This is a genomic window from Youxingia wuxianensis (assembly GCF_014385085.1).
GTDB classification, from domain to species: domain Bacteria; phylum Bacillota; class Clostridia; order Oscillospirales; family Ruminococcaceae; genus Youxingia; species Youxingia wuxianensis.
This window is the reverse complement of record NZ_JACRTD010000011.1, coordinates 1-56,487: the sequence shown is the minus strand read 5'-3', so window position 1 is coordinate 56,487 and position 56,487 is coordinate 1. Positions and strand designations below refer to the sequence as shown.

General features: G+C 48.0%; 57 protein-coding genes, 2 pseudogenes and 2 riboswitches (1 of these 61 only partly in view). Of the genes and pseudogenes, 22 read left to right on the top strand and 37 right to left on the bottom strand.

What is annotated here, in order from left to right:
• Positions 1-392, bottom strand: the beginning of a protein-coding gene (locus H8705_RS12720; protein WP_262396174.1) for a fructose-1,6-bisphosphatase. 1,558 nt of this gene lie to the left of the window's left edge; 392 of the gene's 1,950 nt are visible here — the first part of the coding sequence; it begins with the start codon at positions 390-392; its stop codon lies beyond the left edge, outside the window.
• 391 nt (positions 393-783) lie between these two features.
• Between H8705_RS12720 and mscL the strand changes: the two genes are divergently transcribed.
• Both mscL and H8705_RS12710 read left to right on the top strand, forming a co-directional pair.
• A complete protein-coding gene (mscL, locus tag H8705_RS12715) occupies positions 784-1,203 on the top strand; it encodes a large-conductance mechanosensitive channel protein MscL (protein ID WP_262396167.1) in 420 nt (139 codons plus the stop codon).
• Between the two features lie 225 nt (positions 1,204-1,428).
• A complete protein-coding gene (locus H8705_RS12710) occupies positions 1,429-2,214 on the top strand; it encodes an SDR family oxidoreductase (RefSeq protein WP_262396166.1) in 786 nt (261 codons plus the stop codon).
• A gap of 53 nt (positions 2,215-2,267) precedes the next feature.
• On the opposite strand, the gene H8705_RS12705 is transcribed toward H8705_RS12710, so the two are convergent.
• The 9 genes from H8705_RS12705 to H8705_RS12665 all read right to left on the bottom strand — a co-directional run bounded on the left by H8705_RS12705 (position 2,268) and on the right by H8705_RS12665 (position 10,189).
• Complete coding sequence (locus H8705_RS12705; protein ID WP_262396165.1) at positions 2,268-2,651, bottom strand: VOC family protein; 384 nt, start codon at positions 2,649-2,651, stop codon at positions 2,268-2,270.
• Between the two features lie 59 nt (positions 2,652-2,710).
• Positions 2,711-4,330, bottom strand: coding sequence for a WG repeat-containing protein (locus tag H8705_RS12700; protein WP_262396164.1), 1,620 nt, complete (start codon positions 4,328-4,330; stop codon positions 2,711-2,713).
• A 31-nt stretch (positions 4,331-4,361) separates the two neighbouring features.
• Positions 4,362-5,084, bottom strand: a complete 723-nt coding sequence (locus H8705_RS12695) for a hypothetical protein (protein WP_262396163.1) — start codon at positions 5,082-5,084, stop codon at positions 4,362-4,364.
• A 15-nt stretch (positions 5,085-5,099) separates the two neighbouring features.
• Complete coding sequence (locus H8705_RS12690) at positions 5,100-5,837, bottom strand: NAD-dependent protein deacylase (protein WP_262396162.1); 738 nt, start codon at positions 5,835-5,837, stop codon at positions 5,100-5,102.
• Positions 5,838-5,850: 13 nt separating this feature from the next.
• Positions 5,851-6,312: a hypothetical protein gene (locus H8705_RS12685; protein WP_262396161.1), complete on the bottom strand. Its 462-nt coding sequence runs from the start codon at positions 6,310-6,312 to the stop codon at positions 5,851-5,853.
• 22 nt (positions 6,313-6,334) lie between these two features.
• Positions 6,335-6,538 (bottom strand): DUF896 domain-containing protein, encoded by a 204-nt coding sequence (locus H8705_RS12680; RefSeq protein ID WP_262396160.1) that lies wholly within the window; start codon positions 6,536-6,538, stop codon positions 6,335-6,337.
• Positions 6,539-6,549: 11 nt separating this feature from the next.
• Positions 6,550-8,337, bottom strand: a complete 1,788-nt coding sequence (locus H8705_RS12675) for a hypothetical protein (RefSeq protein ID WP_262396159.1) — start codon at positions 8,335-8,337, stop codon at positions 6,550-6,552.
• 124 nt (positions 8,338-8,461) lie between these two features.
• Positions 8,462-9,085 (bottom strand): DUF47 domain-containing protein, encoded by a 624-nt coding sequence (locus H8705_RS12670; RefSeq protein WP_262396158.1) that lies wholly within the window; start codon positions 9,083-9,085, stop codon positions 8,462-8,464.
• Between the two features lie 51 nt (positions 9,086-9,136).
• Positions 9,137-10,189, bottom strand: coding sequence for an inorganic phosphate transporter (locus H8705_RS12665; protein WP_262396157.1), 1,053 nt, complete (start codon positions 10,187-10,189; stop codon positions 9,137-9,139).
• A gap of 503 nt (positions 10,190-10,692) precedes the next feature.
• Between H8705_RS12665 and H8705_RS12660 the strand changes: the two genes are divergently transcribed.
• Positions 10,693-11,904, top strand: coding sequence for an MFS transporter (locus H8705_RS12660; protein WP_262396156.1), 1,212 nt, complete (start codon positions 10,693-10,695; stop codon positions 11,902-11,904).
• 136 nt (positions 11,905-12,040) lie between these two features.
• The gene (locus tag H8705_RS12655; protein ID WP_262396155.1) at positions 12,041-13,435 is read left to right on the top strand and encodes an MATE family efflux transporter; all 1,395 of its coding nucleotides are present in this window, start codon (positions 12,041-12,043) and stop codon (positions 13,433-13,435) included.
• A gap of 19 nt (positions 13,436-13,454) precedes the next feature.
• Here the strand turns inward: H8705_RS12655 and H8705_RS12650 are convergent, their stop codons facing one another.
• From H8705_RS12650 to H8705_RS12640, 3 genes are read right to left on the bottom strand one after another with little or no spacing between them, the layout of a single operon-like run.
• On the bottom strand, positions 13,455-14,183 hold the full coding sequence (locus H8705_RS12650) for a DNA alkylation repair protein (protein ID WP_262396154.1): 729 nt from the start codon (positions 14,181-14,183) through the stop codon (positions 13,455-13,457).
• Positions 14,173-14,523, bottom strand: a complete 351-nt coding sequence (locus H8705_RS12645) for an MmcQ/YjbR family DNA-binding protein (protein ID WP_392392103.1) — start codon at positions 14,521-14,523, stop codon at positions 14,173-14,175. The genes H8705_RS12650 and H8705_RS12645 overlap by 11 nt, the downstream gene beginning before the upstream one ends.
• Positions 14,524-14,554: 31 nt before the next feature.
• A complete protein-coding gene (locus H8705_RS12640) occupies positions 14,555-15,331 on the bottom strand; it encodes an IclR family transcriptional regulator (protein WP_262396153.1) in 777 nt (258 codons plus the stop codon).
• Between the two features lie 292 nt (positions 15,332-15,623).
• On the opposite strand from H8705_RS12640, the gene H8705_RS12635 reads away from it, so the two are divergent.
• Together H8705_RS12635 and H8705_RS12630 are read left to right on the top strand one after the other, a co-directional pair.
• The gene (locus H8705_RS12635) at positions 15,624-16,589 is read left to right on the top strand and encodes a bifunctional 4-hydroxy-2-oxoglutarate aldolase/2-dehydro-3-deoxy-phosphogluconate aldolase (RefSeq protein WP_262396152.1); all 966 of its coding nucleotides are present in this window, start codon (positions 15,624-15,626) and stop codon (positions 16,587-16,589) included.
• Positions 16,590-16,625: 36 nt separating this feature from the next.
• Complete coding sequence (locus H8705_RS12630; RefSeq protein ID WP_262396151.1) at positions 16,626-17,648, top strand: sugar kinase; 1,023 nt, start codon at positions 16,626-16,628, stop codon at positions 17,646-17,648.
• Positions 17,649-17,763: 115 nt separating this feature from the next.
• Here H8705_RS12630 and lpdA read toward each other — a convergent pair whose 3' ends face one another.
• From lpdA to gcvT, 6 genes are all read right to left on the bottom strand, one after another.
• Positions 17,764-19,164, bottom strand: a complete 1,401-nt coding sequence (gene lpdA / locus H8705_RS12625) for a dihydrolipoyl dehydrogenase (protein WP_262396150.1) — start codon at positions 19,162-19,164, stop codon at positions 17,764-17,766.
• Positions 19,165-19,181: 17 nt separating this feature from the next.
• A complete protein-coding gene (locus H8705_RS12620) occupies positions 19,182-20,180 on the bottom strand; it encodes a lipoate--protein ligase (RefSeq protein ID WP_262396149.1) in 999 nt (332 codons plus the stop codon).
• Between the two features lie 9 nt (positions 20,181-20,189).
• Positions 20,190-21,623: an aminomethyl-transferring glycine dehydrogenase subunit GcvPB gene (gene gcvPB, locus H8705_RS12615; RefSeq protein WP_262396148.1), complete on the bottom strand. Its 1,434-nt coding sequence runs from the start codon at positions 21,621-21,623 to the stop codon at positions 20,190-20,192.
• Complete coding sequence (gene gcvPA / locus H8705_RS12610; RefSeq protein ID WP_262396147.1) at positions 21,620-22,933, bottom strand: aminomethyl-transferring glycine dehydrogenase subunit GcvPA; 1,314 nt, start codon at positions 22,931-22,933, stop codon at positions 21,620-21,622. The genes gcvPB and gcvPA overlap by 4 nt, the downstream gene beginning before the upstream one ends.
• Positions 22,933-23,316 carry a glycine cleavage system protein GcvH gene (gcvH, locus tag H8705_RS12605; RefSeq protein ID WP_262396146.1) on the bottom strand — a complete coding sequence of 128 codons (384 nt, stop codon included), beginning with the start codon at positions 23,314-23,316 and terminating at the stop codon, positions 22,933-22,935. Before gcvH ends, gcvPA begins: the two co-directional genes overlap by 1 nt.
• A 91-nt stretch (positions 23,317-23,407) precedes the next feature.
• Positions 23,408-24,496, bottom strand: a complete 1,089-nt coding sequence (gene gcvT / locus H8705_RS12600; protein WP_262396145.1) for a glycine cleavage system aminomethyltransferase GcvT — start codon at positions 24,494-24,496, stop codon at positions 23,408-23,410.
• A 69-nt stretch (positions 24,497-24,565) separates the two neighbouring features.
• Positions 24,566-24,645, bottom strand: a riboswitch (glycine riboswitch).
• A 3-nt stretch (positions 24,646-24,648) separates the two neighbouring features.
• Positions 24,649-24,739: riboswitch (glycine riboswitch) on the bottom strand.
• 258 nt (positions 24,740-24,997) lie between these two features.
• On the opposite strand from gcvT, the gene H8705_RS12595 reads away from it, so the two are divergent.
• From H8705_RS12595 to H8705_RS12585, 3 genes are read left to right on the top strand one after another with little or no spacing between them, the layout of a single operon-like run.
• Positions 24,998-25,981: a methionine ABC transporter ATP-binding protein gene (locus tag H8705_RS12595; protein ID WP_262396172.1), complete on the top strand. Its 984-nt coding sequence runs from the start codon at positions 24,998-25,000 to the stop codon at positions 25,979-25,981.
• Complete coding sequence (locus H8705_RS12590; RefSeq protein WP_262396144.1) at positions 25,971-26,630, top strand: methionine ABC transporter permease; 660 nt, start codon at positions 25,971-25,973, stop codon at positions 26,628-26,630. The genes H8705_RS12595 and H8705_RS12590 overlap by 11 nt, the downstream gene beginning before the upstream one ends.
• A gap of 26 nt (positions 26,631-26,656) precedes the next feature.
• Positions 26,657-27,574: a MetQ/NlpA family ABC transporter substrate-binding protein gene (locus H8705_RS12585; protein WP_262396143.1), complete on the top strand. Its 918-nt coding sequence runs from the start codon at positions 26,657-26,659 to the stop codon at positions 27,572-27,574.
• 67 nt (positions 27,575-27,641) lie between these two features.
• Here the strand turns inward: H8705_RS12585 and sfsA are convergent, their stop codons facing one another.
• Positions 27,642-28,319, bottom strand: coding sequence for a DNA/RNA nuclease SfsA (gene sfsA, locus H8705_RS12580; RefSeq protein WP_262396142.1), 678 nt, complete (start codon positions 28,317-28,319; stop codon positions 27,642-27,644).
• A 93-nt stretch (positions 28,320-28,412) separates the two neighbouring features.
• On the opposite strand from sfsA, the gene H8705_RS12575 reads away from it, so the two are divergent.
• Together H8705_RS12575 and H8705_RS12570 are read left to right on the top strand one after the other, a co-directional pair.
• Positions 28,413-29,138: a lysophospholipid acyltransferase family protein gene (locus H8705_RS12575; protein WP_262396141.1), complete on the top strand. Its 726-nt coding sequence runs from the start codon at positions 28,413-28,415 to the stop codon at positions 29,136-29,138.
• A complete protein-coding gene (locus tag H8705_RS12570) occupies positions 29,135-30,130 on the top strand; it encodes an asparaginase (protein ID WP_262396140.1) in 996 nt (331 codons plus the stop codon). Before H8705_RS12575 ends, H8705_RS12570 begins: the two co-directional genes overlap by 4 nt.
• Before the next feature lie 37 nt (positions 30,131-30,167).
• On the opposite strand, the gene H8705_RS12565 is transcribed toward H8705_RS12570, so the two are convergent.
• The 7 genes from H8705_RS12565 to H8705_RS12535 all read right to left on the bottom strand — a co-directional run bounded on the left by H8705_RS12565 (position 30,168) and on the right by H8705_RS12535 (position 37,507).
• Positions 30,168-31,061 carry a radical SAM protein gene (locus H8705_RS12565; RefSeq protein ID WP_262396139.1) on the bottom strand — a complete coding sequence of 298 codons (894 nt, stop codon included), beginning with the start codon at positions 31,059-31,061 and terminating at the stop codon, positions 30,168-30,170.
• Positions 31,062-31,144: 83 nt separating this feature from the next.
• A complete protein-coding gene (locus H8705_RS12560; protein WP_262396138.1) occupies positions 31,145-32,092 on the bottom strand; it encodes an L-lactate dehydrogenase in 948 nt (315 codons plus the stop codon).
• A gap of 120 nt (positions 32,093-32,212) precedes the next feature.
• Positions 32,213-33,472, bottom strand: a complete 1,260-nt coding sequence (locus tag H8705_RS12555) for a competence/damage-inducible protein A (RefSeq protein ID WP_262396137.1) — start codon at positions 33,470-33,472, stop codon at positions 32,213-32,215.
• A 20-nt stretch (positions 33,473-33,492) separates the two neighbouring features.
• The gene (locus tag H8705_RS12550; protein WP_262396136.1) at positions 33,493-35,124 is read right to left on the bottom strand and encodes an amidohydrolase; all 1,632 of its coding nucleotides are present in this window, start codon (positions 35,122-35,124) and stop codon (positions 33,493-33,495) included.
• A 13-nt stretch (positions 35,125-35,137) separates the two neighbouring features.
• Positions 35,138-35,836, bottom strand: coding sequence for a M48 family metallopeptidase (locus H8705_RS12545; protein WP_262396135.1), 699 nt, complete (start codon positions 35,834-35,836; stop codon positions 35,138-35,140).
• Positions 35,837-35,897: 61 nt separating this feature from the next.
• Positions 35,898-36,821: a DUF4097 domain-containing protein gene (locus tag H8705_RS12540; protein WP_262396134.1), complete on the bottom strand. Its 924-nt coding sequence runs from the start codon at positions 36,819-36,821 to the stop codon at positions 35,898-35,900.
• Positions 36,818-37,507, bottom strand: a complete 690-nt coding sequence (locus H8705_RS12535) for a cell wall-active antibiotics response protein (RefSeq protein WP_262396133.1) — start codon at positions 37,505-37,507, stop codon at positions 36,818-36,820. Before H8705_RS12535 ends, H8705_RS12540 begins: the two co-directional genes overlap by 4 nt.
• 192 nt (positions 37,508-37,699) lie before the next feature.
• Here H8705_RS12535 and H8705_RS12530 point away from each other — a divergent pair, with 192 nt between their 5' ends.
• Entirely contained in the window at positions 37,700-38,842 is a 1,143-nt protein-coding gene (locus H8705_RS12530; protein ID WP_262396132.1) for a glycerate kinase family protein, read from the top strand.
• Between the two features lie 18 nt (positions 38,843-38,860).
• Positions 38,861-39,757 (top strand): diacylglycerol/lipid kinase family protein, encoded by an 897-nt coding sequence (locus H8705_RS12525; RefSeq protein ID WP_262396131.1) that lies wholly within the window; start codon positions 38,861-38,863, stop codon positions 39,755-39,757.
• A gap of 53 nt (positions 39,758-39,810) precedes the next feature.
• On the opposite strand, the gene H8705_RS12520 is transcribed toward H8705_RS12525, so the two are convergent.
• Complete coding sequence (locus H8705_RS12520; protein WP_262396130.1) at positions 39,811-40,437, bottom strand: GDSL-type esterase/lipase family protein; 627 nt, start codon at positions 40,435-40,437, stop codon at positions 39,811-39,813.
• Positions 40,438-41,063: 626 nt separating this feature from the next.
• On the opposite strand from H8705_RS12520, the gene H8705_RS12515 reads away from it, so the two are divergent.
• On the top strand, positions 41,064-41,477 hold the full coding sequence (locus H8705_RS12515) for a hypothetical protein (protein ID WP_262396129.1): 414 nt from the start codon (positions 41,064-41,066) through the stop codon (positions 41,475-41,477).
• 42 nt (positions 41,478-41,519) lie between these two features.
• On the opposite strand, the gene H8705_RS12510 is transcribed toward H8705_RS12515, so the two are convergent.
• A complete protein-coding gene (locus H8705_RS12510) occupies positions 41,520-42,314 on the bottom strand; it encodes a ZIP family metal transporter (protein ID WP_262396128.1) in 795 nt (264 codons plus the stop codon).
• Positions 42,315-42,514: 200 nt separating this feature from the next.
• On the opposite strand from H8705_RS12510, the gene H8705_RS12505 reads away from it, so the two are divergent.
• On the top strand, positions 42,515-43,156 hold the full coding sequence (locus H8705_RS12505; protein ID WP_262396127.1) for an orotate phosphoribosyltransferase: 642 nt from the start codon (positions 42,515-42,517) through the stop codon (positions 43,154-43,156).
• A 67-nt stretch (positions 43,157-43,223) separates the two neighbouring features.
• Here the strand turns inward: H8705_RS12505 and H8705_RS12500 are convergent, their stop codons facing one another.
• Positions 43,224-43,670: a GNAT family N-acetyltransferase gene (locus tag H8705_RS12500; protein ID WP_262396126.1), complete on the bottom strand. Its 447-nt coding sequence runs from the start codon at positions 43,668-43,670 to the stop codon at positions 43,224-43,226.
• 170 nt (positions 43,671-43,840) lie between these two features.
• Between H8705_RS12500 and H8705_RS12495 the strand changes: the two genes are divergently transcribed.
• The 5 genes and pseudogenes from H8705_RS12495 (at position 43,841) to H8705_RS12475 (ending at position 47,737) form a co-directional block, all read left to right on the top strand.
• Positions 43,841-44,074 carry a FeoA family protein gene (locus tag H8705_RS12495; RefSeq protein ID WP_262396125.1) on the top strand — a complete coding sequence of 78 codons (234 nt, stop codon included), beginning with the start codon at positions 43,841-43,843 and terminating at the stop codon, positions 44,072-44,074.
• 82 nt (positions 44,075-44,156) lie between these two features.
• Positions 44,157-45,578 (top strand): annotated as a pseudogene (feoB, locus tag H8705_RS12490) (ferrous iron transporter B); the annotation flags it as partial.
• A gap of 215 nt (positions 45,579-45,793) precedes the next feature.
• Entirely contained in the window at positions 45,794-46,360 is a 567-nt protein-coding gene (locus H8705_RS12485; RefSeq protein WP_262396124.1) for an ECF transporter S component, read from the top strand.
• A gap of 274 nt (positions 46,361-46,634) precedes the next feature.
• Positions 46,635-47,201, top strand: a complete 567-nt coding sequence (locus H8705_RS12480; protein ID WP_262396123.1) for a hypothetical protein — start codon at positions 46,635-46,637, stop codon at positions 47,199-47,201.
• A gap of 83 nt (positions 47,202-47,284) precedes the next feature.
• Positions 47,285-47,737, top strand: coding sequence for a hypothetical protein (locus tag H8705_RS12475; protein ID WP_262396122.1), 453 nt, complete (start codon positions 47,285-47,287; stop codon positions 47,735-47,737).
• A 36-nt stretch (positions 47,738-47,773) separates the two neighbouring features.
• Here the strand turns inward: H8705_RS12475 and H8705_RS12470 are convergent, their stop codons facing one another.
• Positions 47,774-47,965, bottom strand: coding sequence for a hypothetical protein (locus tag H8705_RS12470; protein ID WP_262396121.1), 192 nt, complete (start codon positions 47,963-47,965; stop codon positions 47,774-47,776).
• Positions 47,966-48,327: 362 nt separating this feature from the next.
• On the opposite strand from H8705_RS12470, the gene H8705_RS12465 reads away from it, so the two are divergent.
• Complete coding sequence (locus tag H8705_RS12465) at positions 48,328-49,932, top strand: recombinase family protein (protein ID WP_262396120.1); 1,605 nt, start codon at positions 48,328-48,330, stop codon at positions 49,930-49,932.
• Positions 49,933-49,983: 51 nt separating this feature from the next.
• A pseudogene (locus tag H8705_RS12460) lies at positions 49,984-50,718 on the top strand (nucleoside recognition domain-containing protein); the annotation flags it as partial.
• Positions 50,719-50,778: 60 nt separating this feature from the next.
• On the opposite strand, the gene H8705_RS12455 reads toward H8705_RS12460, so the two are convergent.
• From H8705_RS12455 to H8705_RS12430, 6 genes are all read right to left on the bottom strand, one after another.
• A complete protein-coding gene (locus tag H8705_RS12455; protein WP_262396118.1) occupies positions 50,779-51,210 on the bottom strand; it encodes a secondary thiamine-phosphate synthase enzyme YjbQ in 432 nt (143 codons plus the stop codon).
• 4 nt (positions 51,211-51,214) lie between these two features.
• The gene (locus H8705_RS12450) at positions 51,215-52,075 is read right to left on the bottom strand and encodes an amidohydrolase family protein (protein ID WP_262396117.1); all 861 of its coding nucleotides are present in this window, start codon (positions 52,073-52,075) and stop codon (positions 51,215-51,217) included.
• A gap of 19 nt (positions 52,076-52,094) precedes the next feature.
• Positions 52,095-52,883, bottom strand: a complete 789-nt coding sequence (gene frlD / locus H8705_RS12445) for a fructoselysine 6-kinase (protein WP_262396116.1) — start codon at positions 52,881-52,883, stop codon at positions 52,095-52,097.
• Positions 52,884-52,953: 70 nt separating this feature from the next.
• The gene (locus tag H8705_RS12440; RefSeq protein WP_262396115.1) at positions 52,954-53,805 is read right to left on the bottom strand and encodes a sugar phosphate isomerase/epimerase family protein; all 852 of its coding nucleotides are present in this window, start codon (positions 53,803-53,805) and stop codon (positions 52,954-52,956) included.
• A 33-nt stretch (positions 53,806-53,838) separates the two neighbouring features.
• Positions 53,839-54,684 (bottom strand): sugar phosphate isomerase/epimerase family protein, encoded by an 846-nt coding sequence (locus H8705_RS12435; protein ID WP_262396114.1) that lies wholly within the window; start codon positions 54,682-54,684, stop codon positions 53,839-53,841.
• Between the two features lie 52 nt (positions 54,685-54,736).
• Positions 54,737-56,305 carry an amidohydrolase gene (locus tag H8705_RS12430; protein WP_262396113.1) on the bottom strand — a complete coding sequence of 523 codons (1,569 nt, stop codon included), beginning with the start codon at positions 56,303-56,305 and terminating at the stop codon, positions 54,737-54,739.
• Positions 56,306-56,487 lie beyond the last annotated feature (182 nt).

Sequence of the window (56,487 nt, the reverse complement as noted above, 5' to 3'; positions counted from 1 at the left end):
TGCGGCAGCGCTTTCCTTACCTTGGAACGGGTATATTTGGAGGCTACCAGGCGGCAGATATCCACCAGACGGTTCAAAGTGACTTTATACCAATTTCCTAGTTCCTCTGCGCTTACCGCCGCTTCTTCCGCCTCTTCCAATTTTTCATGGGGATAATATATCAGGGTCGCAAGATCGGCCCGTTCCCCTTTTGTCATGCTGTCTGAATAAAGCAAATCTACTTTTTCCTTAATGGCGCCGGACGCGTTATTCAAGATATGTAAAAACGCTTCATGCTCCCCATGAATATCAGACATAAAATGTTCTGTTCCCTTGGGAAGGTTTAAAATCGCCTGCAGATTGATAATTTCACTGGACGCCGATTGTACGGTAGGATACTGCTTCGCCAGCATCTGTAAATAGCGCAGGCCATTTCCTTTTTCGTTGGCATAGGTTTCCAAATAAACAATCCTCCTTCTGCTTATAAATTTACTGCCTCCAGATTTCCCATGCTCCCAGAGGACTTTTTCTCCCATAAAACTTCCTTCTAAGGCGGCCTTCCGGCTTATTTCATCACCGGTCAACAGCTCTGGGCACATTATCCCATGGTTAAGCTTCGGTTGCAATAATTTTTTCCGCTTTCTTTTTTGGTTTTTCCTTTTTTATTAATTTAATACAACTTTTACCGTTTTTTCTTCCCCCTCTCAGTCACTTTTCCCCTTTTTGAGTTGACAAGCCCTTATATTTTTTCTATACTTTTGTTGCAGCAGCCGATTGCTGTTTTATGTAAGGAGGAAGTTTATAATGAAAGATAAAACCAAGAGTTTTTGGGGAGAATTTAAAACTTTTATTTCCCGCGGCAACGTAATGGATATGGCTGTGGGCGTGATTATCGGTACCGCCTTCACCGCTATTGTCAGTTCCTTGGTGAAAGATGTAATTATGCCTTTTATCGGCTGGCTGATCGGGGGACTGAATTTCGAGGCCTTCAAAGTGGTGCTGGAGCCTGCCCAGGGAGAAATCCCGGAAGTTTCCATTCTTTACGGAAGCTTTATTCAGCAGATTGTCAATTTCCTAATCATTGCCTTTGTTGTATTTATGATGGTCAGACTGATAAATTCTTTTCATCGTAAAAAGAAGGAAGACGCGCCGTCCGAGCCGGCCGCTCCTCCGGCGGACATTCAGCTCCTAACAGAAATTCGGGACTTGCTCAAAGAAAAATAATCCTCCCTGTGGAAATACTGCCCGGCGGTCCATGTGAAAAGCTGGCCAAAGCTTGTCTTTGGCTGGCTTTTTTGGGAATATGAGAGCTTCTTTCGTTGACAAATATTGCCGTAAGTGGTATATTATCAACTGTAAGATGTATAGTTTTTGCTGTGTGAAAATCACCGGCAAGCTTCTTGTCCGGAGGGTTTACATAAATTATTCTATTATCGAGGTGACTGTAGCATGGGATTTGAAAACAAAGTAGCAATCGTAACCGGCGGCGCTATGGGAAACGGCTTGGGCATTGTTAAGGTATTAGCCGAAAAAGGCGCAAAAATTTCTATCCTCGACTATTCGGACACGGTAGAAACTACCGTCAGTGATCTGAAAAAGCAGGGGTACGATGTGATTGGCTTTAAGGTGGATATCCGCAACAAGCCGGAGGTAAAAAAATGCGTAGACGCCACCTTTGAAAAGTTTGGCAGACTGGACATTCTGGTCAACAATGCCGGTGTGTTAAAATGCGAGCCCTTTTTGGAAATGAGCGACGAGCTGCGGGATTTCCATTTGGACGTCAATGTAAAAGGCCCCTGGAATGTCACCCAATGCGCTTTGCCCTATATGATTAAAAACCATTATGGCCGGGTAGTGACCATTTCTTCTGTTACCGGTGAGTATGTTGGCGACGCAGGCGATATGGCATATGGCACCAGCAAAGCCGCCTTAATCGGCTTCGCTAAATGTCTGGCGATGGAAGTAGCGGACAAAGGAATCACTTCCAATGTGCTCTGTCCCGGTTACATTCTCACTCCTATGGTGGAGCAGCTGGCCAAGGACACAAACCCTGACGATCCGGAGAGCGTACTCAAAATTTACGCAGAGGGTATGCCTGTACAGCGGCTGGGACGTCCTGCCGATATTGGTCACCTGGTAGCTTTTCTTGCCAGTGAAGAAGCCGGCTTTATCACCGGTGCTTCTATCGTAATCGACGGCGGCTGTATCCTTCCCGAAACAAAAGCGGCAGAATAAATATGTGAAATAAAGAGCCCAGCAGTTTTCACGCTGCTGGGCCTTTTCTTTTTTTAAACCGTAAGCTCAATGCGATTTCCATCCGGGTCGGCCACACAACTTTCATAATAGCCATCCCCCGTAGTACGGGCGGCGCTGAGCAGCTCATAACCGTCACCGGTAATCAGAGCGGTCAGCCGGTCCACTTCCTCTTTACTGCCCAGGCTGAAAGCCAGATGGGTTAGCCCCACACGGTACACCTCCTGTACCGCTGGAGCAAGTTCGGGCAAACTCATAATTTCCAGACGGGTCTCCCCGGAAAACTGGATAAAGTAGCTGGACATACCCGTACGGGGATTGTGATACTTATTGTTGGGCACCCCGGCAAAATAACGCACATAAAACTCTTTCATCTCTTCCAGTTGAGCGCTGTATACGGCTATATGTTCTATTTTCATGTTGTCCCTCACCATCCTGTAGATTAATTGCTATATATATTCCTTCAAATAAAATTCTTTTAGTATTTATCCATCACAGGCATTACAAATTTCGCCAGGCAGTATTTGCTTCTTCCCTCTGGATCCGTATACTGGGCGGCAAACACCATAGTTTCTGGATTATATGCGGTCACGTCGGTAAACACCGTAGAAAGCACTACCTCCCCGTCCCGGTCGATCAAGCAGATCTTTCCATTGAGTTTTACGATGGCAGTATCCCCGGCAAACCGGTCTGCATCCTCAAATTTCGGCTGAATCACAAACTGCCCCTTATTGTCGATATACCCCCATTTTTCATCCGGGGTAAGCACCAGGTTATAATCGTTTTGCTGACTGGCAAAAACGATATAGTTGTCTGTGGGCAGGATCATATTCCCTGCGGTATCAATGATTCCTGCGGAAAACGGACCGTCCGTTCCTTCTATTGTAAGATACCCTTCCTCCAGGTTGGTATCCGCGCTTTCTACCGCGGTATCGTAAACAGGTTCCAGCACCACATTTCCCTGACGGTCGATGGCTCCGAATTTTCCGCCTTCTTCAATACTGGCGTAATAGCGGCCGAAACGTCCAATAAAATCATACTTAGGTTCTACCAGCAGCTGCCCGCTGGAAAGATCGGTGGCCACACCCCATTGATCCCCTTTCATAAAACTGGCGCTGGGCGTCTGTTCCTGTCCATCCTCTGCGGTGAAAGGGCCATAATAGTAAATATCGTCCCACTGGGCGTCAAAGGCGACTTCACCGTTAGAATCTAGAATCCCTTTTTTATTGTTCTGGGTAAATACCGCATAATCTCCCGAAAAATAATCAATATCGTCATAGACCGGAGCAAGAATGGTTTCTCCATAACTGTCCAGGATACCAAATTTTCCGCCTGTACTGTAAACCACCCGGTCCTTTTTTGTATAAGATACGCGCACTTCATCGCACGCTACATTTTTGATAGGTTTTAAGTCTTTATCGTAAAACTGGAGCACTCCGTTTTTTAAGCTGGCGTAGGTACCGTCCAGCTCGTCAAACTCGTAGCCGCTGCCCCGGTCTCCCAGTTCCAAAACCTGTTCCCCCTGATCGTTCACCAGATAGTTTTTATCCTGCTTAGTCACCTCAAACAGGGTTCCATCCTCATTGGCCGGCCAAGCATACTCGTATTCAAAAGGCACCACTTGGTTCCCATCCAGATCCACCACCCCATATTTTCCTTCTTTTTTCAGGGTGATATAACCATATCGCGCTCCCCAGCCATCTTCATTGTCATCATAAATATAATCAGAGAGTAATTCCCCTTCCGGAGAAAAGATTGCTACTTTCCCGTCTTGTTTTGCCTGGAAATAATCCATCTGCAAAAATCCCCGAAAGCCGCCCCGGTTGAGGGGACATTCCATGTCATATTGCGCAGGAGTCAGGGCGATCACCTCATACCCTTCTTCCGAAGTAGCCAACACCTCCGGCAAGGCTAACGCGTCCTGCGTAGCCTCCGGGGACTTGGGAAGATTGTCTGTATCCACTTGGGGACGCTGGGTCTGAGAGGAGCCGGAGACAGTTTCCTGCGCAGCAGAGGAACTTTCCCCCGGCGCTTCTTCCTGTCCGCAGCCGGTAAACAGCAAAATCAATGTCAATAAAAGAGCGAATACTTTTTTCATAATTTCTCCTATCCGCTGTCATAATCTTTTTCTATTTCAAAAGCAGTATGGCAGCTAACTCTTTGTCCGAGTTCTGATCGTCTACCAAGGTAATCTTGTATATATAAAGTGTCGCTTTTGGGGCGCTTTCCTGCGGTTTTCCTGTGGTGACTGTGATCTTTTCTCCCACTTCAATATAAGTAAGCTCAGGTGAAATCTCTGGTATTTCCGTCGGTTCTTCCGAAAGCTGCTCATATCGGTAGTTAGTAATATTGAAAAACTCCCCGTCTTCCAAAGTACCTGGTACCGCTCCAAAAATTTCGTTCAGCCGCGGCTGTATCCCTTCCAGAAGAGAAAACATTTCGGAAAGGGTCAGCTTTGGATTCTCTTGTTCTCCTAAATTAATTTTCCCCGCATAGTAGAGCATATACTCCCCTGGGCGGTTGGTTTGTTTATCATAGGTCACATACCACATCCGGCCTTTGGTATCCGAGCTCTTCTCCCAAAAAGAAATAGTCGTGCTCATCGGCTGATTGCTGGTAATATTGACCGCCTCTACATAAAATTCTCCCTGCGGGTCGATTTTTTCCTTTATCTGTGCGATCGCCGCCTCAGAGAAAACCCCTTGTTCTCCATCTACATTTAATATAAATTCATTAGGAAACAGTTTCCCCAGCACCGGACGCAGAACCAAGACCAATATCGCGGTAAGGGCCAGCGCCAGCACACATCTGGCAGTGGTATTTGCCCAAAGAGATTTCATTTTTTCCTTCATCGGTTTCTCCTTCCATCAGTCAGCAATTGTTTCTATATTGACCGCCTGATCCAGCACTTCTCCAATGCTTCCCTCAATCAGCAGGTCTGCCCGATCATCCATAGGCGTCGGGGATTTGTTAATAAGTATCAGATGGTTTCCCTGGTAATAATTAATCAGCCCGGCCGCCGGATAAACCGCTAAAGAGGTTCCGCCGATAATTAGTACCTCCGCCTGGCGCAGCCACTGCACCGACTGGTAAATAGTAGCTTCGTCAAGGCTTTCCTCATATAAAACCACATCCGGCTTAATTGTTCCGCCGCAGGAACATTTAGGAACCCCCCGCGTCTGCGTAATTGCGGTAACTTCATAAAATTTCCCGCATTTTTGGCAGTAATTGCGGTATACTGAGCCGTGCAGCTCCATGACATGCTTACTTCCCGCCATCTGGTGAAGACCGTCAATATTTTGTGTAATCACTCCAAGCAGCTTGCCTTCCTGTTCCAGCTTGGCCAGAGCCAGATGAGCCTTATTGGGCTTTGCGTCGGGAAAAATCATTTTGGCGCGATAAAATTCATAGAACTCGCTGGGGTGACTGTAAAAAAAGCTGTGGCTGATAATCTGTTCCGGAGGATAGCGGTACTCCTGCCGGTACAGGCCGTCCGCGCTGCGAAAGTCCGGAATCCCGCTTTCGGTAGAAACGCCCGCTCCGCCAAAAAATACGATCTGGTTATTATTTTTGATCGTTTCCCTGAGCTGTTTTATTTTGTCCATGCTGCGCCCCCTATCAATTTAGCGTCATCCCGCCGCCTGCGTCGTAAGCAACCAGCGTCCAGTTAATCACGCCGTCGCCTTGGTCGGCATATTTTAAAAACATGTCCACACTGATATGCCCGTCCTCCGCATAAGCGTACACATAATGGTTTTCCAGCAGTTTAATCGTATCCTCATAATACCGGAAAGTGCCGCCCAACTGCGCCTCCACAGGGATCAGATCCGTACGGTGAATAAGATCTTCTTTCAGCTGCTGGACAGTGATGTCCTCGTTTTCCGGGGAGGCTTCCGGCGGAGAGCTCTCCTCTGCGGCCAGTTGTCTTTTCGCCTGCGCCAGCTGCTCCTGAAGAGAGCTTATCTGTTCCTGCGCGGCAGAAAGCTGCGACTGAATCTGCTGAACCTCCGAATTATTACAAGACGTAAAAGAAATCAGTAGAAAGCAGCAAAGAAAAAATACTATTTGTATATTTTTCATTCTATTCTCCCCTTCCACGGGCCTACTCTTTTTTCTGAAGCTTTGTTTTATTTCCCTTTTCATCCACTAGATAGGTGTTTTCCAGCGTCGCCGTAAGATTAGCCTTCATATCCGCGATATATTCCTGCCGCAGAGCCAGTCTCTCTTCCTTTTCCACATCTGTCAGTCCGGTTTCTCGCTCTTTCTTGGCAAGTTCGTTAATCCGCTGTATTTTCTTCTGATCCATAAAATCCTTCCTTATCTGGGCGGCGGGGTCACCAAAAGCCCCTGCTCCGCGCTATTCACCCTATAATATACCATTACTCTGCCGTCCGCAAGAACGCCTATCACCTGCGCCTGGGCATTCTGGATGGTCAGGATATTCTCTTTCACTTCACAGGTGTCGTGATCCAATACTCCCAGTTTCCAGCCGTAGCCGTCCTCCCTTTCGTCCGGGAGAAGAAATGCGGAATATCCCTGTCCATCGTATCCAACCTCCGAGGTTCTGCGTATAGAAAATGTATTCTCGCTTTCAAATTCGATAAGAGTAATTTCCCCGGTATCAAAATCATAGTATCCATTTTCCGGCCACTTGTTATTGTCAATAAATGTGCCGATCATCGCCAGCCCATCATCATAGTATACATCAAACGGCGAGACGTGATACAGCGGGATATCCGCCAGGGAGTTTCCTGTGGCAAGCTCAATAACACTCCACCCGGCGCCGCTTTCATAACCCGCTACAGAAGAAATCACCTGGGTATCGTCCTTGACAAACCGCGGGAAACTGCGTACAGCGACGCTTTTCCCCATGGGAGTTTCCTGAAATTTATTTCGGATCAGCTCAGTTTGCGCGTCTGTCTCCAGATCGTATAAAAACAGGCCCCCCTTATCCCCATAAACAAATTTGCTGTAGTCAGGCAGCATATCGTAACCATAAAAGCCCAGGTTATCCCCTGTGGCGCCTGTTGCCTTCTCATAAATGCACTCCGGCAGCTCCACTTCCCGTACCAGGCTTAAGTCCTCACTGACTTCGTAGACGGCAAAAGGCGCTCTTACAAAAATTGAGCCGTCCCTCATGCTAACGCCGCTGAACAACGCATTTTCGCTCCACTGCATGGGAATTTCCACCTTGCTTTGGAGCCGGAAGGTAGCATTGCTCAACTGATAAATCGTAAGCAGTTTTTCTTCTCCCCAGTTGATATTATTAATTTGGGAGTCATACAGATAAACAGAGTCCTGCGTTTCGCCAATCATCTTAAAGCCGGACAGGGTTTCTAACTGCTCTCCAAAGTCCGCCGTATACGCGCTGTACTTTCCTGTGATCACCGCCTGGTGATTGTTGATGCTCTCACTGGAGCAGCTGAGAAAATAAAGTTCCCCATTTTCCCTCTGACCAAAGGTGATCGTCTGTTTAGAAGAGACCAGCATATTTTCATAGGTGTCATAAGAAACCAACGTTGCCGTCACTATGTTATCTGAAAAATACAATGCCTCGGTCAACTCCAGCCCCCAGAGATTGCGCTCGCCCAACGGATATTTCTCATCGCTGGCCGCCGGGTAGCCTTCCCGCACCAAAATCGCGTTTTTGTCTTCACTGTAGCTAAAATTCCCCGTTTCCTCTTTTAAAAAGGAAAAGTCCGTCTGTTCCAAATCAAAATACCGCTCAATCCACTGTGTCATCATCTGAGCGGGGACAACAATCCAGCTTTGCATCTGATCGTCCTGTGAGTCCCCAGGCCGCCTCTCCTCCACTCGTTCCAGAGAATCGGCCTGCTGGCTCAAACCATATAGCCGCCAGCAGTAGATTACCAGTTCCCGAGGATCTAATTCCTCCGGAACCTCGAAGTCATGGTTAAAAATATTGGCGATCCCCGGCAGAATGTAGCCGTCCCATATCTGGCTGAGCTGCTCTTTGCTTGCCTGCCGCACCTGCATAGGCGGCTCCTCTGGTTCCTGCGAAGAGGACGCAGGGGATATCTCCGGCTGGGTACAGCCACAGACTATAAACAGCAGCGCCAATATCAGCGCCGTCACTTTTTTCATATATGTATCCTCCCTATCTCTGATGATGGGTTACTTCTAATATTAAGTGTCTATATTATAGCATATCCATGCAAAGAAAGCGATGGACATCCGGCAGACGCCCATCGCTTTCTTACTTATTCTTTTATGAATTTTTCATCACTACTTCGGCGATAACATTGGCCACGTCCTCGCAGGCGTCGCAGCACTGTTCCAGCCGGTTTAAATTATCGGTCCACGCCATCAGCTCCGCGGCATTGGTAGTGTTAAGGTACAAGTCCCGCATGGCGTCTGTATAGAGTTTATCCCCGCTTTCCTCCAGCCGGTTTAGTTCAATAATCAGCGGCTGAAGCTGGGTTGATTTCCGAAAATTATGAAATTCCTCCAACGCTTTTTTCATAGCGTCACAGCAGCTGACAAGCACACCGGTAAATTCCAGCGCCGCCGGACGGACGGTGCGGATATTAAACATATACATCCGCATAAGCACATCCTCAATCGCGTCGGTCACATCATCAATCGACTGCCCCAGCTGGATGATATCTTCCCGTTCAATAGGGGTAATAAATTCTTTTACCAAGCATGACATCATCTCATGGCGCCGTATATCCGCCGTATGTTCGATTTTGTGCATCTGCTCCATTTTTGCAGGCAAATCCTGAGGCGCAAAGTCATGGAGCGCCTCGTGAAGCAAGGCCGCCGCCGCGCGGGAGTATTCCGCCGCTTCTACAAACGCATCAAAATAATTGTAATTTTTACCTTTACCCATCCATTTCACCCATTCCGCCGAAAAGTCACCGGCTGTAATCAAAATTTGTCCTTAGAAAATCCACATGAATAAAAGCGCCATAAAATATCCGATTAAGCCGCATCCCGGGAAGGTAAGCACCCAGGCCCACACCATTTCACTAACCACTCCCCAGTTGACCGAGGACAGTCTTTTCGCCGCGCCAACCCCCATAATAGCAGTTGTTTTCGTATGGGTCGTGCTTACAGGGATTCCCGTCAAAGAAGAAAGCAACAGGCAGCCGGCCGCAGCTACGTCCGCGGAGAAACCCTGATATTTTTCCAGCTTTACCATATCCATCCCTACAGCTTTGATAATCCGATAGCCGCCGATAGAGGTTCCCAGCGCCATAACCAGAGAACATAAAATCATCAGCCAAATCGGAATCACAAAATTAGTCACATTTCCCTGCCCTTTGGCTAAAAACACCCCTAACAGGAATACTCCCATAAATTTCTGGCCATCCTGGGCTCCATGCATAAACGCCATAGCCGCCCCGCCGCAAATCTGGGCCTTTCCAAAAAAAGCATACGTCTTTCGCCGGTCCATATTCCGACAGATGTTTTCGATCATTTTTACTGTCAGCCAGCCCATACAAAAGCCTAACGCTGTGGACAGGGCCAAACCGTAAACTACTTTGATCCACTCTCCGCCGTTAATTCCTTCCAGGCCGCCGTGAAGAGCAATGGCCGCTCCAGAAACCCCGGCGATCAAAGCATGGCTTTCACTGGTGGGAATACCAAACCTCCAGGCCGCCGTTGCCCAGGATACAATGGCGAAAAGAGCCGCGCATAAAGCGATTAAGGCGTCATGAGGGTCCCCGCCGAAATCTACCATATTGTAAATCGTCTGCGCTACTGTAGCGTTAAACATCGTCATAAACAGGACGCCAAAAAAATTGAATACCGCCGCCATCAGAATTGCCGCCTTCGCCGACATGGACCGCGTGGAAACACAGGTGGCGATAGCATTTGGTGCATCGGTCCAGCCATTGACCAAAATAACCCCCAAAGTAAGGGCTACCGTAATTGCCAGCGCTGGATTAGAAGTCAGCTGACTGAGAAATTCATTGAGAGAGATTGTCATAGCAAGGCCCCTTTGTAAGGCTCCTATTTTCTGAACCTTTTTTAATTTTACTTATTTTTTACATCAAGTAAAATCATACCATGTTTATTTTTCCTAAGCAAGAAATTTCGCGGGGTTTATGTCATTTTTTATAATATCTTAACGATTTTATCCGGTGACATTTGACAATTTTTGCCACCTATGATACACTTCCCACAGAATATAGGGTTCGCGGGAGGATCCATCGGATAGCTTTGCGTTTAAGATAGCTGTGTCCGCCAGTCAAAGAAAGCCCAGAAGCAATGTGGGCGTTGGTATTATAAATTCCAGCGAGAAAACCTTTTGCCTCTGGAAATTTTGACGTGATCTTAAACGCAAAAGGAAAAAGTCCCGGTTCGTCCTTTTTTGTTTGTCTGCGCATGCCACTGCTGTTGTTTTTCCGGCTGGCGGCGCTTTTTTTCGTATATGAGTCATTTTTTAATGACTAACCGTTTATTTTATCCCTTTTTGAAGGAGGCCGTTTTTTGAATATTAATAGCAGTTGGAAAAAGGCGTTTTATCTTATTTGGAGCGGGCAGGCGGTTTCCCTCCTAACCAGTTCCATTGTTCAGTTCGCTATCATTTGGTATCTTACAGATACTACCCAGTCCGCTGCAGTGCTTTCCTTTGCGGCACTGGCCGGATTTCTCCCTCAAGCGCTTTTAGGACCGTTTATCGGGGTATATATTGACCGGTGGAACCGCAAATATACCATGGTGATTGCCGATCTGTCTATTGCTGCGGTCAGTCTCATATTAGTGTTTGTAGGGATGGGCGGCCCCATTCCTGTCTGGCTGGTCATGGCTGTTTTATTGGTGCGTTCCATTGGGACAGCCTTCCATTCTCCTGCCCTTTCTGCGGTGACCCCTTTATTGGTTCCTTCAGAAAGTCTTACGAAATGCGCCGGTTATTCCCAAACTCTGCAATCGGTATCTCTGCTGGTAAGCCCAGCGGCTTCCGCGGTATTGTACGCCTCCTGGAATCTGTATGCCATTATCCTTCTGGATGTGCTGGGAGCGCTGTTGGCGGTGTGTACTCTGCTTCCGGTGAAAATCCCGGCCCTTCCGCCCCAGGAAGGGCAGCGTCCCAATGTAATTCAGGAGGCTGTCGAAGGATTTCATGCACTTCAAGCCCAAAAGGGGTTTGTAGGGCTGATTCTTACCAGCGCTTTATTTTTTCTGGCGGTGATGCCTATCCAGGCGCTGTTTCCCTTGATGAGCACCTCCCATTTTGGCGGAACCACAGTAGACGCTTCCATCGCAGAAACCGCATTTTCGGTAGGACTGTTGGCAGGATCCCTTATCCTGGGAGCTTGGGGAGGCCATAAAAACAAGATGACCACGATCATCCTGTCGATTATCTTAATGGGGGTGTCCACCGCCGCCTGTGGTTTTCTGCCCTCTTCCGGCTTTATCGCCTTTGTTATTTTAACTGTGTTTACCGGTTTTTCCTGTCCGTTTTACTCCGGGGTATGTATGGCGTTGTTTCAGGAAAAAATCCAGCCGGAGTATCTGGGGCGGGTGATGTCCTTATCCTCCAGTATCATGTCCCTGTCCGCCCCTGTGGGGCTGGCGCTTTCTGGGATATTTGGGGAAAAAGTGGGGATTGCCAACTGGTTTATCATTTCCGGAACGGTTACCCTGCTGTGCGCCGCTATCTGTTTTTTTACCCCTTCTATCCGAAACTGCGCCAAATAAATTTCTTTTCTTATTTTAGCCCAAACAACGGTATTTCTTATTTACAGTTTGTGCAAAATGTCATTTACATATATTTTTTATTGTGTTATCATACAAAGTACTTTATAAAAATGGACAATATGGATATAGCTGTGGGATGTGGCTATTGAGAAAAGGATGGAACAAATTGGAACAAAGAAAAGAAAATAAAATGGGCGTGATGCCCATAGGTAAATTGCTCACCGGCATGTCCCTGCCTATTATGGCATCCATGCTGGTGCAGGCGCTGTACAATGTTGTGGACAGTGTTTTCGTGGCCCAGTACAGTGAAAATGGTCTTACAGCGGTTTCTCTGGCGTTTCCGATCCAATCGCTGATGATCGCTGTCGGCGTAGGAACCGGCGTAGGGATCAACGCCCTGCTTTCCCGGCGTCTGGGGGAGCGGGATTTCCACGCAGCCAATGCGATTGCGGACAATGGGATGTTTTTGTCTGTGTGCAGCTGGATTGTATTTGCTGTTTTAGGCGGCACCCTTTCGGGAGCGTTTTTTCGCGCGTTTACAGACAATCCTGAAATTATTGAAATGGGCACCCAGTATTTAAGCATCTGTACCGTATTTTCTTTAGGCGTGTTTGTCCAAATCGCGGCGGAAAGAATTATGCAATCTACGGGCAATACCATTTATAATATGGTAATGCAGGGGACGGGAGCCATTGTCAATATTATTTTAGACCCGATTTTTATTTTTGGCCTTTTTGGTGTCCCCCAGATGGGTGTTGCCGGCGCGGCTATCGCTACCGTAGCCGGACAGATGGTTGCAATGGCGCTGGGATTATACCTAAATTATAAGAAAAACAAGGAAGTTACCTTAAGCGTACGGGGATTTCGTCCCAATAAAACGATTATCGGCGAGATCTACCGGATTGGCGTCCCTTCGATTATTATGCAGTCGATTGTGTCCCTACTCACCTTCGGAATGAATAAGATTTTAATTATGTTCTCAGAAGTGGCCGTTTCTGTTTTCGGCATTTATTTTAAGCTCCAAAGCTTTGTATTTATGCCTATTTTCGGCCTCACCAACGCAATGGTTCCGATTGTAGCGTACAACTACGGCGCCCGCAAAAGAGACCGGATTTTGCAGACAATCAAGCTTTCCTGCATTATTTCTGTTTCTATTATGATTGTTGGCATGTTGATTTTTCTGCTTGTACCGGATAAGCTATTGTATCTGTTTAACGCCTCTGAGGAAATGTATTCTATTGGCGTTCCCGCTTTACGGATTATCAGTCTTTCTTTCCTGTTTGCCGGGGTGGCAATCGTCTTTTCTTCCACCTTCCAGGCACTGGGGAACAGCGTTTTGAGCTTACTGCTGTCGGTAGCCCGCCAGATCGTGGTTATTCTGCCGGTCGCTTTCCTGTTGGCAAAATTTATCGGCCTTGGTGCGGTATGGTATTCCTTCCCCATCGCGGAGATCATTTCCATTGTCTTGAGCAGCATTATGTTCCGATATGTGTATCGGATTCATCTGCAAACTATTCCAGATACGGAATAAATAAAAAGCCTCCAAAGGATCATTCCTTTGGAGGCTTTCTTTTCATCTTTCTCACGCGGTCCTTGGTACGTTTATCCACACGGTTGGATTCTATGATTTTCTGCAAAGCTTTGTTATAGGTCGCATCGTCCAGCCGACATTCTCTGAGATAATCCGTGGTCTGTCCCTCAAACTTAACAAAGCATACGGACAGCGCCCAAGCAACCGCCATTTTGACGTAATATCCCTCATGCCTGATACTGTCAAAAAGTAGGAACAGCCGATCAAGGTAATCTGGGGTAATAAAATAATCCATCAGCATAATTACCGCGAAACGCAGCTCATATTCCTGATCAGAAGCAAGATATTCCCCTAAAAAATCATATACTCGCTCTCGATTTTTCTCCACAAATTTAAATCCGCTGCAACAAGAATCACAAACTGCCCAGTTGTCAATCCGGGGCACAAACTCCCTCACCAAGCTAAGACGGGTTTCAATATCCGTCTTGATATAGCCGATTACCAAACCGTAAAGCATCGTCTCTTCATACCATTCTGTTTTCGTATTGGATAGGTATTCCTGCCAGTTCCCCTTGGCAATCTGTTTGGCCATATCCCGCAAAACCGGAATACGTACTCCAAGCAGATTTGTCACCCCAGGCACCAGCCTCTGATGAAATACCTGAAACGTTGGATCTGCTGTTTCTTTTAATTCCTGCTCCAGCAGAGCAATATCTCCTTTGGTCCAATGCTGTCTTTTAAGATCCATTTGCTTTCTTCCCCTTTGGCTTTGTCAACTCGTAACTGTGGGAGATCATCTCATATACTTCGTCCAAGTCTGTCCCATCCTGAAAAGTAACCGTGTTCCAATGGATTTTATTCATATGATAAGCAGGCGTCACCCAAGAAAATATCTTCCGATAAAATTCCGCCCGCATCGGTTCGCATTTCACATTAAGACAAAGATTTCCGTTTCGCTCATAGATCAGAGCAAAGCTCTTTTTATTTCCCCGGTGGCGCATTACCGCCCATTCCCCCTCGTCAAAAGGATAGTCCTCGTATGCGCCGGCATAGGTAAGGCAGTATTCAATCAGCTCCCTGCGGGTCACAATACCCCATCCTTTCCACAAGGGTCCCCGGTCAGTTTCCCCGATATCCCAGTTCCGAAGAAATATCCTCCCGGGCTTTCAAAATATATTGGGCCAATTCCTCAATACGCTGATCAGTCATACGCATCAGCGGAGCGGAGATACTCAAAGCAGCGGCGGCCCGTCCGGAGTAGTCCAGCACCGCGGTACCGATACAGCGCACCCCTAGCTCATTCTCTTCATTGTCCAAAGCGTATCCCAGCCTTCTTACCTGCTCCAGCTCCTGATACAGATTTTCCAGCCGAATGATGGTATGCTGGGTATATTGTTTAATATCGCTTTTGTCCCAGATGCGTTTAATATGACCGTCGCTCATAGTCGCTAAAATACTTTTCCCCACGGCCGTACAGTACATAGGGCGGCGCATCCCGATACGGGAGAACATATGGATAGAGCTGTTGTTGGCTTCCACCTTATGAACGTAAACAATATCAATGCCATCCCGTACCACCAGATGAATAGCTTCGTTGGTTTCGTTGCGCAGCCGCTCCAGGTAAGGCTTGGCAACCGATACCGTATCAATTCCGGCCACTACCCGGCCGGAAATCTCAAAGAGCTTAAAGGTAAGCCGATACTTATTGCTGTCACTATCCTTACGTACATAGCCCAGGTTAATCAAAGAGGCCAGCAGACGGTGAACCGTACTTTTATGAAGTCCAGTGGCGGCGCTTAAATCCATTAAAAGCATCCCGCCGGGATTTTGTGAAAGGTGTTCGATAATCGCAAACGCCCGGTCCAGGGACTGGACCGATTGTTTTTCCTGCTCCATGTTCCTTCTCCTTTTTGTATGCGAAGTAATATGCTGGCTTTTATTATAGCACATAATCCTTAATTGAAAACCAGTATTTTTTTCTGAGAATATCCCAAATTAGACAATTTTGGGCCAACTTGTACAGGATGCACAATTCGACCAAAAAATTTTATCAAATCTAATTTACATTTTCTTTCCATGGGTACTTGCAATAGAAAAATAAATCAGTATAATAAAACTATAGACCACGATGCGGAACTTGGTTTCACATTGTGAAACTCACTCAATGATATTTATGAGGTGAATTACTGTGAACGATGTATTAAAACAACTTTCGAAAATCGGTATTGTCCCTGTAATCAAAATTGATGATGTGGACAAGGCCATTCCCCTTGCGAAAGCCCTCTGTAACGGCGGCCTTCCCTGCGCTGAAATCACCTTCCGCACCGCTCAGGGCGAAGAAGCTATCCGGCGCGTGGCCAAGGAACTACCGGAGATGTTGGTCGGTGCCGGCACCGTTCTTACTGTCGATCAGGTGGACCGTGCGGTTGCCGCTGGCGCAAAATTTATCGTCAGCCCAGGTTTAAACCCGAAAGTCGTAAAACATTGTATCGATATTGGTATTCCGGTAGCCCCCGGTTGTTCCTCCCCTTCGGATATCGAAGCGGCCTTGGAAATGGGGCTTACTACTGTTAAATTCTTCCCGGCGGAACAGCTGGGCGGCGTAAACTTTATCAAAGCGCTGGCCGGTCCCTATGTAAATGTAACCTTTATGCCTACCGGCGGCGTAAACGCCAGTAATTTGTTGGATTATCTGTCCTTCAACAAGATCCTCTGCTGCGGCGGTACCTGGATGGTAAAAGCGGATCTAATCAACGAAGGTAAATTTGATGAAATCGAACGTCTCACCCGTCAGGCCGTACAGTCCATGTTGGGATTTGAGCTGATGCATGTTGGCATTAACGGCAAAAACGAGGATGAAGCGGTGAAAATCGCTAAAATGTTTGAGACCATGTTCGGCTTTGAACACAAAGTCGGCAACAGCTCTGTGTTTGCCGCTAAATGTATCGAAGTTATGAAAACCCCATACGTAGGAGACAACGGCCATATCGCTATTGGTACCAATTTCATTGAAAGAGCAGTAGCTTACTTTGAGCGCAATGGTTTCGCTTTCGATATGGATACCGCTAAGTATGACGCTAAAGGCAATATGATCGCCGTTTACTTTAAAGATCAAATCGGCGGATTTGGCGTTCATCTGGTTCAGAAGAAATAATATACTTAAAGTAAAGTTTTGAGAGGAGATTATACAATGGGTAAAATAGTTACTTTTGGCGAAATTATGCTGAGACTTGCCCCAAACGGTTATTATAGATTTGTTCAGGCCCAGGAATTAGGCGCCACCTACGGCGGCGGCGAAGCCAATGTGGCAGTTTCCTTGGCCAACTACGGCATGGATGCGGCGTTTGTTACCAAGCTGCCGAAACATGATATCGGTCAAGCTGCGGTAAACTCCCTGCGTCAGTTCGGCGTGGATACCAGCTATATCACCCGCGGCGGCAATCGTGTCGGTATTTACTTCCTGGAAAAAGGCGCTTCCCAGCGCCCCAGCAAAGTAATTTATGACCGTGCAGGTTCCGCAATCGCTACCGCTTCCTCGGAAGATTTCGATTGGAGTACTATTTTTGAAGGTGCTGAATGGTTCCACTTTACAGGCATTACTCCGGCGCTGGGCGACAATGTAGCGGCCATCTGTCTGGAAGCGTGTAAAGCGGCGAAGGCCAAAGGCGTGACCATCAGCTGCGACTTAAACTATCGTAAAAACTTGTGGAGCAAAGAGAAAGCCGGCCAGGTAATGGCGGGACTGATGGAATATGTAGACGTTTGTATCGCTAACGAAGCGGACGCGGACGACGTATTCGGCATCAAAGCAGAAAATACCGATGTTACCGGCGGGAAACTCTCCCATGAAGGGTACAAGGAAGTTGCTAAAAAATTAGCGGACCGTTTTGGGTTCTCTAAAGTTACTATCACTCTGCGGGGTTCCATCTCTGCTAACGACAACAACTGGGCCGCTATGCTCTATGATGGAAATGATTATTACTTCTCTAAAAACTATCTGGTACATATCGTTGACCGCGTAGGCGGCGGCGACAGCTTCGGTGCGGGACTTATCTACGCCTGCGTCAACAAGTATGCTCCTCAGGACGCTTTGGAGTTTGCGGTTGCCGCCAGCTGTCTGAAACACTCCATTGAAGGCGACTTTAACCAGGTATCTGTAGACGAAGTGAAAAAACTTGCCGGCGGCGACGGTTCCGGCCGTGTACAGAGATAATTTGCTAACTACTACCTCCTTATAATAGATTGGATTATTTCCCACTTTAGTCGACGAAGCCCCCCTGTATGGCCAAGCATACAGGGGGGCTTCGTTTTTCTGGGAGAAAAGAGGTTTAGCGTTTTGGAAGAGAATGGATCGCTTTTTTATCAACTTCCTGGGCCGCTTCCGTGATTCCCTCGCTGAAGGTGGGATGAGGACGGATCACCTCAGCCAGCTGCCCGGCGGTCATTTCCGCCTTAATTGCCACAGCAATCTCGCTGATCATATCTGTGGCACGGGCGCACATCAACTGGGCGCCCAGAATTTTATTGGTCTGTTCGTGGACCACCAGCTTGATAAATCCTCGTTCCTGCTGGGAGAGCAAGGATTTTCCATTCCCGCTCATCAGGTACTTTCCCGTTTTGACAGGAATTTCTTTTGCCTTGGCTTGATCCGCCGAAAGGCCTACGCAGGCGATTTCCGGATCAGTATATACACAGGCGGGCACAAGATCAGGAAAAGGCTCCTGCTGTCCGCAGATATACGCCGACGCCGCCAGTCCTTGAGCGGACGCGCCATGGGCCAGCTGGGTGGAACCGGCGATGACGTCCCCGATGGCATAAATTCCAGGCACGCTGGTCTCAAATCTGTGGTCTACCACAATTGCCCCCCGCTCCATCTCCAACCGTAATTCCTCTTCACAAAGCAAACCGTCGGTATAGGGCCTGCGCCCGGTAGCAATTAAAATACCATCCGCTTTCGCTTCCTGAAGCGCGCCTTTTTCTTCATAATAGCAGGAAAGCTCACCGCTTTCCTCTATCTTGGCAACTTTCGCGCCAGTATGAATGGCAACGCCCCGCTTTTTCAGGATCATGGATAGGTTCTGTGAAATCTCCCGGTCCATCCCCGGCAGGACCCGTTCCAGCGCCTCGATGATTGTTACCTGACAGCCAAGGGCGTTGAAAATGGTCGCAAATTCTACTCCAATTACTCCGCCGCCGATAATTACTAACCGCTGATATTGCTTATCTTTTAGGTTAAGCAGCTGGTCGCTGGTGAATACATTGGGAAGGCTGGCCCCTTCTATGGGCGGTTTATGGGGAACTGAGCCGGTAGCAATCAGGATATTCTGCGTTTGCAGCTCGTGAGTTTCTTCTCCAAAAACTTTTACTTTTCCTGGAGCGCAAATGCGCCCCGTACCTTCAAAGACAGTAATTTTATTGGCTTTTAACAAGCGGGAAATTCCCTCCCGCAGTTGGGAAACCACCTCGTCCTTGCGGGCATACATCGTCTGCAGGTCATATCCGGCGCCTTCCACGGTAATTCCAATAGACTGACAGTTTTTTATTTCCCACAACAGCTGAGAAGCATGCATCAGGGTTTTAGTGGGGATACAGCCCCGGTTGAGGCAGGTTCCTCCCAGCTGCCGATTTTCCACAATGGCAACTTTTCTTCCGTATTGAGCGGCGCGGATCGCCGCTACATAACCGCCAGGGCCCGCACCGATAACAACCAGATCATAACTTGTATCCAATGGGCGTTCGCCTCCTTTTATAATCGCTGTTCCAACAACAGCTGGGCTACATCTTCAGCCATTTTCCGGGTCAATTCATCCGTCTGCGGCGTCTGCAGAGCCGCCTGCGCCATAGCTTGGGAGGAAAACAAACTCCCTGTTAACGCCTGCTCAAACTGACTGGGCCATTGGGCCTGCATCGCATCGGAAAAAACAGCGGCCTCCTTAATCAGTCCGCCTTTCACAAGCGCTTTTATCTGTATTCCACCCCAGGCGAACCGATGTTCCAATGTATAGCTGGCGGTAATCTTGCGTCCGAACTTCCAGCTTTGCGAACAGTACTTTTCATATAGCTTCTCCACTTCCTGCATACAAATCTCTTGTTCCAGGATAGGCGCCGCCGAGAAGCCATATATCTCTTCAAAAGAGCCGACCAGCCGCTGACGCAGCAGATCTACGGTTAGCTTGGGGCAATAGTTTTTTAAATTAGTCACTCTCGATCTTACCGAGCTTACTCCATGGGAACGAAGTTTTTCTGAGGATACCGTAAGATATTTTGACAGGGATGGAATATTCACGTCCACCAGTAGAGTACCATGATGGAGGCTGCGGCCTCCTTTGTGATAAAAAGCATTCCCTGAAAATTTGCAGCCGTTCACCGTCAGGTCATTGCGGCCGGATTTCACCGCGCAAATCTTCATTTTTTTCAAAGCATTTAAAATTACTTCCTGCTGTTTTTCCACATCAAAATCCTCGTCATGGGCCAGGAAGGTAAAATTCAAATTCCCCAGATCATGGTACACCGCGCCGCCCCCGGAAGAGCGGCGGGCCAAATAGCCCCCCTCCTCTTCCAACAGGGCCAAACTACACTCTTTCCAGACGTTTTGATTTCTGCCTATCACCACTGTATGGCGGTTTTGCCACAGATAAAGGATGCACTCCCCCGCCGGGAGTTGATCCAGCAGATATTCCTCCAAAGCTAAGTTCCTGTAAGGGTTGGTTTCATACCACTGAAGTACCCGTATACGCTTTACCATATCCGCGTCTTAAAAAGAGTAAGTCGGTTTGGGATTTCTTGCCGCGCCTACTTCATCCAGGCGGCGCACCGGAGTGCTCACCGGAGCATCGTGAAGGCTTTGAGGATTATCCAGCGCCTGCTGATAAATCTCCCGGAATGTCTGAGCCGCCCCGTCAAGGGTATCTATACTTTCCGTCTCTGTAGGCTCCGCCATCAGCGCCTCATGGACGATCAGCGGGAAATACATGGTAGGCGGATGGATTCCATGATCCAACAAAGCCTTGGCAATATCCATGGCGGTAACGCCTTTTTCTTTCTTAAGAGGCTCCAGGCTCATGACAAATTCATGCATGCACGGCCCCGCGTAAGGCATATCATACAGATCGCTCAGCCGAGCCATCAGATAATTGGCATTGAGCACTGCGTTCTGGGCCGCTTCTTTAATGCCTTCCCGCCCTAGGGTGAGAATATAGGTTAACGCTTTTACCACTACCAGGAAATTTCCATAAAAATTCTTTACGCTTCCGATAGACCGGGGACTCGGCGCATCAAACCCATAGGTTCCATCCTCTTCACAACTTACGTGGCCGCTGGGCAAAAACGCCGACAGCAGTTCCTTGCAGCCTACGGGACCGCTTCCCGGGCCGCCGCCATGCGGGGTGGAAAAGGTTTTATGCAGGTTCAGATGCACCACGTCAAATCCCATATCCCCTGGCCGCACCACTCCCATCACCGCGTTTAAATTGGCGCCGTCATAGTAATTCAGTCCTCCTGCGTCATGAACCGTCTTTGTGATTTCCAGGATGTTTTTATCAAAAATTCCCACGGTATTCGGATTGGTCAGCATCAGCCCGGCAGTATCTTCCCCCACTGCCTGCCGAAGTTTCTCCAGGTCTACGCATCCATCCTCCCCGGACGGAATATTTACCACCGTAAATCCGGCCATCACCGCGCTGGCAGGATTGGTTCCATGGGCGGAATCGGGAACGATAATTTTGGTGCGAGCCGTGTCGCCTCTGGATTTGTGATATGCTTTGATCAGCAAAAGCCCGGTAAATTCCCCGTGGGCTCCTGCAGCCGGCTGGAACGTCATATGATCCATGCCGGTGATCTCGCACAAATACTTTTCCGCAAGCCCCAGCACTTCCAGGCAACCCTGCGCAGTATGGGAGGGCTGAAGGGGATGAATTTTGGAAAATCCGGGCAGGGCGGCGATTTCTTCGTTGATTTTCGGGTTGTATTTCATGGTACACGAGCCTAATGGATAAAATCCATCGTTCACGCCATGGGTCTGTTTCATCAGCTCGGTATAATGACGGCTGATGTCCACCTCCGCGATCTGAGGAAGATGCAAAGGCGCCTTACGGCTTATCTCGGGAGAGCAGTCCACTTCCGGCACATCGCAGGCGGGCAGAATACTGCATCCCCGGCCTTCCTGGCTGCGTTCAAAAATCAGTTTCATTTTACCGCCTCCCTTACAATCTCAACCATTTGGTCGATCTGTTTTTTGCTGTTCATCTCAGTGACGCACCACAGGATACTTTCCTCATCCAGCGGCAGTCCGCCTAAAATCCCCTTTTCTTCCAGAGCGCAAAGGATATTTTGAGAAGAAGGACAGCGGGTGACAAACTCATTAAAATACGGGCCTTTGAATTTTTGAGAAATTCCAGGAATACTGCAAAGCTCTCCCGCAGCATAAGAGGCCTTGGACATACACAGCTTCGCCGTCTGTCTCATTCCCGCGCTTCCCATCGCCGCCATATAAACCGAAGCGGTCATTGCACACAGCGCCTGGTTGGAACAAACGTTGCTGGAGGCCTTCTCCCGCCGGATGTGCTGTTCTCGCGCTTGTAGAGTAAGTACATAGGCCCGTTTGCCTTGCAGATCCACCGTTTCCCCCACAATCCGGCCTGGCAGCCTTCTCACCATGGCCTGAGTGCAGGTCATAAACCCCAGATATGGTCCGCCAAAAGCAAGCGGCATCCCCAACGGCTGTCCTTCTCCAACCGCAATATCCGCGCCGCATTCCCCCGGACATTTCAGCAGAGAAATAGCGATAGGATGACAGCCCATAATAAATTTTGCTCCCGCCTGATGGACAAGCTCCCCCAAATCGGTCGCATCCTCTATCTGGCCGTAGAAGTTGGGATATTCCATGTAAAAACAGCTGACTGTTTCATCCAGCATCTGTGAAAGCGCCTGTTTGTCCGTCACGCCGTCGTTTACAGGAACCACTTCCAAGGGAGTATTCGCTCCCTCACAGTAAGTTCGTATGGTGGAAAGCACCCCAGGATTAACCGCCTCGGATACCAGTACTTTCTGTCGTTTACGATCCCGGCACATAGCCGCCGCTTCCGCGGCGGCGCTGGCCCCATCGTAAATAGAGGCGTTTGCAGCATCCAACCCAGTGAGCTGGCTGATCATCGTCTGAAATTCAAAAATCGACTGCAGAACCCCTTGGCTGATTTCCGCCTGATAGGGCGTGTACGCAGTAACAAATTCTTCTTTGGAGGTTACGCTTTTTACAATCGCGGGAATATAGTGGTGATACGCTCCGGCTCCCCGGAAAATAGAAGTAAACTGCATGTTTTTTTGCGCTAAGGCCTCCATGCAGGATCTCACTTCCAACTCGGATTTCCCCTGGGGCAAATTTAAGTTCTGCAGTTTTACTTCCTTTGGCACCTGGCAATATAAATCGTCAATCGTACTGACCCCTATGGTATCCAGCATCCGCCGGCGTTCCTGCTGGGTCGACGGAACATAGCTTCCCATTATTCGCCCTCCGTTTCACAAAGCTCCTCATATTCTTTTGGAGTGAGCAGATCCTCCCTGTCGGTGATATCGCTTATCTCTACCAGCCAGGCTTCGTACGGCTCGGCATTAATTTTTTCCGGAGCATCTAAAAGTTCCTCGTTGACAGCGGATATGGTTCCTGTTACCGGGCTGTACACATCGGATACGGCTTTTACGGATTCCACATCGGCAAAAGATTCCTCTACGGCTACTGGATCCCCTACCTCCGGCAGATTTACAAACACCAAATCTCCCAACGAAGCCTGGGCGAAATCAGTAAGCCCGACCCGGGCGGTGGTATCATCCATCAGCTTTATCCATTCATGGGATTTGGTATACAACATTTCCGAATTTACTGTCATTTTCTTTTCCTCCTAAAATAAGTAAATTTTATATTGACAAATCAGGAAAACCGTGCTATTTTTATATCATATTAAACATATAGGAAATATATTATTTATTCCGTTTATAAAACGGAAGATTCACGATTTCGGCGGTTAGCTTTCGCCCCCGTACCAATACTTCCACCTGGGAGCCCGCGTTCGCGGCGTCGATATCCACCAGCGCCATGGCCACAGCGCAGCCCAGATAAGGGCAGTGAGTTCCGGAGGTAGTATGCCCGACCAGTCTGTCTCCCATGTAAACCTCTTCCTGCTCCCGTACAATTCCTCGGCTGGTAACCTTTAATCCCACCCGTTTGCGGGTAAGAGGACCCCTGGCCTCTAACGCGGCCTTTCCGATGAAGTCGTCTTTCTCCATTTTTACCGCGAAAGAAAGTCCCGCTTCCGGCGGCGTCACCGTATCGTCCATTTCATGGCCGTAAAGGGGCATGGCCGCTTCTAGACGAAGAGTATCCCTGGCTCCCAGCCCGCAGGGAATAAGCCCTGACTCGCTGCCGGTTTTCAGCAGCAAGTTCCACATCTGCTGGGCATAGCGGTTCTTCATATAAATTTCGTAGCCATCTTCCCCGGTATATCCGGTTTTAGAGATGATACAAGGGATATCCCCTACATAGGCTTCGTTTACAAAAGAATAATATTTTTTCGGGATGTATTTTTCCTCCGTGAGCTTTTTCAGGATTTCATAAGAGTTGGGGCCTTGCAGCGCTAGCTGGGCCATACTGTCGGAGATATCTTCAAAAGCTACTTCCCCGAAAAGATGCTCCTTCATCCAGGCCACATCCTTGTGCCGGTTGGCAGCGTTGACCACCACCATATAGTTTTCATCACTGATCTTATAAACAATCAGGTCGTCTACTACCCCTCCCTGGTCGTTGCACATAGGGCTGTAGCGGACCCCACCGTCCGGCAGATTGGTAAAATCATTGGTGAGCAGTTTTTGCAGATTTGCCAGAGCGTCCTTGCCCTTATAGGTAACCTCTCCCATATGGGAAACGTCAAACAGACCTGCTTTGGTGCGCACCGCCATATGTTCGGCGATCACTCCCGTTTTATACTGAACAGGCAGCAGGTAGCCGGCAAAAGGCACGATCTTTCCGCCCCATGTTACATGGCAGTCGTAAAGCGGCGTCTTTTGTTCCATGAAATCCCTCTTTTCTTCTTTGATAAAAATAAAACGGAGACGCATTACCATATTGCTATCATAATGCGCCTCCGTTAACTGACCTGAAAGATTCTCCCGTAATTTCACAGGATTGCTTCTTCGGTGCTGGTTTAACCAGCTTTCCGGAGTTTCGTCCAAGCCCGGTCCTTTTGCCTGAGAGTTTCCTAACGTTTCACCTTCGGCGCCTTCTGCTGAAAAGAAGATCTCTCCCGGGTTTTTCATTCGAATATCTACTTGTTATGAACAGTATAAAATATCGTTTCTCAATTTGTCAACAGGTTTCGGTGACTTTCCCCATTTTAAATAGCACGGAAGGAAAACTCAGTTTAAAATAACCAAAAACCTTCCTTTCATCCACTGGATTTCCTCCGGTTTGCGTGTTGCTATCTGTCCACAAGTATTGTATAATATTACGATGAACTACCTGAAAGAGGAGGCTGGATTGTGAGCGGGGAGAATCCAATTATCCAAATAATTTCTATGGACAAGACCTTTCAAACAAAAGGCGGCGAGGTCCATGCATTAACCGATATCAACCTGGCCATCGAAAAAGGGGATGTGTTTGGGATCATCGGCGCCAGCGGCGCGGGAAAATCCACCTTGGTGCGTTGTATCAATCTGTTGGAAAAACCCACCCAGGGTTCCATTTTGTTTGACGGAAAAGATCTTATGAGCCTTTCTAAGTCCCAACTTATGGAGGCCCGCCGGTCGATGGGTATGATCTTTCAGCAGTTTAATCTGCTTATGCAGAAAACTGCCTTGGATAATATTTGTTTTCCTCTTCAAATCTCTGGTGTTTCCAAAGCCAAAGCGCAGCAGCGGGCATGGGAGCTGTTGGAGCTGGTGGGCCTTTCTAACCGGGCAAAATCTTATCCGGCCCAGCTTTCCGGCGGACAAAAACAACGTGTCGCTATCGCCAGAGCCTTGGCCACCAACCCAAAGGTTTTGCTGTGCGACGAAGCTACGAGCGCCCTCGACCCGCAGACTACCAGTTCTATTCTGGCCCTTTTAAAAAGCATTAATCAGCAGTTTGGCATTACGATTATTATCATCACCCATGAAATGAGTGTTATTGAAGAGATCTGCAACCGGGTAGCAATCATTGATCAAAGCCGGATTGCGGAAGTGGGGGACGTATCTGAAATTTTTGCCCGTCCTCAGTCTCAGGCCGCGCAGCGTTTGGTATATCCAAATGGGGAGCGCCCGGTAACCTTTGAGGGTACCCGATGCGCCCGTATTGTGTTCGATGGACGTAATTCCTTTGAACCGGTGATTGCCAATATGGTTTTGGACTGCAAAGCCGCGGTCAATATTTTGTATGCGGATACCAAAAATATCGACGGCAAGGCAGTGGGACAGATGGTCATCCAGCTTCCCAAAGAAACCCTCGCCGCTGACAAAATTATGAATTATCTGCGTTCTCATGATCTCACAGTAGAGGAGGTAAACGGCTATGTTCGATAAAGTTGTCATTGATATGCTCTTGCAAGGTATTTTAGAGAGCCTGTTCATGGTCGTGTTCTCCACCCTGTTTGCTTATTTGATTGGGCTCCCGCTGGGAATTGTTCTTGTAGTCACCGACAATGAGGGAATCCGTCCTTGCGGATGGCTTAACTCTGTGCTCAATGTGATTGTCAACCTCACTCGTTCCGTGCCTTTTTTGATCCTAGCGGTCGCTATTATCCCGTTTACCCGTTTTGTTGTGGGAACCTCTATCGGTCCGAAAGCGACGGTTGTTTCCCTGGTGATTGCCGGGGCTCCTTTTGTCGCCCGGCTGGTGGAAGGTTCTATTCAAGAAGTGGATAAGGGGGTGATCGAAGCGGCGCAGTCTATGGGCGCCACTTCTATGCAGATCATCCTGAGGGTAATGCTGTCTGAATCCATGCCCTCGCTGATTAACGGATGCGCAATTGCCGCTACTACTATTTTAGGGTATTCCGCTATGGCAGGTTTCTGCGGCGGAGGCGGCCTTGGCGCGATCGCTGTAAATTATGGTTATTACCGCTATCAAAGCGATATTATGCTGGTCACCGTAATTCTTCTGATCATTATTGTGCAGATTATACAGGAGACCGGTATGAAGCTTACCCGTATGAAGGATAAGCGTAAATAGATTTAGTATTATGGAGGAAAACAAAAATGAAAAAAGTACTTAGCTTGTTACTGTCTGTTCTGCTGGTGGTTTCCGTGTTTGCGGGCTGTTCCAGCAACGAAAGCAGCGATGCTCCGTCCACTGACGCTCCTGCTTCTGACGCAGCTCCCTCTGAGGACGCTCCTTCTGAGGATGCTCCTTCCGAGGATGCAGCGCCTTCCCAGGACGACGCTGACCTGGTTTCCATCACTGTAGGAGCCACCCCGACACCCCACGCAGAAATTTTAAATTTTGCCAAAGATTTGCTTAAAGAAAAGGGTGTTGATCTCACCGTTCAGGAATTTACTGATTATGTCCTTCCCAACATGGCGCTGGAAAGCAGCGAGCTGGATGCGAATTTCTTCCAGCATAAACCTTACCTGGATAACTTTAACGAAGAAAATAAAACCAGCTTGGTTTCCATCGGTGCGATTCATTACGAACCCATGGGCATTTTCGCCGGCAAAACCGCTGCTTTAGCAGATCTGGCGGACGGCGCGAAAGTTTCCGTTCCTAACGACGCCACGAACGAAGCGAGAGCGCTGCTTCTTTTGGAAGCTCAGGGACTCATTAAATTGAATCCAGAGGCGGGCGTTCAGGCCACCAAAAACGACATTACCGAAAACCCAAAAAATCTGGATATCGTCGAATTGGAAGCCGCTCAGCTGGCCCGTTCCCTGCCGGATGTTGATATCTCTGTGATCAATGGTAACTATGCTATTCAGGCGGGCTTGAGCCTGGCTGACGCGCTGGCTACCGAAGCTGCGGATTCTCTGTCGGCGGAGACTTATGCCAATATTATTGCTGTACGTGCAGGCGACGAGCAAAGAGAAGAACTCAACGCTTTAGTGGAAGTTCTCAAAGGCGATGAAGTAAAAGCCTTTATTAACGAGACTTATGCTGGCGCTGTGGTTCCTGCCGCATAATCACATAGCAATTACTAATTGTATAATAAAAAGGCGATGTGTAAAACACATCGCCTTTTTATTATACTTATAGTTTTATTTCTACAAAATCTGCCAATACCATCCGTTCCGGTGTCACCTGACAGTCCATCGCAATCAGCTGTACACCCTGGGCTTGGGCCTGGGCTAAAGCGTCGGCAAACTGAGGATGTGTGCTGCGGTTGGGGGTGAAGTAAGAAACCCCCTTCATCTGGATGACAAATAAAAGATATGCTTCATATCCTTCTTTGACACAACCGGACAGCTCCCGCAAATGCTTGATTCCCCGCTGAGTAGGCGCGTCGGGGAAAAGAACCGCGCCGTCCTCTTCCAAAGTAACTCCCTTTACTTCCATAAACGCCCGGCGACCTTCCCCTTCCAGATAGAAGTCCAACCGGGAGTCGTGATACCTGCTTTCCGGTTGCAGTCGGGTCAATGGGAAAAGTCCCCCCTTCTCCAACCATTCCCGGGCCGCTTTATTGGGCGCCTGGCTGTCTATATTGATCAGCCGCTTTCCTTTTTGAACTGCAATCAAAGAATACTTCGTTTTCCGGGCGGAATTATCATGCTCCTGGACATAAATTTCCACTCCCGGCACTAACAGTTCTTTGCATCGCCCGGTATTCTTCACATGACAGATCTGCTTTTTCCCATCTAATTCTACCTGAGCAATAAACCGGTTAGGCCGTTCAAGAAACCGAGCTTTACGGATATTTTCATAAACCATGCTGCTTCCTCCTGTCTTTGCTTATTGTACCCTTGCAATTTTCACTTTGCAAGGGTACAATAAAAATACTGTATTTGCTAGGAGAAAGAAATTATGAGAACAATTATCTGGTTCATTTATTTTTGGCTGTATTTAATCGTACTGCTTCCCCGGATGTACCGGGTGAAAAAAATGTTCGCCCAAGGCCAAACCCGGCAGGCGGACGAGCTTACCTCAAAAACAGTAGTTTGCTGGGCAAACCGGCTTCTTGGGTTGGCTGGAGTAAAAATAACGGTTTCCGGTCAGGAATATCTCCCAAAAACACCTTGCGTGTTTGTCTGTAATCATCAAGGGTATTTTGATATTCCTATTGTACTTACCCAGCTGGGAAAACCCCACTCTATCCTGGCAAAAGAAGAAACTGCCAAAATTCCTATGATCCGCACCTGGATGGAGTATCTTCACTGTGTGTTCATCGACCGGCATGATGTGCGTCAATCGGCCGCCGCGCTGAATAAAGCGATTGAAAACATTAAAAAGGGGTATTCGGTGGTGATTTTCCCGGAAGGAACCCGCAGCCGCGGCGATCGGGTGGGTGAATTTAAGCCCGGTGGATTTCGTGCTGCGCAAAAGACCGGCGTTCCCATTGTACCGGTATGTATCGACGGCTCTTACAAGGTGATGGAAATGAATCATATGATGATAAAGCCTGCCCAGGTAAAAGTGACTATTCTGCCGATGATCTCTACTGAAGAATTTTCTAAGGAGGATTTTAAATTGGTCGGGGAGCAGGTGCGGGAAATGATTATAGAATGCAAAGAGAACAAGGTGATGCTATGAAAAAGAAAATCCTTCTCCTTTCCACCGGCGGCACTATCGCCAGCAAGCCAGGGCCCGAAGGTCTGGCGCCTTCCATTGGAAGCGACGATATTCTTTCCATGATAGGCGTTCTAATACAAAACTATGAGGTCTTTTCTAAGGATCTGCTTCACTTGGACAGTTCCAACATTCAGCCGGAAGAGTGGCGGATAATCGCCCGGGAGGTTTACCACTGCGCCGCGCAATACGATGGTATTGTTATCACCCACGGTACGGATACCATGGCGTACACTACCTCTATCCTGGCCTTTATGCTGCGCAATGTGCCTATTCCTGTGGTGGTTACCGGTTCTCAGCTTCCTTTGGAGCATCCGCTGACCGATGGGTTCGATAATCTGCGCACCGCTTTCGCTATGGCGGCAAGTCAGGTACCCGGAGTATTTCTGGCCTTTAACCGGAAGGTGATTTTAGGCGCTCGGGCAGTAAAAATCCGCACCACCGGCTTTGACGCTTTCGAAAGCGTCAACTGCGATTATGCCGGTACGGTGGATGCAGGAGGGCTGAATATCAACCACCAGGTAATTCCGCCTGTACAGGGGAGATTTGTCCTGGAGGACACGCTGTGTACGGATGTATTTTTAATTAAATTGACGCCCGGTCTTAACCCGGAAATTTTTGATATGCTCCTTACAATGAATTACCGAGGGATTGTCATTGAGGCTTTTGGCGCCGGCGGACTGCATTTTATCCATCGGGATTTGGTGTCCAAGCTTCAGAAGATTGCCGATCATGGAATTTCCGTGGTGGTGTGCAGCCAGTGCCTGTTTGAGCGAAGTGATTTCTCTATCTATCAGACCGGTCAAAAGGTATTGGAAAAAGGGGTGATCCAAGGATTCGATATGACCACGGAAGCCGCGGTTACTAAGCTGATCTGGGCGCTGGGTCAGTCCCAGAACTGCGAACAGGTAAGAAAAATTTTCTCTCAAAGTTATGTGGGGGAAGTCGCCTTATAAAATGAAAACCGGCCGCAAGGATACTCCTGCGGCCGGTTTAGTCGTCTATCCCCTGCAGGTTAAACTCCGGCGTATATTCTTCCTTTGCGGAGCTTTTCTCCTGCATAAATCCTTGGATTCCTAGGTCTAAAGCACAGTCTACCACATAATTATATTCAAACGTAGATATCCGCCGTCCCAGTTCCGGATATTCGGTGCTGTGATAAAAGGGCGTATACTGGCTCATGATGCTGACCAGCACTTCCTCAACGGGGAGCGCTTGTTTGATCCACTCAAGGACCGCCTGTGAATCAAATCTTCCCTTAGGAAGAACTAAATGCCGGATAATCATCCCCTTTTGAATCATCCCACGTTCATCCAGCTCTACCTTCCCCACTTGGCGGTACATCTCTAAAATCGCCTTGGAAGCTACCTGAAAATAATCCGGGGCCTGACAGTACCTGGCAGACCGGGCGGAATCCACAAATTTTAAATCTGGAAGATATACGTCCACATATCCTTCCAACTGCCGCAGTGTTTCCACTTTTTCGTATCCCCCGCTGTTGTACACCACCGGGATATGCAACTCTCCTTTTACCCGCTTCAACGCCTGGATCACCCAGGGGACATTATGGGCCGCGCTGACTAGATTTATATTGCTGGCTCCCTGCCGCTGCATTTTCAAAAACAGCTGGGAAAGCTCTTCTACTGAAATTTCTTTTCCGAAGTTTTGAGCGCTGATCTTATAATTCTGACAAAAACAGCATCCCAGCGAGCATCCGGAAAAAAAGATAGTTCCCGAACCTTCCTCCCCGCTGATACAGGGCTCTTCCCATTTATGCAAGGCCGCCCGAGCCACTTTTACCTTTGCCGCGCCGCCGCAATACCCAGGACCAGCGGTCCGGTTTGCATGACATTCCCGGGGACAAAGGGTACAATCCGTCAATTCCATTTTCTCGCCTGTTTCCTTTCTATTTCATAGTCCTATGATAATCAAAAAAAGAGGGAATGTCAAAAACATTCCCTCTTTTTCTATCAGCTGATTTTCCCTAAAATATCCGTTAAGTTCTGGGCGCATTGTTTAAACTGCCGCCTCTCTTCTGAAGTAAGCGGCACCTCCAAAATGTGTTCCGCACCATTTTTCCCCACTACGCAAGGAACGCTTAAGGCCACATTTTTCGTATCGTAATGACCGTCCAGCACCACCGAGATGGGCAGGATACTGCGCTCATCTAAAATGATGGCTTTGATCAGCCGGCATACGCTCATAGCGATGCCCGAACTGGTATAGCCTTTGAGCTGTATAATATCAAACCCAGCGGATTTGGTCCCTTCAAAGACCTTTTCTTTATCAATAGGCGCTTTCATATGAAACGCCCTGTCCAACTGATCCACTGGAACTCCCGCAATATCCACCAAATTCCATGGGATAAACGCGCTGTTTCCATGTTCCCCTAATACATATCCATGAACATTTTTACTGTCCACCCCCACCTGTTGGGCAATAATTTGGCGCATCCGGGCAGTATCCAGCAAGGTACCGGTCCCAAAAATTTTATTCCCCGGATAGTTGGCTCTGGTTTTTGCGAGGTAGGTAACCACATCTACTGGGTTGGTAACCGTAATAATGATAGCGTCCTGCGTATATTTTGTAATTTCGCTCATAACCTGGGTCATAATACCCGCATTTTGCTGCGCCAAAATCTGCCGGTCCATTTTTTCTCCCGGCTTAATACTGGGTCCGGCCGTCATTACAATAATCCGGGCGTCCTTGCAGTCCGCATAGGTACCTACCCGAATATTGGCTCCGCTGCTGTATGCAAAGGCGGTGGTGTGGCTGGCGTCCATCACTTCTCCCTGTGCCCGCTGAACGTTTTGATCGATTACTACCAGTTCTGAAACTAAGTTTAGCATCAAAATGGAGTTGAGCGTAGCCGCGCCTACCATTCCTGCCCCAATGAGGACAACTTTGTTGGCGTTCATCTTTTTTCCTCCTTAAAAATAAAAGCAAAGAAGCCATCAACACTCCTTTGCTTTTATTTTTCTCCTTTTTTACGAAAGAATACTTACTATTCCAGCATATTCTTCCCATAAAAAACTATCCTATTTTAACTTAGCTGTTTTTATCACCAGATGCAGCGCGTGAGATGCGGCAAGGTAACGGATCAGCTCCCGCTCGTTATCATAGTTTCCCCGGGCCAGATGAAGGGTAATCACCTCGCTGTGCCAAGGACTGCTTACCCCTACATACACAAGACCTACGGGTTTTTCAGGAGTGCCGCCGCCCGGTCCTGCAATCCCCGTCGTAGAAACCCCGATATCCGCCCCCGCCAGCTCGCGCACGCCCTGCGCCATTTCTCGGGCAGTCTGGGGAGATACGGCTCCATATGTCTGGAGAGTTTCATGGGACACCCCTAACACCTTTTCTTTTATCTCATTGGCATAACTGGTTACCCCGCAGTCAAACACCTGAGAGCTGCCCGCTACCTCGGTAATTCGCTTGGAAATATAGCCCCCAGTACAGCTTTCCGCCGTAGCTACTTTCAGCCCCTTCTTCGAAAGTTCCCCAACCGCCGCGGTTTGTAAATTGTCCACATCAACCCCATAAATCAGTGTTGGGAACTCTTTTACCAACTGGTCCACCGCTGGTTTGAGCAGCGCTTCCGCCTGCATTTCATCCTTTGCCGACGCGGTCACCCGCAGCATCACTTCCCCGTCTTTCGCGTAAGGAGCAAGAGTCGGATTTTCCATAGAAATCATTCTCTCCCGCAGCTGCTGTTCTAATGCGCTTTCCCCGATCCCGAAGAAATATACGCAATGGGAACGAAGCACCTGTTGGGAACGTTTTTCTAAATAGGGCATTACCTGTTCCCGGAACATCGGCTCCATTTCTCTGGGCGGGCCTGGCAGCATAACCGCTGTCCTGCCCTCCCCCTCGATAATCGCGCCCGGCGCGGTACCGTTGTGATTTTCCAGCACAATACAGCCCTTGGGAAGCAGCGCCTGTTTAATGTTGTTTTCAGTCATTTCCCGGCCGATCCTCTTAAAAAAATCTTTAATCAGTACAAGGGACGGCGAATGCAGTTCTAGCGGTACGCCGAAATACTCCGCGATTGTTTCTTTGGTTAAATCATCGTAAGTGGGCCCCAATCCTCCGGTGGTAATAACAATATTATTGCGGGAAAACGCAATTTCCAAAGCTTCTTTCAGCCGTTGAGGATTATCCCCTACCACCGTATGATGATACATATTAATTCCCAGCTGCGCTAGTCCCCGGGAGATCACGGCAGAATTGGTATTTACAATATTCCCCAGCAAAATCTCCGTTCCTACACACAAAATTTCCGCACTGTCTTTTTTCATATTAATCGCCTTCTTAGTTATTATTTTTCTTCCTCTCTCAGGTAGCGGATCACCCCGTCCATAATAGTCATATCCACGTTTACGGTTAAAATTTCTTCCGGGGAAAGCTGGAAGATGTCCTGATCCAACACTACCATATCCGCATATTTGCCAAAGGAAATCGTCCCTTTCATTTTTTCCTCATAGGATGCCCAGGCTACATTTTTTGTATACAGTTCCACCGCTTGTTCCACACTTAGGCACTGCTCAGGATACCAGCCCTCAGGCGGGTTTCCGTTCAAATCTTTGCGTGTAACAGCGCAATAAATCCCTTGCAGGACATCCAAGGGCGCAATCGGGCAGTCAGAACCGCCGGATATGTGCACTCCCAACTCATATAGTGATCTCCAGTTATAGCTGGTACGGGCCAGCTCTTTTCCCACCCGGACAGACGCTATATACATATCACTTGCTACAAACACTGGCTGGATATACGCCTGCACGCCAAGCTGGGAAAATCTTTCCAGCAGCGCATGATCCGTAATCTGGCAATGAACAATCCCATGGCGAAGATCCCCGTGAGGGCATTGCTCCTGGGCGTGTTCAATACTGTCCAACGCCATTTCAACAGCTTTGTCCCCAATCGCATGAATGGCCACCGACAGATAATGACGCTGGGCACACAGCACCAATTCATTCAGCTCTTTCTGGTTAACCACCTCAATGCCCCGGGTGGAAGGATCATCTTTATACGGCACGCGCATATACGCGGTGCGGGCGCCTAAAGAACCGTCAATAATAATTTTCAGCGGGCCGATCTTAAAAAATTCATCTCCGATTCCCTGAATATATCCTTTATTGATAAACCCCTCCAGCTCCTCACAGCTGGAAAGCAGACACTGCTCATAGATGCGCACCGGTAGGCGGCCTTCTTGGGCGAGCTGCTCGTACGCGTCCAAAATCACCTGATAATCCACCCCCGGACAGGACGCCAAGTCCTCCGTGTGTATGGAGGTAATCCCTTTGGAAGAGGCATACTCCAGCGCCCGCAGGATACTCTCCTTGCTGTCCTCCACGGATATATTGGTCCTGTTCGGCGCCACCAAGTTGATCGCCAGTTCGGTGAATATCCCCGTAGGCTCCCCATATTCGTCCACTTGGAACGCGCCGCCCTCCGGCTGAGGGGTATGGGCAGTAATTCCATATATCTCCAGCGCCTTGCTGTTGGCTACGGCCATATGGCCGCAGGTACGGGTGAGAACAATTGGATGCCGGGTAGAAATCCGGTCTAGATCCCATCGAGTAGGCAGTCTTTTTTCCGCAAATATCTCCTGATCCCATCCTCGCCCTACTACATATCCCCCCGCTGGAATACTCAAATCAAGAATAAAGCTTTTCACTGTGGCAATCATTTGTTCAATGGAGGAACACCTGTTTAAATCCACATTAACCAGACTCTCCCCAAATTCCAGGGCGTGCATATGACTGTCCCCGAAACCAGGAAGCATCAGACGCCCTTTTAAATCCACCAGCCGGGAAGTCGGCGTTTTGAACGCAAGGAGCTCTTCTCCGCCAATCGCCGCAATCAGCCCGTCTTTTACCGCTACTGCCGACGCCAGCGGATAGTGGGAATCCATGGTTTTTATTTTTCCATTGTAAAATATGGTATCCATATTTCCTCCTAAATTAAGCCTTTCCGATATGTTCAAATTCCTTTAAAGGAATACACCGCTGTTTATAATCCGGCAACACTGCCTGTATCGTTTTGTAAAATCTGGGGGAATGGTTGTGCTCCCGGATATGAGCCAGCTCATGTACAATCACTGCCTCCACCGTTTCCAGCGGCAGGCAGAACAGCCGGTAAGAAAAACACAGGCGGTTTTTTCCCGAACAAGAACCCCACCGTTTTTCGGCCTGCGTAATTTTAATCCCAGCGGGGGTTACGCCCATCTGGGAGGAAAAATAAGCCGCTTTCTGCTGCGCCAATAAAAGCCCCTGTTGCGAAATCCACTGTTTTGCCGCCAGAGACCTGTTTTCTTTTTCCAATGGGAGGCAAAATTCTCCCTCAAAAACGCCGATTTTTTCCTGGGACAATACAATCGGGATTTCCTTTCCCAGATAAAGCAGCTTCTGTCCTTCTTCAAACTCAAACGCTTCCCGGCGCCGTTTTTTGGCGAGCGCTTGCTGCTGGTGAAGTCTCAGCCAGGTCTCGTGTTTTTTAATGAAAGCGGCTATGACTTCCTGGGGCATGCCCCCAGGGGCCCTTATCTGTACTATTCCGTCCTGCGTTACCCGCAAAGAAAGAGTCTTTCGGCGGGAGCGCCGGAGATCTATTTCACCGTTCATAAAAGCTTTTCGCCCTAAAATATCCTTTTCCCACATCATATTTTCTTCCCCTTTGCCAAAGAAAGGAAGCTCTTGCCAGCCTCCTTTTTTGTCTTTTGGATTACGCTGCGTCGGCAAAGGTGACGTCTACCGCGCCTATGCCGCCCTGAATTTCCAAAAAATGCGCCCCATTGGGGTTTTCAAATATTCTGGGGGAAACTGTCTCCCCGTTAAAAGTTACCTGCCCAATACCTTCTCTGATTTTATATCCGAAATCGCTTTTTGGCTGATTGAGATTTAAAATCACCTCTCCTACGCCGCACTCAATTGAGCTTCTGCCGGTTACTATCCCAGTGATTTGAGTACTGCCCACGCCAGTTTCCAGCTCCAGATTGTTAAGCTGCACCTGTGTTAAAATCCATTCCCCCATCCCGGCGCTGAGCTGCACTCTGTTGGCCTTAATGTCCGTGCCTTCCATGCTTCCGGCCCCTCCGTCAATCTCCAGTTCATTGGCGTAAAGCCGTTCAATATTGATTACTCCGGCGTCTTGCTCAATCTCCATTTCTTGGGCGACAAAATCCTTAGGAAGATATAAATTGATCACACAATCATCTCTGCGTTCTTCTTTGGTGAATATCTTTTCGCTGGGTTCTTCATTTTTAATTTTTAATGTATGTCCTTGTGCTTTGACAAAAAACCGCTCGTTTATATTGCTGGCCTCCACCTTAATTTTATCCCCTTCGGCAATTTTTATATTCAGGTATCCAATATCGTTCTCAATGTCCAAAGATGAAATCCCTTCGTATTCCTGCAGAAAATCTCCCTGATTAAAGCTGCTTTCCATCCCTATACTATTCTCAGTGCCTAAGGATGAAATCCCCTCGTATTCCTGCAGAAAATCTCCCCGATTAGAGCTGCTTTCCATCCCTAAAACAGAAGCCGCAATCTCTACTCCTACCCGAATAATCACAGCAATAATGCCTACCGCTAATACCGCCGCCAAAGCCATCGCTAGGTATTTAATCAGTTTTTGCGTCCCATTCATTTGATATCCACCCCTCCAAACATACAAATAGCCTTCACATAAACCGTTGGCGCGTTGACCGCCTGGGAGCCGGCCGCCTTATTGGAAACTCCGCCGAAGATAGGGGTGCTGGCCACCTGTACCTTGACATCGGAGGGCAAAAATATCTCAACCCCGCCAAAAACTGCCGTAGCGGAGATGATAATGTCCTCGTTGATTAACGCATTTCTTAAATCCAGCTCCACGCTTCCAAATACCGCCGTAGCGTTAGCGTTGTGGAAAGTTTCATTATTGATTGCCGCTTTTCTCGCGCCGAACGCGGCAAAATATTCGTCTCCCGGCATTCTGCCGTTGGTTTCAAAGGCCGGCGACGCAGGCTGCTCCTGACGTTTTCCACGGTTGGAGAGCAAGATTTGCAAACCGATCAGGACAAATACCGCCGGTAAAATTAATTTTCTGAAAATATTCCAGTCTACAATTCCCTGCGCGGACAACAGCAGCATTACACCGACGATTAAGCCTACTACCGGCCCTGTATGAAATCCACTGGTTATGATACTGAAAACACAAGGAACAATTAAAAACAGTGTCCACCAACCATCAAAAAATAAATTAAAATCCCATATTCCAAAAGCGTTTCCTGCAAAGCCTACGCCTAAAAGAATAAACGCAACTCCCCAAATCCAATCTGCTCTTCTATTTTTCATAAATATATTCCTCTCTGCGGTCAAAACTTAAACCATCGTTTTCTGCTGTTTTATTATAGTACATTTTCATTTGATCTTCAATGAAAAAGGGAGGAAAGCGTTTTGCTAATTTACGAATGTAAGATGAATTGTGATTAAATTTGGTTTATGCTATAATTAAGTGCTGTAATGTCCATTCTTGTGGAGGAACCTATGAAAAAATGTATTGTAATTTCCGATTCTTTTAAAGGATCGTTAAGTTCTATGACTATTTGTGAAGTAGCCGCAAATTCCATCAGCCGCTTTTTCCCTGATTGTGAAGTTATCGCCCTTCCAGTCGCCGACGGCGGAGAAGGTACGGTGGAATGTTTTCTGCGGGCGCTGCCCGGACAGAAAATTACTCTTCCGGTGCACGGCCCATATCAGGAAACCATCGAGGCCAGCTATGCCCGTTTTGGAGCTACTGCCGTAATCGAAATGTCGGCCGCCGCAGGACTTCCTTTAACCTACGGAAAGAAAAACCCCTCCCTTACTACTACTTATGGTGTGGGGGAACTAATGCGCCACGCGGTCAGCCAAGGGGCAGCCCATATTATTCTCGGTCTGGGAGGCAGTGCCACCAACGACGGCGGCTGCGGCTGCGCCGCCGCAATGGGAGTAGAGTTTTATAACAGCCGGGGAGAAAAGTTTCTTCCTGTGGGGGCCTCTCTGGATCAAATTGCCAAGATTGATATTTCCCCGGCAAAAGAACTGTTAAAAAATTGTGCTGTCACTGCTATGTGTGATATTGAAAACCCTATGTATGGTCCTGCCGGCGCCGCCTATATATTCGCTCCCCAAAAGGGTGCTTCCGAGGAAATGACAGCTATGCTGGATAAAAACCTGCGGGCGTTTGATACTGTTTTGCAGTCTCAGTTGAATATCCCTTCCCTGGGGCGGGTCCCTGGAACCGGGGCTGCAGGAGCGATGGGCGCAGGAGCCATCGCTTTCTTCGGGGCCAGACTGAAATCCGGCATTGAAACTGTACTGGATCTGGTGGGATTTGATCAGAAGCTGGAGGGCTGCGATCTGGTGATTACTGGGGAAGGTAAAATTGACAGCCAAAGCTTAAAGGGAAAAGTCGTGATTGGGGTAGCCCGTCGGGCAAAAAAACAAAATGTTCCGGTGATTGCTATTGTCGGCGATGTGGCGGACGACGCATACGGCGCATATGAGCAGGGAGTCAGCGCCATCTTTTCTATCAACCGGCTGGCTGTACCCCGGGCAGAGGCCAAACAACGCAGTTATGAAGATTATCAGCATACATTGGAAGACGTGCTCCGTTTAATGAAGGCTATAAAAAAGCATCCTTTTTAAAAGGGAGAATAGAAACGCATGAAAAAGAAATTACTGTTTGTGGTAAATCCTATGGCGGGAAAAGGGGCTGTCAAAAGTCAGCTTTTGGGAATTATCGATCTGTTTACCAAATACGGGTATACCGTCACTGTCCACCCTACCCAGAAGAAATCCGACGCCACACAAATTGTTCAAAAGGAAGCCAAAAATTATCATATGATCGTGTGTTGCGGCGGAGACGCTACTCTCAATGAAACGGTATCCGGGCTGATGGACTGTGAAAAGCGTCCGGCGCTGGGGTATCTCCCAGCTGGGACGGTCAACGATTTTGCTTCCAGTCTCCATATTCCGAAAAATATGCTTAAAGCCGCTCAGACGGCTATGGACGGCGTAGTTTTTCATTGTGATGTGGGCAGTTTCAATCAAGAATATTTTACCTATGTAGCCGCTTTTGGGGCGTTTACCGACGTGGCGTACGACACTCCCCAGTCCTTTAAGAATGTGCTGGGAAGGCTGGCGTATTTTCTGGAGGGGATTAAACATCTGCCGCAGCTGAAATCTTATCGCCTGCGGGTGGAAACGGAAACCTGTGTTATCGAGGACGATTTTCTGTTTGGTATGGCTGCCAATTCCACTTCTATCGGCGGTTTTCAGGGGATGAACCTGCGGGATGTCTCTATGGACGACGGACTGTTCGAGGTATCCCTGATCAAAATGCCGGAAAATCTGGCGCAGCTGCAAACCCTCGTTCATTATTTAATCGGGTTGGAAAAGAAGTCAGATTTCGTTCGTTCTTTGAAAGCGTCCCGTATCCATATCACCTCCCAGGAAGAGGTCCCCTGGACCTTGGACGGCGAATTTGGGGGACGGTTTAATCAGGTAACAATAGAGAACAAACACAAGGCTATCCCTATTGTGGTGGGAAAATTTAAATAAAAAGCAAACTGCCCGGAAAGAAAAATTCTTTCCGGGCAATACTAAAAGAGAAATCAGGCAAAAATCTCCCTAATTTTATTTTCAATTTCCAAGGCGAACAGCCGGTGATCCTCCGGAGAAAAATGGATATTGTCGCATCCGTGGGCCTTGATCAGCTCTCCTGCGTCCAGGAAAAAACATCCGTAGTCCTCTGCCAGCTGTTTAAAGTAAGGCGCTAGCTTTTTCGCTTTCTGCCGGGCAGCATCCCCGAATTCTTCCTCAATTTCCCCATCGCCGAACAGAGCCGGGGAAACCAGCAGAATATCCGCCCCTTGGCGGTCCCACATAAACTGGGATTTTACCCGCTGAAGAAAGTTTTCCATTTCATAGGAAATCTCCGAAGGGGTGAGGGCATATCTTCCTTTGGTATCGTTAGTGCCCAGCATAATCACCATAAGGTCAATAGGCTCATGGGTCAAAATACAGGGGATTACATAATCGTAACCGTTGCGGTAAGGCTCAATCGTATCCTCAAATCCAATACTGCGCCCGTTGAGTCCCTCTTCAATCACCCGGTAGCCGCTGCCCAGCGCCTTGGCCAGCCGCCCGGTCCAGCGTACATCAAAAGGATAGCGGGCCCCATCCTCTTCCGCATGATATCCCCAAGTATTGCTGTCGCCGTAACATAAGATTGTTTTCATATTTTGTCCCCCTATATTTTGTCTCCCAATAATTGTTTTCAGTGTACCATGGAGTTTATGTTTTTTCAACCAGGCGTATGAAATTTTCTTATTTTTGCATAGGTATTAGAGAAATAAAAAATCCCCGCAAAACGATGTTTTGCGCCGGACACTGTCCGGGTAAGGTTTCGCAAAAGCGAAACCTTGGGATGCTCTTTGCAGCCAGCGCCTGAAAACGCAGAGCGTTTTCCCGCCATGGGCGGGAGGAAATCTTCGATTTACTAAGGCGCGGCTATAAAAAATCCCCGCAAAACGATGTTTTGCGCCGGACACTGTCCGGGTAAGGTTTCGCAAAAGCGAAACCTTGGGATGCTCTTTGCAGCCAGCGCCTGAAAACGCAGAGCGTTTTGCCGCCATGGGCGGGGGGAAATCTTCGATTTACCAAGGCGCGGCTATAAAAAATCCCCGCAAAACGATGTTTTGCGCCGGACACTGTCCGGGTAAGGTTTCGCAAAAGCGAAACCTTGGGATGCTCTTTGCAGCCAGCGCCTGAAAACGCAGAGCGTTTTCCCGCCATGGGCGGGAGGAAATCTTCGATTTACCAAGGCGCGGCTATAAAAAATTATTCTAGAAACGAGGGTCCGTCTATGTATCTAACGGCTCAGGAGAAACAACTGCTTTTTTCCATCTATGGTAAAAAACGTTTTTCTATCGTACGGTTTGAACTGCGCAGTTCCAAAGAAAAGGATCTCATCTCTACCGCCTTGAACCATGTCCACCTGGAAAGCCGGGAAGATACTATGGAAACGGTAAAGGCCTTGGGCGCGAAACTTGCCGCTCTGCAGGAGAAGGGGCTTATTTTCATTTCCTATTCCCTGGCGGTAACCGCCCGGTCGGACTACGCCCTATATTATGAAAGTCAGCTGTACCGCCAGTTTTGTGCTTTGACCGAACAAGGAAAGCAGCGCCCAGAGTTTTTATTTGACACTCCCTATATCAAGCGGGGTCTCGTAACGCTCACTCCAAAAGGGCTGCAGCTTTGCCGCCGGCTTTGTAAATAAAAGCTCCCGCCTTCCGCTAAAACGGGAAGGCGGGAGTTCTTCTTATCCCAGCGCTACATCCAAAATCATCATAATCAAAAATCCTGCCATTACCCCGATGGTACCTGTATGGGAGTGTTCCCCCAAATGGGCCTCCGGGATAAGCTCTTCCACCACTACATAAATCATCGCTCCGGCGGCAAAAGCCAAAATCCACGGCATAATTCCAGATACCGAAGTCGCCAAAACAACCCCGATTACTGCCGCCATTGGTTCTACCACACCGGAAAGGGCCCCATATAAAAATGATTTTCCCGTGGAGGCTCCTTCTTTTTTCAAAGGGAGGGAAATCGCCGCCCCTTCCGGGAAGTTTTGCAGTCCCATACCAATGGCAAGGGCGCTGGCCCCCGCTAAGGTCACCGCGCTCTGGCCATCCCCTACCAAAGCGAACGAAAGCCCTACCGCCATCCCCTCCGGGATATTGTGCAGCGTTACCGCCAGTACCAGCAGGGTGGTGCGTCTAAGGGAGGAGGGCATTCCTTCCGGCCGGTCACTGCCGGCATGAAGGTGCGGCATCAGACGATCCAGCCCCAAAAGGAAAACAGCGCCGATGACAAATCCGCCCGCTGCGGGGATCCATCCGATCTTTCCCTGTTCCTGAGCCATCTCAATCGCCGGGATGAGCAGAGACCATACAGACGCCGCTATCATAACGCCGGCGGCAAAGCCTAAAAACACCCGCTGGGTATCCGGATCTATCTCTTTTCGGAAAAAGAACACCATCGCCGCCCCGGCCACTGTCATCAGGCAGGTAAAGCCTGTTCCCAGCAGAGCCAGCGTCAGAGATGAAAGGTTCATATCGTTCACTCCTTCACTTTTCAATAATAGTAATCATTACTAATATTATAGCTTATATTTCCTGTTTGTCAACGAAGAAATTTTCAAAGAAAAATCCCCCAATACACAACTCAAACAAAAATTAAATCCTGTGATTGAAATATTTGTATATAAGTGATATAATAGGAGTACTCCCAATCTTGGATAATAAGGAGGCCTTTATGGAAAGCAGAACTATTAAGATTAAATCCAAAGTAAACAGCAAAGTGTCTATCGCAATTATTCCCGGCCATTTTGCCACTAATCACTCCCACGTCAATTATTATATTGACATGACCGGCATTAAGTATCGCCATAAACAAGCCCATCTGGTAGCGGACAGCTTGGCGGCGGAATATACCAATTCCACCCCGGTAGACACCATCGTATGTATGGACGACTGCGAAATGATCGGCGCGTTTTTGGCCCGTGAGCTTTCCAAGCCTGGGGTCATGTCTATGAACAGCGATAACGATATCGCTGTGATCACCCCCCAATTTAATACTAATGCGCAGCTGATTTTCCGGGATAATATCCAGAACCTTCTTTGGAATAAACATATTATTCTTTTGGTGGCCTCTGCTACTACTGGCAAAACAATCAACCGGGCGTTGGAATGTATCCGGTATTACGGCGGAAATGTTGTGGGAATTTCTGCGATTTTCAGCGCAATTGATATGGTTGGGGACATCCCTGTACGCAGTTTGTTTTCCGCGCGTGATCTGCCAGACTATCAGACCTGGGCTCTGAAAGATTGTCCGTTCTGCAAAAAACAGGAAGGAATCGACGCTATTGTTGACAGCTATGGTTACACTAGGCTGTAATCGGTTTACATATTAAAAAAGGAAAAAAGCGGGTTTATGAACAAAATTCATAAACCCGCTTTCTTTTTTATTTTATCCTTTTTTCCAACAGCACCATATCGATGCAGACTTCCCCTTCATCGATCACCGGCTGTGGATAATTGTCTACGAAAAAGTTTTTTATTACGTCATACCGGACAAAGCCGCAGGACTCATAAAAGTGTACCGCGCCCCGGGAAATATCCGCAGTGCCGACAATCAGCCGATCCCCCGGCAGACACCTGCTCTGGGCGGCCTGGAGAAGCAGCCTGCCAATTCCCCTTTTTTGAGCTTTGGGGGCCACTGCAATGTTTTTGATCTCCCATTCCCCTGGGGCGACCGGATATAATACGATTTCCCCTATCTTTTCTCCTCGCTCTTCATATACCAGCAATATTCCTTTTTCTAAATACCGCTCCACCATCTCTTGGGAAGGATCCGCTAATAACAGCAGCTCTAAAACCTGTTTTTTCTCTTGTGTTATTTCTTTTATCATTTATTTCACCCTCTATATCATACCGTCGCTGATAAAAAACTGCAAGGAAATTTTGTTTTTATGGTTTGAGACAAAAACGTCTCCTGTCACCAAATACACCATTTTGATTATTATGTTGTAGGGAGGGTTCCCCACCCTGATAATCCAAACCGTAAGGAGTACGATTTCATATGGAAATTCATCCGCTCACTGAACTGGATGAAGGACAGATCGCCCGGGTAAAAAATATTCTTTCTACCGGCAGTATGCGCAGGCGATTACAGGACATTGGCCTGATTGAAAACACCGACGTCCAATGTATGCAAAAAAGTCCTTCCGGCGATCCCATCGCATACTTAATACGGGGAGCAATTATTGCTTTGCGTACCGAAGATTCAGGAAATATTCTGGTTCAGTTCCATTAAGGCAATTTTCTTTTTTTACAGGTAAAATTGCCCAGACAGTTTTACCTGTTACATATTACAACTAGCGAGAGGGCGATAATATATGGGATTAACCTCAAATTCTACTGGGCTGGGCGCTATTGACAGCGGGCTGGTGATTGAAAAGCAACATCCGACGGATAGGGTAATCGCTTTGGCAGGAAACCCTAATGTGGGAAAAAGCACTGTATTTAACGAATTGACTGGGTTAAATCAGCATACGGGCAACTGGCCGGGAAAAACGGTGAGCTGTGCTCAGGGAACACATCGCTATAAAGATACAGAATATATTTTTGTAGATATTCCAGGTACATATTCTTTAATGGCCCATTCCGCAGAAGAAGAGGTCGCCAGGGACTTTATCTGTTTTGGAGAACCGGAGGCAGTGGTTGTAGTGTGCGACGCTACCTGCCTGGAACGCAATTTAAATCTGGTATTGCAAACCATAGAGATTACCCCTAATGTAGTGGTCTGTGTAAATTTAATGGATGAAGCCGCCAAAAAGAAAATTTCCATCGATCTGGAAAAACTGGAAAAAGCCCTCGGTGTTCCAGTCGTCGGCGCCAGTGCCCGCAGCGGCAAAGGGTTAGACCGGCTTATGGAAAAAACAGCCGGCCTTGCCAGCGGTTCGTTCTCTTCCTGTCCAATAAATATTCGGTATATCGCCGCTATTGAAGAAGCGATCTCTATTCTTCAGCCAATCGTGGAAAAGAAGGCTGTAAAAAATCTCGCTCCCCGATGGATTGCGCTGAAATTACTGGATTACGATCCGGCATTACTTCGTTCCCTTAGCGATTATCTGGGCTTTTCTGTGCTGGATGACCCGGAGATCTCTCAAGGACTTAAACGCGCTTTGGCAAAACTTTTGGAACATGGGATTAGCAAAGAGCAGCTCCGGGATAAAATTGTATCCTGTATTGTGCTCGCCGCGGAAGAAGTTTGCCTGGATGCGGTAACCTTTCATAAGCACGATTATGACGTCCGGGACCGCAAAATAGACCGGCTTTTAACCAGCCGCAGAACAGGGATTCCTATTATGCTCGCGCTGCTAACCGGGATCTTCTGGCTGACAATTACCGGCGCCAACTATCCTTCCCAGCTCCTCTCCCAGGCGTTGTTTTGGGGCCAGGATCGTCTGGGTGAATTTTTTGTTTGGATAGGCGCCCCCCAATGGCTTAACGAAATGTTGGTGCTGGGTGTTTATCGTGTGCTGGCTTGGGTTGTTTCTGTCATGCTCCCTCCTATGGCTATCTTTTTTCCTTTATTCACTATTTTAGAGGATCTGGGATATCTGCCCCGAGTGGCGTTTAATTTGGATCATTTCTTTAAAAAAGCTTCCGCCTGCGGCAAACAGGCGTTAACCATGTGCATGGGGTTCGGATGCAACGCCGCTGGAATTGTAGGATGCCGAATTATCGATTCTCCCAGAGAACGCTTAATCGCTATCATCACCAACAATTTTGTTCCATGCAACGGCCGTTTACCGGGACCCTGAAGATGGAAACTATTTAGCTCTTGTAGGGATGATCTTGCCTTTGAACGAGAAATCTTTCTTTTTCATTGGGGACACGGCAAAGATTATGGGTTTACGTCAAGGGAATGTTCTGATATGATAGGTAAGGAATATTTCCATCCTAATAAAAGCTTGATCGCAGGGATGGTAGGGCCGATCGCCGGTCTTGACGAAAAAGGAGAATTAACATGAAACAGACAACAAAAAATATAACCTTGGCGGCGGTGTTCTTCGCGCTGGGGATAATATTGCCTTTCTTTACAGGACAAATCCCTCGGTTTGGAAATATGCTGCTGCCTATGCACATCCCTGTTTTTTTATGCGGGCTGATCTGCGGCTGGAAATATGGTATGGGCGTAGGTTTTCTTCTTCCCTTGGTTCGCTTTATGCTCATAGGGATGCCGCCCCTCTTTCCTACCGGAATTGCCATGGCGTTTGAACTGGCTTGCTACGGTCTGGTCGCCGGACTTTTATATGAAAATTCCCGTTGGCAGTGTATTATCGCCCTCTACCGCTCTATCGTTGCCGCTATGCTGGCAGGACGGATCGTTTGGGGGATTGCCCAAATTTTACTTTTAGGTCTTAGCGGCAGCGTCTTTACCTGGCAGATGTTTTTGGCGGGCGCCTTTCTCAACGCTATCCCCGGTATTATCATCCAGTTGATTTTAATTCCTGCGGTCATGGTAGCCCTCAACCGTACCGGCCTTGTACGTTTCAAAAAGAGTCATCCGGCACAGGTCCCCATGGGAGACTAATATACCTCTGCCGGGATTTTACAAAATGCCCCCCCTTTTCTCCCGGTATTGTCTCAAACTACAAAAAGGCCGGGAACAAACGGCAGTTTGTTCCCGGCCTTTCCTATGAAATCCATTGGGAAAATAGGTCCCGGCGGAGCCTTCAAAATTTATCCATCAAAAATTCATTTGACTTGAAGCCTGCTTCAAGAATTAAAATGATATCAGTCAAACGTCAGGGAAATCCCGGTTTGCTCCGAGAAAATTACGCTGCAAAAGACAGGAGTCCTGCTTTATGAGAAAAAAGTTATTGCAATTACTGACCCAACAGCTGTCTGAATATCCCCAGGCCCAGTCTACGGATATGCTTAAACTTCTCTATCAAAATGAATTCGGCCCAGGCCACCTGATCTGTGATCCCCAAGAGGGCCTCCGACGGCTGGCTGCGGAATATGCGCTTCTTGCGCCGGAGCATACAGATCGCCCCGCTGTAGAACCTATTGGAAATGGACTTTGCCGACTGCATCTGCGTTTGCTTGCCCAATCTCCTTTGCAGATAGAGACCTTTTCTCGTTTTTTTGAGCTTTCCGCTGTGCGCCTGCGAGGGAGCAGGGAAGGATTTTTACACAAGGCCCAGGTCTTTGAGGAGCTTTGCCAGGTGGGGACTCTTCCATTTTCCTCCGCGCAAGTGTGCGGTGAAATAGAGGCGTGGGAAGCCCAAGGCGGAAATGCTTTTCGCCACAGTACGCTTTTTAGGGAGCAGTATCACCCCGCCTACCGGGTGGTCGAAGAACAATTTTGTGATTTTCTTCCGCTCTTTTGCCAGATTGACGCCCTGCTGCAAAAAAAAAAAGACTCTTAGTTGCCCTCGACGGCCACTGCGCCGCGGGAAAAACGACGCTTGCCGCTTTATTGCGGCTGGTTTACGGGTGCAGTGTTGTACCTATGGATCACTTTTTCCTCCGTCCCCAGCAGCGCACCCCTGAACGTCTGGCCCAACCGGGCGGCAACGTGGATTATGAACGCTTTTTACAGGAGGCGCTGCATCCTTTGCACGCCGGACAGTCTTTTTCCTACCGGCCTTATCTTTGCTCCCAAGGTGTTCTCGGAGCGCCTGTCCACGTTTCATCAAACCGTATTAGTATCGTAGAAGGTTCTTACAGCCTGCACCCTGCGTTATCCGATTTTTATGATCTCAAAGTATTTTTATCGGTGGACCCCGCAGAGCAGATGCGCCGTATTCGGGTGCGAAACGGAGCGCAGATGTGCCGGCGCTTTGAGGAGGAGTGGATTCCTCTGGAAAACCGTTATTTTCATGCGTTTTCTATTAAAAAGCAGTGCCAGCTTCAATTTACAAACGGAAAATGTTCCTTTTCTGACACAATCATTGAAATTTAAGGAGCAGTAACGACGGCGCCTGGCGCGCAACATTTTTTATTGTTTGGTATTTTTCAGTATTTCTATTATATACTGAACCACTTGGATCTTTTGATCCCTGGATAATTCCATCTGATTTATACGCTGCTCTATTATCTGTACATGAAACTGACAAGCCCGCTCCTCCCTGGTTTCTTTGAGGCCGGGAACCATATGAACTCGAATATTTTGAATTTGATTTCGTTTCATCTCGCCGCCCCCTTGCCAAATTATATGCCAAAAGGGAATTGTCCTATACTGGGGAACAGAGGCTTCGCCGGCTGATCAATTTTATTATTCCTGCAGGTATCAAATCTTAGTACAGAGCTGCGCAGGATAACTGGTTTATCCATCTTGCGGTGGATGCCCCAGGGAAGGATACCAAGGGCTAATGGCGCGAACCGGTAAAAAAAGGATTGCCGGCTGCTGAAATAAAAAAGCGATATCGATGCGCCCCGGTTTCAAAAAATTTTGAAACCGGGGCGTTTGTTTTCTTACTGGCTGTCATTTTAAAAGTGTGCCTTATCATAGGATATGACCATAGACGCTAATAAACTGGGAGGGAGGCGCACATGCGGATTTTTATATACAGCCGAAAATCAGTCTATTCCGGCAAGGGAGAATCTATTGAAAACCAGGTGGAAATGTGCCGTCAATATATCGAAGCCTATATTGACGGGGGCAAAAATGCTGAAATCTCAGTGTATGAGGATGAGGGGTTCTCTGGAAAAACGCTCGAGCGGCCCCAGTTTCAAAAAATGCTGGAAGATACCAAGAAGCAGAAGGTGGATTATCTCGTATGTTATCGTTTGGATCGGATCAGCCGCAGCGTAGGCGATTTCGCGCCCTTGGCAGAGGATCTTATGTCCCGGGAGATTCGCTTTATATGTATTCGGGAGCAGTTTGATACTTCTACCCCGATGGGCCGAGCGATGATGTATATCGCCAGCGTGTTTGCCCAGCTGGAACGGGAAACAATTGCTCAGCGGGTGCGGGACAATATGTTTATGCTGGCCCGGACAGGCCGCTGGCTGGGCGGCACGCCGCCCACCGGCTTTTCTTCTGAAAAAACACAGGATATTATAATCGATGGAAAAATCAAAACTTCCAGCAAATTAAAACTTGACCCTGCAGAAATCCAAACGGTAAAAATAATTTATCAAAAATATTTGGAACTGCGCTCTTTAAGCGGCGTATCAAAATATCTTTCCCGTGAGAATATTTACAGCCGCACCGGAAAACCGTATTCTCTTGCAGGGATCAAGGATATCCTGCAAAATCCAGTATATTGCACCGCCGACCGGGACGCCTGGGAGTATTTTTCTTCTCTTGGATGCGATATGGGTTTTTTTCCCGATCAGTGCTGCGCGCGCTATGGATTGCTGGCCTATCACCGCCGGGATCATTCACGTCAAGGAAACCCGCGCACTCCCGTATCCCAGTGGGTAGTCGCTATAGGAAAACATCCAGGCATTCTCAGCAGCCGTGACTGGATAAAAACACAAAGGCTTCTAAGGGAAAAGAACCTCAAAAGCCCCCGAAAACCTCCCCAAAGCTATAACGATTATTCCCTGCTTTCCGGGCGGATTTTTTGCGCCGGCTGTAAAGCGCAAATGCTTCCCAAACGCCGCAGCAACAGCCAAACTCTCTTTGATTATATCTGTTCCAATAAATTGAAGGCGCAGGGGCTTTGTCATTGTCAAAATCTCAGCGGAAAACAAGCGGACTCCCTGGTCTGCGATTTCCTTATGTGTCATTTTCAGGAAGGAGAGGGGATCTTTTCTCTGCTGGAAGGGCTAAAAAGGACCTTTCAATTTTCCTGTTCCCCTGCCGCGGACTTGGACGCTCTTATCGAAAAAAAACAGCAGGCGATACAAAGTGTAATGGACGTTTTGTGCGTCTCTCAGGACAAAAAGGCGGTATCCCAACATCTTACCGCCCGGATAGAGGAACTGGACCGCCAGTTAAGTGATTTAAAGCGGCAGAAATCCCTTAAAGACGATTTATTCACCCAAAAAGGCTCCCCTTCCCTGCACGCGCTAGCTGGGACATTCGCGGATTTTAAAGTAATCTTCCCTTCTCTTACCATTCACGAGAAGCGAGAGTTCCTCCAGCTGTTTGTTCAGCGAATGGAGTGGGATGGGAAAGAGCTTCATATGTTTTTGTACCAAAAATAGGCCGGCCTCCCCTTTTTTTAACAGAAATGTTTCCATAACCAAGGTCCTGTATTCCCAACCCTCATCGCAATTATTACCATGTTTTTTGTGGGGAGCGTATCCTCCCCCTTACAATCTCTGGCTTCAACTTTGCTGTTAACCTGTGTCATTGTACTGGGGGTTCTGATGACTTTCTTGGTGTCGAGGCTGCTCTCCAAAACAATCCTCAAAGGAATCCCCTCCTCCTTTACTTTGGAGCTTCCCCCTTACCGAAAGCCGCAGATCGGAAAGGTGATTGTACGTTCTATCTTTGATCGAACCCTGTTTGTCCTGGGGAGGGCAATCGCGGTGGCCGCGCCTGCCGGACTGATCATTTGGCTTTTTGCCAATATCACCTTGGGGGACGCAAGCCTTCTTACCCACTGCTCTTCCTTCTTAGACCCGCTGGGAAAACTGCTGGGAATGGACGGGGTCATCCTTTTAGCCTTTATTCTGGGCTTTCCGGCCAATGAAATTGTTATCCCTATAGTAATTATGTCATATTTATGTACTGATAGTATATTAGAGATAAACGATCTCGCCCAGCTTCGCCAGCTGCTGGTAGACAATGGCTGGACCTGGCTGACGGCGATTTGCACCATGCTGTTTTCTTTAATGCACTGGCCTTGTTCTACCACCTGTCTTACGATCCACAAGGAAACACAAAGTCTGAAATGGACGGCGGTCTCCTTTGCCGTCCCCACAGTCATAGGAATGATCCTATGTTTTGTGTTGGCAAGCGCGGTTCGTTTGTTAGGTTTGGTTTAATCATAGAAAAGCAGAAGGGGGCTGCCTTAAGGCGGCCCCCTTCTGCTTTTCCGTTCTATTTCATTTTTCTCCCATGACGGTGATGCGGATCGTCCTATCCTGGGGGCCGTCAAATTCCCCCAAATAAATCTCCTGGGCCGCGCCCAGTTTCATTTTCCCATCAACAATTGGGAAAACACAGTGATTTCCTGTAATCATCGATTTCATGTGGCCGGTAGGATTGCCGGCCATGGCCCCATAAGAGTGAAGAAAGCGGGCATGGTAATAAGTTCCGTCTTCCGGCGCAAATCCCGCCAGCAGATCCAAAAGGTCGTCCTCCAAGCATTCCAATTTTTCATTGACCGTAATGCCGGTGGTGGTGTGGGCGGTAATAACATAAACAACACCGCTTTTAATGCCGCTTTTCTCCACCTCCTGCGCCACTTTGTCGCCAATGGGGATAAATTGGTTGTACTGGGAAGTCAGAATATCAAATTCTCCTTGATATACCATTTCTCTACACCTCGCTTCCAATAAACGCAAGCGCGTTCTGCCCTAAAATCATATCCAGGGTGCTTTTGCGCAGGGGCATTTCCCGGATAGCATCGATCATGCGAATCTGTTCCAGCCGGGGATCGTCTGAGCCGTACATCACCTGATGGCGGAAGGTACGCTCAATCCAACGGGGGCCCATATCCACCGAAAAGACCTGATGATAAAATTCCGGGGCGTTGTCAAAATATAGTAAAGCTGTATCTGTATAGACGTTGGAATATTTCAGCATCAGCATACACATTTCCTGCACCCACGGCCAGGCGAAATGGGCAATGCACATACGCAGCTCTGGAAAACGGTATGCCGTTTCCTCAAACCGCATTGGATGGGCATATTTGGACAGGGTGTCCGGCTCCACCGACATTCCCCCATGGAATGTGACCGGCCGGTTGTATTTGATGCACATCCGGTAGATCTCATCCATCTTCGGGTCATCCGGATAGAAACGCTGTTTGGAGGGGTGCAGTTTCAACCCTTTGAGCTTTAAATCCTTAAAAGCGTATTCCAATACCTCCAAAGCGTCCTCCCGGTTAGGATCCACGCTGGCAAATCCGATAAAGCGCTCCGGATATTCCTCCACCAATTTTTTCACCTGCTCGTTGGTACCTACACAACCGCCGGTCGTGGTGGTTAAATCCATAGGAAGCAAAATAACCTTGTCAATCCCTGCATAATCGCACCGATTAAAAAGGCCCTGCACTGATTCTAAACCAGTTTTATACAGCCCCATCATATTCATATTATAGACGTGCTGTTGGTCTGAAATGTTCATTTCTTCAAAAAATCCTACATGAACATGGCTGTCTATCACCAAAGATTTCATACTATTCTCCTTAACCGAGTTATCTTTCTACCCAGGGATCGAATACAGAAACAACGCCGGCGGCTACTTCCGCGCCTTTTTTCATACATTCAACTATGGGCCATCCTTTTAAAATTCCATACATAAATCCTGCTAGGTAGGAATCTCCCGCGCCGATGGTGTTAACCACCTTAGCAGGGAAAATACCGAAGGTATGAAACTGTTTTCCGTCCCAAACCAGGCTTCCTTCCTCGCCGAAGGTAGCAATTGCCAAAGTACAGCCTTTCGCTACTTTGTCCTTTAAGAAGTTTTCTATTTTCTCATCCCGCTTGTCATAAGAGAAGAACGCATAATCCACATAGGGAATGGTTTCTTCTACCAAGGGGTCGTTCATTTCAGTGGCATAGTCAAAACATACTTTCGTATGCGCATGGATTTTGGGCAGATGTTTCTGAGCATTCCCCCAAAAAGCGCTGTGAACCAAGTCGCAGGAGCAAGCAAAATCCACATCCTCATCGGTAAACACTACGTTTTCCATAACCCCTTCAACATAATCGCCATAGGTTCTTTCCAGATCAACCAGCTCCATATAGGAGATCGCGGTAGCGCCGTCCCCTACCCGGAAATGGGAAAGATCGATCCCTTTTTTAGTAAGGGCCTCAATCATAATTTTACCATACTCATCGTTGCCGGTGGTGCTGATTACTGCTGTGGGAATTCCCAACAGCTGCATATTTACTGCGAAATCCACCGCGTTGCCTGTAGGATAAAAACGGTTAAGCGATGGATACATATCGATACAGTTATCTCCGATTGCTGCTACTTTCATTTTTTGTACTCCTTTCATTCTTTTTTACCGGTTTCCCGGCAAAAGGCGGGAAACCGGCAAAATATAGGATTTAATCGTCAAGCAGAGGCCGCAGATAGGCCAGCGCTTTTCTCAAGGCCGCGTCCGGATCCCGAAGATAAATATCATTATTGATCTCTGTGGTGATCGCGCCCTTGAAATCGTATTTACGAAGGGTGTCCAAATATTTTTTAAAGTCGGCATTTCCTTCACCTGCCACCAGATGGCCCTGGGGCGTGCCGTCCTGCATGTGTACATGGGCGATCTTATCCGGGAATATCCGGTAATATTCTTCGATCGTTTCCTTTTGAACTTCCATGGCCACAGTATCCACACAGATTTTTAAAGCGGGGCTGTTTACCTGATCGATCATCTTTTTTAAAGTCTTTAGATCATATACCAGGTTGGATTCGTCCGGAGCCAGCTGCTCCAGGAAGAGACATATCCCTTTCTTTTCCGCCTTTTCACAAATGCGCTTGATACTTTCCATCGAACGCTGGAACGCAGGTTCCGCCGGTTCATTGTAATAACCAAACCCCGAACACATAAACAAGGCCGGAGAACCTAAGGTTACTGCATCATCTACATAATCCAGATAGTGCTGGACGCTGATCTCCCGCAGCTCATCTTCCTTGGCGGCAATATTGATAGGATAGATACAGTTTTCCGCCGTGAGGCAGCTAAGTTTCAGATTATTTTTTTGCAGCAGCTTTACAATATAGTCCAGCCGGGCCGCTTTTTCCTTAGGATCGGGATAATCAAAGCTGGTATAGTGGGGAGAACCGGCATAAAACTCAAATTGTTTCAGACCAGCCCCGGCGATGGATTCCATGGTATATTCCAAGGAATAACGGGTATAGCATACGCTCATAACCGACATATTATCCATTGTGATTTTACTCATAATCTACTCATCCTTTCTCTCACTGGCCGGTGATTATTTTGCCTCGTAAGGAAGCACCTTTTTCAAGGTATCCAGGCCCCGTTTCAGATCTTTTTCCGGATCCAGATAATACAGCGGGTCGCCCAGCTCCAAAGTCATATAACCAGCATAATTATGCCTGGATAAGGCTTCCAGATGCTCCTCCAGAGGCTGTTCGCCGTCGCCCCAGGTGAGATGGCCGTCCGGCGCGCCGTCATTGAGATGGATGTGGATAATTTTATCGCCCAGCGCTTTAAAGAAATCATCTAAAGTTTTCCCTTCAAAGCAGACCGGTACCGTATCGATACAGCATTTGGCGCGGGAAGATTCCAGCTCCTTCATCATACGAATAGTGGTCTCCAAATTATTCACAAGATTGGATTCATCCGGGAGCAGGATCTCAAACGCCAGGTCAACCCCTTCTTTTTCTGCGGTTTTTAAAATTTCCCGCAGACTTTCCACAGAACGGTTCCAAGCGTCCTGCACCCTTTCGTCATAATTTCCCCAACCGGAGGTAATGAGCATTTTATCTACGCCAAGCTCGGCGGTCTGGCGGACATACTGATTAAAATACTCAATACTTCTTTTGCGAATATGCCCTTCCCGGGCGGCAATATTATATGGATATAAACATTGTTCCGGCGTCACGCAGACAATTTTCATTCCCCGGTCGGCCACCATTTTTTTCATCTTGGGAACAGGAGAAGCTTTTGAATCAGTATTGCAAAAATGGGGAGAACCTGCCCACAATTCGAAATTTTTGACCCCTAAACGGTCGATGGACTCCAAAAAATACTCAAAGGAGCATTTCTGGTAGTGCATATTCATGGCAGCAATCTGCTCAAATGTAATCTTTCTCATACATTTTCTCCTCTCGTACCAAAAAGCTGTGCCCTACTCTTATACGCTTTTCTTATTTGCTGTATACCAAACGGCCATCACAGATGGTCATTTCCACTTTTATCTGCGGCACCTCGTCGATGGGTGCAGTAAACACATCCCCGTCAAATACCACAATATCCGCCAGTTTTCCTTCTTCCAAAGTGCCCAATTTTTTATCCATAAAATTCACATAAGCGCCGCCCGCACTCCAGGCACGCAATGTCTGTGCTACTGTAATGCCTTGTTCCTTATTGAAACCGCCTTCCGGTTTGCCATCTAAGAATTTTCTGGCTACAGTAAAATACAGGGACAGTGGAATATCCGGCTCGGACAAAGGAAGGTCGGTACCTACACAAACGTTAACGCCGCTTTCCAACATGCGTTTATAAGCCCAGTAGTTGCTCAGCCTCTGTTTGCCTACGCATTCTTCACCGTAGAAACCGTCAAATCCGTCGTTGGTCTGGATAATCTGGAAATAGTTGATAGCGCTGATCCCCAGCTCGCCCATACGTTTTAAATCCTCCGGATGGGTCATTTCCAAATCGATAATCGCATGGCGGGAATCCCGTTTTCCATTGACCTTCTGGCATTTTTCAAAGATGTCTACCGCTCCCCGCACAGCGGCGTCTCCTTCCGCGTGCAGCGCGCAGCGCATTCCCCGTTTATCCGCTTCCAGGACTGCCTTTTCAATAGACGCGTAATCCACCTCGTCGCCTTTCCAATCGCCTTTGCCTTCATAAGGTTCGATCATCGCGGCGGTCTGGGTGCAGATCTCTCCGTCCACCATAACGTTGTAGCCCATAAAACGGATAAAATCGCTGTCAAACCGTTTTTTGCACTCTTCTCCGTATTCATAGTTCATCGGCGCCCCTACCGGCTGGGAAACCAAGTTGATGCGGTGTTTCAGCTGGCCCTTTTTCTCGAAGTCCTCCAGAATATCGGCAAATCCAAAATAGGTGTCAAAGCCAATTTCTTTAATGGAAGTCACACCGCGGGAAGCCAAGAGATCGCTGAATATTTTATATTCCCTGGCTGCAAATTTTTTGTCGCTTAAGTATTCTTTGAACAGCCGCCAGCTTACCTCCGCCCAGCATTCGTCCGCTGTAATTTGATATCTTTCCTGCGCCGCCTTGTTCAGCCAGCAGAAATCCCGGTCCGGGGTGTAGGCGATTACAGCGCGGGCCCCAAATATCTTATCTAAAATAGCCGCGTCTTTGTCCGCATCGGACCAACCGTCCACATTCAGCCCATGGCCGTAAACCGGTTTGTCGTCCGGCAGGGTTTTTGCGAAACTTTCCAATATCTTTGCCGCTTCTGCTGGAGTGTTTGCCCCGGAAAGGTCGGCGCCGATACGTTTCCAAACATATCCGGTGAAGAATACGTGGTTATCAGAAAATCCCGGGCATACTACTTTGTCACCAAGCTCATATACCTCTGTATCCTCCCCTATCCACTCATCCCTTTGAGCGATGTCGCCTACCGCAGCGATTTTGTTGTCTACGATAGCTACAATACCAGGAAACGGCTTATCCTCGCCATATTTTCCCGCAAAGATATTGTTCGATACAAGAAGTATATCCGCTTGCTTTTTGCTTGTCATAACGTTTACCTCCTAGCAGTCGGGCGCCTTGCGGCGCCCGATAAATTGTGTATATGTTTTTTTAATTAACTTACATAACGAGACCAGCAACCAAATATCCTAAGGCCGCCAGCACCAAGGCAATCACCATGTACGGGATCTGCGCCATGTTCTCTTCATACAGGCTCAGACTACACGCACCA

What these genes read in the sequence shown, in the direction of transcription:
- mscL (WP_262396167.1), top strand. Translation starts at nt 784, where the DNA reads ATGAAAGATAAAACCAAGAGTTTTTGGGGAGAATTTAAAACTTTTATT.
- H8705_RS12710 (WP_262396166.1), top strand. Translation starts at nt 1,429, where the DNA reads ATGGGATTTGAAAACAAAGTAGCAATCGTAACCGGCGGCGCTATGGGA.
- H8705_RS12705 (WP_262396165.1), bottom strand. Translation starts at nt 2,651, where the DNA reads ATGAAAATAGAACATATAGCCGTATACAGCGCTCAACTGGAAGAGATG.
- H8705_RS12700 (WP_262396164.1), bottom strand. Translation starts at nt 4,330, where the DNA reads ATGAAAAAAGTATTCGCTCTTTTATTGACATTGATTTTGCTGTTTACC.
- H8705_RS12695 (WP_262396163.1), bottom strand. Translation starts at nt 5,084, where the DNA reads ATGAAGGAAAAAATGAAATCTCTTTGGGCAAATACCACTGCCAGATGT.
- H8705_RS12690 (WP_262396162.1), bottom strand. Translation starts at nt 5,837, where the DNA reads ATGGACAAAATAAAACAGCTCAGGGAAACGATCAAAAATAATAACCAG.
- H8705_RS12685 (WP_262396161.1), bottom strand. Translation starts at nt 6,312, where the DNA reads ATGAAAAATATACAAATAGTATTTTTTCTTTGCTGCTTTCTACTGATT.
- H8705_RS12680 (WP_262396160.1), bottom strand. Translation starts at nt 6,538, where the DNA reads ATGGATCAGAAGAAAATACAGCGGATTAACGAACTTGCCAAGAAAGAG.
- H8705_RS12675 (WP_262396159.1), bottom strand. Translation starts at nt 8,337, where the DNA reads ATGAAAAAAGTGACGGCGCTGATATTGGCGCTGCTGTTTATAGTCTGT.
- H8705_RS12670 (WP_262396158.1), bottom strand. Translation starts at nt 9,085, where the DNA reads ATGGGTAAAGGTAAAAATTACAATTATTTTGATGCGTTTGTAGAAGCG.
- H8705_RS12665 (WP_262396157.1), bottom strand. Translation starts at nt 10,189, where the DNA reads ATGACAATCTCTCTCAATGAATTTCTCAGTCAGCTGACTTCTAATCCA.
- H8705_RS12655 (WP_262396155.1), top strand. Translation starts at nt 12,041, where the DNA reads ATGTGGCTATTGAGAAAAGGATGGAACAAATTGGAACAAAGAAAAGAA.
- H8705_RS12650 (WP_262396154.1), bottom strand. Translation starts at nt 14,183, where the DNA reads ATGGATCTTAAAAGACAGCATTGGACCAAAGGAGATATTGCTCTGCTG.
- H8705_RS12640 (WP_262396153.1), bottom strand. Translation starts at nt 15,331, where the DNA reads ATGGAGCAGGAAAAACAATCGGTCCAGTCCCTGGACCGGGCGTTTGCG.
- H8705_RS12630 (WP_262396151.1), top strand. Translation starts at nt 16,626, where the DNA reads ATGGGTAAAATAGTTACTTTTGGCGAAATTATGCTGAGACTTGCCCCA.
- H8705_RS12620 (WP_262396149.1), bottom strand. Translation starts at nt 20,180, where the DNA reads ATGGTAAAGCGTATACGGGTACTTCAGTGGTATGAAACCAACCCTTAC.
- gcvPB (WP_262396148.1), bottom strand. Translation starts at nt 21,623, where the DNA reads ATGAAACTGATTTTTGAACGCAGCCAGGAAGGCCGGGGATGCAGTATT.
- gcvPA (WP_262396147.1), bottom strand. Translation starts at nt 22,933, where the DNA reads ATGGGAAGCTATGTTCCGTCGACCCAGCAGGAACGCCGGCGGATGCTG.
- gcvH (WP_262396146.1), bottom strand. Translation starts at nt 23,316, where the DNA reads ATGACAGTAAATTCGGAAATGTTGTATACCAAATCCCATGAATGGATA.
- gcvT (WP_262396145.1), bottom strand. Translation starts at nt 24,496, where the DNA reads ATGGAACAAAAGACGCCGCTTTACGACTGCCATGTAACATGGGGCGGA.
- H8705_RS12595 (WP_262396172.1), top strand. Translation starts at nt 24,998, where the DNA reads ATGGACAAGACCTTTCAAACAAAAGGCGGCGAGGTCCATGCATTAACC.
- H8705_RS12590 (WP_262396144.1), top strand. Translation starts at nt 25,971, where the DNA reads ATGTTCGATAAAGTTGTCATTGATATGCTCTTGCAAGGTATTTTAGAG.
- H8705_RS12585 (WP_262396143.1), top strand. Translation starts at nt 26,657, where the DNA reads ATGAAAAAAGTACTTAGCTTGTTACTGTCTGTTCTGCTGGTGGTTTCC.
- sfsA (WP_262396142.1), bottom strand. Translation starts at nt 28,319, where the DNA reads ATGGTTTATGAAAATATCCGTAAAGCTCGGTTTCTTGAACGGCCTAAC.
- H8705_RS12575 (WP_262396141.1), top strand. Translation starts at nt 28,413, where the DNA reads ATGAGAACAATTATCTGGTTCATTTATTTTTGGCTGTATTTAATCGTA.
- H8705_RS12570 (WP_262396140.1), top strand. Translation starts at nt 29,135, where the DNA reads ATGAAAAAGAAAATCCTTCTCCTTTCCACCGGCGGCACTATCGCCAGC.
- H8705_RS12565 (WP_262396139.1), bottom strand. Translation starts at nt 31,061, where the DNA reads ATGGAATTGACGGATTGTACCCTTTGTCCCCGGGAATGTCATGCAAAC.
- H8705_RS12560 (WP_262396138.1), bottom strand. Translation starts at nt 32,092, where the DNA reads ATGAACGCCAACAAAGTTGTCCTCATTGGGGCAGGAATGGTAGGCGCG.
- H8705_RS12555 (WP_262396137.1), bottom strand. Translation starts at nt 33,472, where the DNA reads ATGAAAAAAGACAGTGCGGAAATTTTGTGTGTAGGAACGGAGATTTTG.
- H8705_RS12550 (WP_262396136.1), bottom strand. Translation starts at nt 35,124, where the DNA reads ATGGATACCATATTTTACAATGGAAAAATAAAAACCATGGATTCCCAC.
- H8705_RS12545 (WP_262396135.1), bottom strand. Translation starts at nt 35,836, where the DNA reads ATGATGTGGGAAAAGGATATTTTAGGGCGAAAAGCTTTTATGAACGGT.
- H8705_RS12540 (WP_262396134.1), bottom strand. Translation starts at nt 36,821, where the DNA reads ATGAATGGGACGCAAAAACTGATTAAATACCTAGCGATGGCTTTGGCG.
- H8705_RS12535 (WP_262396133.1), bottom strand. Translation starts at nt 37,507, where the DNA reads ATGAAAAATAGAAGAGCAGATTGGATTTGGGGAGTTGCGTTTATTCTT.
- H8705_RS12530 (WP_262396132.1), top strand. Translation starts at nt 37,700, where the DNA reads ATGAAAAAATGTATTGTAATTTCCGATTCTTTTAAAGGATCGTTAAGT.
- H8705_RS12525 (WP_262396131.1), top strand. Translation starts at nt 38,861, where the DNA reads ATGAAAAAGAAATTACTGTTTGTGGTAAATCCTATGGCGGGAAAAGGG.
- H8705_RS12520 (WP_262396130.1), bottom strand. Translation starts at nt 40,437, where the DNA reads ATGAAAACAATCTTATGTTACGGCGACAGCAATACTTGGGGATATCAT.
- H8705_RS12515 (WP_262396129.1), top strand. Translation starts at nt 41,064, where the DNA reads ATGTATCTAACGGCTCAGGAGAAACAACTGCTTTTTTCCATCTATGGT.
- H8705_RS12510 (WP_262396128.1), bottom strand. Translation starts at nt 42,314, where the DNA reads ATGAACCTTTCATCTCTGACGCTGGCTCTGCTGGGAACAGGCTTTACC.
- H8705_RS12505 (WP_262396127.1), top strand. Translation starts at nt 42,515, where the DNA reads ATGGAAAGCAGAACTATTAAGATTAAATCCAAAGTAAACAGCAAAGTG.
- H8705_RS12500 (WP_262396126.1), bottom strand. Translation starts at nt 43,670, where the DNA reads ATGATAAAAGAAATAACACAAGAGAAAAAACAGGTTTTAGAGCTGCTG.
- H8705_RS12495 (WP_262396125.1), top strand. Translation starts at nt 43,841, where the DNA reads ATGGAAATTCATCCGCTCACTGAACTGGATGAAGGACAGATCGCCCGG.
- H8705_RS12485 (WP_262396124.1), top strand. Translation starts at nt 45,794, where the DNA reads ATGAAACAGACAACAAAAAATATAACCTTGGCGGCGGTGTTCTTCGCG.
- H8705_RS12480 (WP_262396123.1), top strand. Translation starts at nt 46,635, where the DNA reads ATGAGAAAAAAGTTATTGCAATTACTGACCCAACAGCTGTCTGAATAT.
- H8705_RS12475 (WP_262396122.1), top strand. Translation starts at nt 47,285, where the DNA reads ATGGATCACTTTTTCCTCCGTCCCCAGCAGCGCACCCCTGAACGTCTG.
- H8705_RS12470 (WP_262396121.1), bottom strand. Translation starts at nt 47,965, where the DNA reads ATGAAACGAAATCAAATTCAAAATATTCGAGTTCATATGGTTCCCGGC.
- H8705_RS12465 (WP_262396120.1), top strand. Translation starts at nt 48,328, where the DNA reads ATGCGGATTTTTATATACAGCCGAAAATCAGTCTATTCCGGCAAGGGA.
- H8705_RS12455 (WP_262396118.1), bottom strand. Translation starts at nt 51,210, where the DNA reads ATGGTATATCAAGGAGAATTTGATATTCTGACTTCCCAGTACAACCAA.
- H8705_RS12450 (WP_262396117.1), bottom strand. Translation starts at nt 52,075, where the DNA reads ATGAAATCTTTGGTGATAGACAGCCATGTTCATGTAGGATTTTTTGAA.
- frlD (WP_262396116.1), bottom strand. Translation starts at nt 52,883, where the DNA reads ATGAAAGTAGCAGCAATCGGAGATAACTGTATCGATATGTATCCATCG.
- H8705_RS12440 (WP_262396115.1), bottom strand. Translation starts at nt 53,805, where the DNA reads ATGAGTAAAATCACAATGGATAATATGTCGGTTATGAGCGTATGCTAT.
- H8705_RS12435 (WP_262396114.1), bottom strand. Translation starts at nt 54,684, where the DNA reads ATGAGAAAGATTACATTTGAGCAGATTGCTGCCATGAATATGCACTAC.
- H8705_RS12430 (WP_262396113.1), bottom strand. Translation starts at nt 56,305, where the DNA reads ATGACAAGCAAAAAGCAAGCGGATATACTTCTTGTATCGAACAATATC.